Origin of the sequence: Streptomyces sp. NPDC091376, assembly GCF_044757085.1 — a bacterium.
Classification (GTDB): domain Bacteria; phylum Actinomycetota; class Actinomycetes; order Streptomycetales; family Streptomycetaceae; genus Streptomyces; species Streptomyces pratisoli.
In genome coordinates this window covers 460,111-513,684 of the sequence record NZ_JBIVUF010000003.1, presented here as the reverse complement: position 1 = coordinate 513,684, position 53,574 = coordinate 460,111, and the positions used below count along the sequence as shown (strand labels likewise).

Annotated in this window: 46 protein-coding genes, 2 rRNA genes and 3 pseudogenes (1 of these 51 only partly in view); 38 read left to right on the top strand and 13 right to left on the bottom strand. The window is 71.9% G+C overall.

Translation table 11 applies throughout. The features are described 5' to 3' along the window. From ACIQMR_RS10070 to ACIQMR_RS10055, 4 genes are all read left to right on the top strand, one after another. Nucleotides 1–74, top strand: a 23S ribosomal RNA gene (locus ACIQMR_RS10070); the annotation flags it as partial. A gap of 110 nt (nucleotides 75–184) precedes the next feature. Then, a 5S ribosomal RNA gene (rrf, locus tag ACIQMR_RS10065) occupies nucleotides 185–301 on the top strand. A gap of 255 nt (nucleotides 302–556) precedes the next feature. Then, nucleotides 557–1,771, top strand: coding sequence for a hypothetical protein (locus tag ACIQMR_RS10060; RefSeq protein ID WP_401384914.1), 1,215 nt, complete (start codon nucleotides 557–559; stop codon nucleotides 1,769–1,771). Further along, a complete protein-coding gene (locus ACIQMR_RS10055) occupies nucleotides 1,756–2,520 on the top strand; it encodes a hypothetical protein (protein ID WP_401384913.1) in 765 nt (254 codons plus the stop codon). Before ACIQMR_RS10060 ends, ACIQMR_RS10055 begins: the two co-directional genes overlap by 16 nt. 83 nt (nucleotides 2,521–2,603) lie before the next feature. Here the strand turns inward: ACIQMR_RS10055 and ACIQMR_RS10050 are convergent, their stop codons facing one another. Then, the gene (locus ACIQMR_RS10050; RefSeq protein ID WP_401384912.1) at nucleotides 2,604–3,884 is read right to left on the bottom strand and encodes a DUF1015 domain-containing protein; all 1,281 of its coding nucleotides are present in this window, start codon (nucleotides 3,882–3,884) and stop codon (nucleotides 2,604–2,606) included. A 134-nt stretch (nucleotides 3,885–4,018) separates the two neighbouring features. On the opposite strand from ACIQMR_RS10050, the gene ACIQMR_RS10045 reads away from it, so the two are divergent. From ACIQMR_RS10045 to ACIQMR_RS10030, 4 genes are all read left to right on the top strand, one after another. Beyond that, complete coding sequence (locus tag ACIQMR_RS10045) at nucleotides 4,019–5,056, top strand: HAD-IIA family hydrolase (protein WP_401384937.1); 1,038 nt, start codon at nucleotides 4,019–4,021, stop codon at nucleotides 5,054–5,056. A gap of 64 nt (nucleotides 5,057–5,120) precedes the next feature. Then, nucleotides 5,121–6,182 (top strand): FecCD family ABC transporter permease, encoded by a 1,062-nt coding sequence (locus tag ACIQMR_RS10040; RefSeq protein WP_401384911.1) that lies wholly within the window; start codon nucleotides 5,121–5,123, stop codon nucleotides 6,180–6,182. Continuing rightward, nucleotides 6,179–7,216, top strand: a complete 1,038-nt coding sequence (locus tag ACIQMR_RS10035; RefSeq protein WP_401384910.1) for a FecCD family ABC transporter permease — start codon at nucleotides 6,179–6,181, stop codon at nucleotides 7,214–7,216. Before ACIQMR_RS10040 ends, ACIQMR_RS10035 begins: the two co-directional genes overlap by 4 nt. 65 nt (nucleotides 7,217–7,281) lie before the next feature. After that, nucleotides 7,282–8,175: an ABC transporter ATP-binding protein gene (locus ACIQMR_RS10030; RefSeq protein WP_401384936.1), complete on the top strand. Its 894-nt coding sequence runs from the start codon at nucleotides 7,282–7,284 to the stop codon at nucleotides 8,173–8,175. Here the strand turns inward: ACIQMR_RS10030 and ACIQMR_RS10025 are convergent. Then, nucleotides 8,159–8,506, bottom strand: coding sequence for an SCP2 sterol-binding domain-containing protein (locus ACIQMR_RS10025; protein ID WP_401384909.1), 348 nt, complete (start codon nucleotides 8,504–8,506; stop codon nucleotides 8,159–8,161). The genes ACIQMR_RS10030 and ACIQMR_RS10025 overlap by 17 nt on opposite strands. 42 nt (nucleotides 8,507–8,548) lie before the next feature. On the opposite strand from ACIQMR_RS10025, the gene ACIQMR_RS10020 reads away from it, so the two are divergent. The 5 genes from ACIQMR_RS10020 (at nucleotide 8,549) to ACIQMR_RS10000 (ending at nucleotide 13,828) form a co-directional block, all read left to right on the top strand. Next, nucleotides 8,549–8,875, top strand: a complete 327-nt coding sequence (locus tag ACIQMR_RS10020) for a hypothetical protein (RefSeq protein ID WP_401384908.1) — start codon at nucleotides 8,549–8,551, stop codon at nucleotides 8,873–8,875. Nucleotides 8,876–8,882: 7 nt separating this feature from the next. Continuing rightward, the gene (locus ACIQMR_RS10015) at nucleotides 8,883–9,698 is read left to right on the top strand and encodes a TlyA family RNA methyltransferase (RefSeq protein ID WP_401384907.1); all 816 of its coding nucleotides are present in this window, start codon (nucleotides 8,883–8,885) and stop codon (nucleotides 9,696–9,698) included. Then, nucleotides 9,695–10,633, top strand: a complete 939-nt coding sequence (locus ACIQMR_RS10010; protein WP_401384906.1) for an NAD kinase — start codon at nucleotides 9,695–9,697, stop codon at nucleotides 10,631–10,633. The genes ACIQMR_RS10015 and ACIQMR_RS10010 overlap by 4 nt, the downstream gene beginning before the upstream one ends. A gap of 125 nt (nucleotides 10,634–10,758) precedes the next feature. Further along, nucleotides 10,759–12,477, top strand: a complete 1,719-nt coding sequence (gene recN / locus ACIQMR_RS10005; protein ID WP_401384935.1) for a DNA repair protein RecN — start codon at nucleotides 10,759–10,761, stop codon at nucleotides 12,475–12,477. A gap of 259 nt (nucleotides 12,478–12,736) precedes the next feature. After that, nucleotides 12,737–13,828, top strand: coding sequence for a glycosyltransferase family 4 protein (locus ACIQMR_RS10000; protein WP_401384905.1), 1,092 nt, complete (start codon nucleotides 12,737–12,739; stop codon nucleotides 13,826–13,828). A gap of 188 nt (nucleotides 13,829–14,016) precedes the next feature. On the opposite strand, the gene ACIQMR_RS09995 is transcribed toward ACIQMR_RS10000, so the two are convergent. The 3 genes from ACIQMR_RS09995 to ACIQMR_RS09985 all read right to left on the bottom strand — a co-directional run bounded on the left by ACIQMR_RS09995 (nucleotide 14,017) and on the right by ACIQMR_RS09985 (nucleotide 19,360). Next, a complete protein-coding gene (locus ACIQMR_RS09995) occupies nucleotides 14,017–15,645 on the bottom strand; it encodes a PucR family transcriptional regulator (RefSeq protein WP_401384904.1) in 1,629 nt (542 codons plus the stop codon). Nucleotides 15,646–15,689: 44 nt separating this feature from the next. Continuing rightward, on the bottom strand, nucleotides 15,690–17,072 hold the full coding sequence (locus tag ACIQMR_RS09990; protein WP_401384903.1) for an FAD-binding oxidoreductase: 1,383 nt from the start codon (nucleotides 17,070–17,072) through the stop codon (nucleotides 15,690–15,692). 485 nt (nucleotides 17,073–17,557) lie between these two features. Then, nucleotides 17,558–19,360 (bottom strand): glycoside hydrolase family 15 protein, encoded by a 1,803-nt coding sequence (locus ACIQMR_RS09985; protein WP_401384934.1) that lies wholly within the window; start codon nucleotides 19,358–19,360, stop codon nucleotides 17,558–17,560. 493 nt (nucleotides 19,361–19,853) lie between these two features. On the opposite strand from ACIQMR_RS09985, the gene ACIQMR_RS09980 reads away from it, so the two are divergent. From ACIQMR_RS09980 to ACIQMR_RS09915, 14 genes and pseudogenes are all read left to right on the top strand, one after another. Then, nucleotides 19,854–21,503 (top strand): CTP synthase, encoded by a 1,650-nt coding sequence (locus ACIQMR_RS09980; RefSeq protein ID WP_401384902.1) that lies wholly within the window; start codon nucleotides 19,854–19,856, stop codon nucleotides 21,501–21,503. Nucleotides 21,504–21,584: 81 nt separating this feature from the next. After that, entirely contained in the window at nucleotides 21,585–22,211 is a 627-nt protein-coding gene (locus ACIQMR_RS09975; RefSeq protein ID WP_266375247.1) for an NUDIX hydrolase, read from the top strand. A gap of 339 nt (nucleotides 22,212–22,550) precedes the next feature. Further along, nucleotides 22,551–24,573 (top strand): annotated as a pseudogene (locus tag ACIQMR_RS09970) (tetratricopeptide repeat protein); the annotation flags it as partial. Between the two features lie 147 nt (nucleotides 24,574–24,720). Next, on the top strand, nucleotides 24,721–25,836 hold the full coding sequence (gene ald / locus ACIQMR_RS09965; protein WP_266378168.1) for an alanine dehydrogenase: 1,116 nt from the start codon (nucleotides 24,721–24,723) through the stop codon (nucleotides 25,834–25,836). A 415-nt stretch (nucleotides 25,837–26,251) separates the two neighbouring features. Next, complete coding sequence (locus ACIQMR_RS09960) at nucleotides 26,252–27,391, top strand: ParA family protein (RefSeq protein ID WP_385472328.1); 1,140 nt, start codon at nucleotides 26,252–26,254, stop codon at nucleotides 27,389–27,391. Then, nucleotides 27,376–27,969 (top strand): hypothetical protein, encoded by a 594-nt coding sequence (locus tag ACIQMR_RS09955; protein WP_401384901.1) that lies wholly within the window; start codon nucleotides 27,376–27,378, stop codon nucleotides 27,967–27,969. The genes ACIQMR_RS09960 and ACIQMR_RS09955 overlap by 16 nt, the downstream gene beginning before the upstream one ends. Nucleotides 27,970–28,013: 44 nt before the next feature. Further along, on the top strand, nucleotides 28,014–29,390 hold the full coding sequence (locus ACIQMR_RS09950) for a segregation/condensation protein A (protein WP_401384900.1): 1,377 nt from the start codon (nucleotides 28,014–28,016) through the stop codon (nucleotides 29,388–29,390). Between the two features lie 56 nt (nucleotides 29,391–29,446). After that, nucleotides 29,447–30,019 carry an SMC-Scp complex subunit ScpB gene (gene scpB / locus ACIQMR_RS09945; protein ID WP_323137275.1) on the top strand — a complete coding sequence of 191 codons (573 nt, stop codon included), beginning with the start codon at nucleotides 29,447–29,449 and terminating at the stop codon, nucleotides 30,017–30,019. Continuing rightward, on the top strand, nucleotides 30,019–31,095 hold the full coding sequence (locus tag ACIQMR_RS09940) for a pseudouridine synthase (protein ID WP_266375255.1): 1,077 nt from the start codon (nucleotides 30,019–30,021) through the stop codon (nucleotides 31,093–31,095). The genes scpB and ACIQMR_RS09940 overlap by 1 nt, the downstream gene beginning before the upstream one ends. Nucleotides 31,096–31,224: 129 nt before the next feature. Further along, entirely contained in the window at nucleotides 31,225–31,878 is a 654-nt protein-coding gene (pnuC, locus tag ACIQMR_RS09935; RefSeq protein WP_401384899.1) for a nicotinamide riboside transporter PnuC, read from the top strand. Next, entirely contained in the window at nucleotides 31,875–32,954 is a 1,080-nt protein-coding gene (locus ACIQMR_RS09930) for an AAA family ATPase (RefSeq protein WP_401384898.1), read from the top strand. The genes pnuC and ACIQMR_RS09930 overlap by 4 nt, the downstream gene beginning before the upstream one ends. Before the next feature lie 2 nt (nucleotides 32,955–32,956). Continuing rightward, a complete protein-coding gene (locus tag ACIQMR_RS09925; RefSeq protein WP_401384933.1) occupies nucleotides 32,957–33,844 on the top strand; it encodes an NUDIX hydrolase in 888 nt (295 codons plus the stop codon). Continuing rightward, complete coding sequence (locus ACIQMR_RS09920; RefSeq protein ID WP_401384897.1) at nucleotides 33,841–34,881, top strand: ADP-ribosylglycohydrolase family protein; 1,041 nt, start codon at nucleotides 33,841–33,843, stop codon at nucleotides 34,879–34,881. The genes ACIQMR_RS09925 and ACIQMR_RS09920 overlap by 4 nt, the downstream gene beginning before the upstream one ends. 3 nt (nucleotides 34,882–34,884) lie before the next feature. Continuing rightward, the gene (locus tag ACIQMR_RS09915) at nucleotides 34,885–35,649 is read left to right on the top strand and encodes a DNA polymerase beta superfamily protein (protein WP_401384896.1); all 765 of its coding nucleotides are present in this window, start codon (nucleotides 34,885–34,887) and stop codon (nucleotides 35,647–35,649) included. Here the strand turns inward: ACIQMR_RS09915 and ACIQMR_RS09910 are convergent. The 4 genes from ACIQMR_RS09910 to ACIQMR_RS09895 are packed head-to-tail and all read right to left on the bottom strand — an operon-like array spanning nucleotide 35,566 to nucleotide 38,185. Then, nucleotides 35,566–36,318, bottom strand: coding sequence for a DNA polymerase beta superfamily protein (locus ACIQMR_RS09910; RefSeq protein ID WP_401384895.1), 753 nt, complete (start codon nucleotides 36,316–36,318; stop codon nucleotides 35,566–35,568). The two genes, ACIQMR_RS09915 and ACIQMR_RS09910, sit on opposite strands and share 84 nt — an antisense overlap. Before the next feature lie 54 nt (nucleotides 36,319–36,372). Beyond that, nucleotides 36,373–36,882 (bottom strand): Rieske (2Fe-2S) protein, encoded by a 510-nt coding sequence (locus ACIQMR_RS09905; RefSeq protein WP_401384894.1) that lies wholly within the window; start codon nucleotides 36,880–36,882, stop codon nucleotides 36,373–36,375. Further along, nucleotides 36,879–37,466, bottom strand: a complete 588-nt coding sequence (locus ACIQMR_RS09900) for a DUF6529 family protein (protein ID WP_401384893.1) — start codon at nucleotides 37,464–37,466, stop codon at nucleotides 36,879–36,881. The genes ACIQMR_RS09905 and ACIQMR_RS09900 overlap by 4 nt, the downstream gene beginning before the upstream one ends. 20 nt (nucleotides 37,467–37,486) lie before the next feature. Continuing rightward, on the bottom strand, nucleotides 37,487–38,185 hold the full coding sequence (locus tag ACIQMR_RS09895; RefSeq protein WP_401384892.1) for a hypothetical protein: 699 nt from the start codon (nucleotides 38,183–38,185) through the stop codon (nucleotides 37,487–37,489). A 163-nt stretch (nucleotides 38,186–38,348) separates the two neighbouring features. On the opposite strand from ACIQMR_RS09895, the gene ACIQMR_RS09890 reads away from it, so the two are divergent. The 6 genes from ACIQMR_RS09890 (at nucleotide 38,349) to der (ending at nucleotide 43,490) form a co-directional block, all read left to right on the top strand. Beyond that, on the top strand, nucleotides 38,349–38,786 hold the full coding sequence (locus ACIQMR_RS09890; protein ID WP_401384891.1) for a YidB family protein: 438 nt from the start codon (nucleotides 38,349–38,351) through the stop codon (nucleotides 38,784–38,786). A 174-nt stretch (nucleotides 38,787–38,960) separates the two neighbouring features. Further along, nucleotides 38,961–39,323 carry a chorismate mutase gene (gene aroH / locus ACIQMR_RS09885; RefSeq protein WP_266375277.1) on the top strand — a complete coding sequence of 121 codons (363 nt, stop codon included), beginning with the start codon at nucleotides 38,961–38,963 and terminating at the stop codon, nucleotides 39,321–39,323. Then, a complete protein-coding gene (locus ACIQMR_RS09880; RefSeq protein WP_401384890.1) occupies nucleotides 39,320–40,405 on the top strand; it encodes a prephenate dehydrogenase in 1,086 nt (361 codons plus the stop codon). Before aroH ends, ACIQMR_RS09880 begins: the two co-directional genes overlap by 4 nt. 227 nt (nucleotides 40,406–40,632) lie before the next feature. Further along, the gene (cmk, locus tag ACIQMR_RS09875) at nucleotides 40,633–41,322 is read left to right on the top strand and encodes a (d)CMP kinase (RefSeq protein ID WP_401384889.1); all 690 of its coding nucleotides are present in this window, start codon (nucleotides 40,633–40,635) and stop codon (nucleotides 41,320–41,322) included. 53 nt (nucleotides 41,323–41,375) lie between these two features. Then, nucleotides 41,376–41,963, top strand: coding sequence for a lysophospholipid acyltransferase family protein (locus ACIQMR_RS09870; protein ID WP_401384932.1), 588 nt, complete (start codon nucleotides 41,376–41,378; stop codon nucleotides 41,961–41,963). A gap of 78 nt (nucleotides 41,964–42,041) precedes the next feature. After that, the gene (gene der, locus ACIQMR_RS09865; protein ID WP_358662874.1) at nucleotides 42,042–43,490 is read left to right on the top strand and encodes a ribosome biogenesis GTPase Der; all 1,449 of its coding nucleotides are present in this window, start codon (nucleotides 42,042–42,044) and stop codon (nucleotides 43,488–43,490) included. Nucleotides 43,491–43,569: 79 nt separating this feature from the next. Here the strand turns inward: der and ACIQMR_RS09860 are convergent, their stop codons facing one another. Together ACIQMR_RS09860 and ACIQMR_RS09855 are read right to left on the bottom strand one after the other, a co-directional pair. Next, entirely contained in the window at nucleotides 43,570–43,866 is a 297-nt protein-coding gene (locus ACIQMR_RS09860) for a hypothetical protein (RefSeq protein ID WP_401384888.1), read from the bottom strand. Nucleotides 43,867–43,980: 114 nt separating this feature from the next. After that, nucleotides 43,981–44,796: a hypothetical protein gene (locus ACIQMR_RS09855; RefSeq protein WP_401384887.1), complete on the bottom strand. Its 816-nt coding sequence runs from the start codon at nucleotides 44,794–44,796 to the stop codon at nucleotides 43,981–43,983. 314 nt (nucleotides 44,797–45,110) lie between these two features. Here ACIQMR_RS09855 and ACIQMR_RS09850 point away from each other — a divergent pair, with 314 nt between their 5' ends. The 3 genes and pseudogenes from ACIQMR_RS09850 (at nucleotide 45,111) to ACIQMR_RS09840 (ending at nucleotide 48,375) form a co-directional block, all read left to right on the top strand. Next, nucleotides 45,111–46,394 carry a glycosyltransferase family 4 protein gene (locus ACIQMR_RS09850; protein WP_401384886.1) on the top strand — a complete coding sequence of 428 codons (1,284 nt, stop codon included), beginning with the start codon at nucleotides 45,111–45,113 and terminating at the stop codon, nucleotides 46,392–46,394. Then, nucleotides 46,391–47,170 (top strand): hypothetical protein, encoded by a 780-nt coding sequence (locus ACIQMR_RS09845; protein ID WP_401384885.1) that lies wholly within the window; start codon nucleotides 46,391–46,393, stop codon nucleotides 47,168–47,170. The genes ACIQMR_RS09850 and ACIQMR_RS09845 overlap by 4 nt, the downstream gene beginning before the upstream one ends. A 149-nt stretch (nucleotides 47,171–47,319) precedes the next feature. Continuing rightward, a pseudogene (locus tag ACIQMR_RS09840) lies at nucleotides 47,320–48,375 on the top strand (helix-turn-helix transcriptional regulator). Nucleotides 48,376–48,415: 40 nt separating this feature from the next. Here ACIQMR_RS09840 and ACIQMR_RS09835 read toward each other — a convergent pair. Beyond that, a pseudogene (locus ACIQMR_RS09835) lies at nucleotides 48,416–49,945 on the bottom strand (cbb3-type cytochrome c oxidase subunit I); the annotation flags it as partial. 418 nt (nucleotides 49,946–50,363) lie between these two features. On the opposite strand from ACIQMR_RS09835, the gene ACIQMR_RS09830 reads away from it, so the two are divergent. Beyond that, nucleotides 50,364–50,579, top strand: a complete 216-nt coding sequence (locus ACIQMR_RS09830) for an I78 family peptidase inhibitor (protein ID WP_358662864.1) — start codon at nucleotides 50,364–50,366, stop codon at nucleotides 50,577–50,579. A gap of 132 nt (nucleotides 50,580–50,711) precedes the next feature. Here the strand turns inward: ACIQMR_RS09830 and ACIQMR_RS09825 are convergent, their stop codons facing one another. Next, nucleotides 50,712–51,809 carry a phosphatase PAP2 family protein gene (locus tag ACIQMR_RS09825; RefSeq protein ID WP_401384884.1) on the bottom strand — a complete coding sequence of 366 codons (1,098 nt, stop codon included), beginning with the start codon at nucleotides 51,807–51,809 and terminating at the stop codon, nucleotides 50,712–50,714. Nucleotides 51,810–52,230: 421 nt separating this feature from the next. On the opposite strand from ACIQMR_RS09825, the gene ACIQMR_RS09820 reads away from it, so the two are divergent. Beyond that, nucleotides 52,231–53,574: the 5' portion of an MFS transporter gene (locus tag ACIQMR_RS09820; RefSeq protein ID WP_401384883.1), read on the top strand. The gene runs 342 nt beyond the window's last position; 1,344 of the gene's 1,686 nt are visible here — the first part of the coding sequence; it begins with the start codon at nucleotides 52,231–52,233; the stop codon falls past the right edge of the window.

The following is a 53,574-nucleotide window of genomic DNA, read 5'->3' as shown; positions in this document are numbered from 1 at the left end:
GGTTGATAGGCCGGATATGGAAGCCCAGTAATGGGTGGAGTTGACCGGTACTAATAGGCCGAGGGCTTGTCCTCAGTTGCTCGCGTCCACTGTGTGGTTCCCGGGTTGCGAACAGTCGCACCGGTCGAACCAGAATCACTTACTTAATTGAAAAGTGTGCTTGTTCGCTCGAACCCGATAGGGTTTCGGTGGTCATAGCGTTAGGGAAACGCCCGGTTACATTTCGAACCCGGAAGCTAAGCCTTTCAGCGCCGATGGTACTGCAGGGGGGACCCTGTGGGAGAGTAGGACGCCGCCGAACAATCTTTCAGGACCCGTGGTCCCAGCGTTCAGCTGGGACCACGGGTCCTTTTTGTTTTTCCTTGCTTTTCCTCAAAGCGCGTCGGTTGGCCGGCTGCGCGAGAATGACTGCGGTACACGAAGACAGGAGCCATACCCATGCCCACCAACTCTGCCGACGATCGTCCGGAGCGCGAGCCGCGTCGCCGGGACGGTGGTGGTGACCGGGGCGGCTACCGAGGAGGACCGCGCCGGGACGACAGCCGGGACAACCGCGGTGGCGGCGACAACCGCGGTGGCGGCGGATTCCGCCGCGACGACCGTGGACCCCGACGCGATGACCGGGACCAGGACCGCGACCGCGGTCGTTCCTTCCCGCGTGACGATCGTGGATACGGTCGCCGCGACGACCGCCGGGATGACCGTCGAGATGACAGCCGTGGCGGACGCTTCCCGAGGGACGACCGTGGCTATGCGCGTCGCGATGATCGTCGTGACGATCGTGGGCCTCGTCGTGACGATGACCGTGGTGGCTTCCGTCGCGATGATCGTCGTGACGATCGTGGGCCTCGTCGTGACGATGACCGTGGTGGCTTCCGTCGCGATGATCGTCGGGACGATCGTGGGCCTCGTCGTGACGATGACCGTGGTGGCTTCCGTCGTGACGACCGGCGGGACGATCGTGGGCCTCGTCGTGATGACGACCGTGGTGGCTTCCGTCGTGACGACCGCCGCGATGACCGTGGCACGTACGGCCGTCGTGATGACCGTGCTCCGCACCGTGACGACCGCCGTGACGATCGTGGTGGTTTCCGTCGCGATGATCGTCGTGATGACCGTGGGCCTCGTCGTGACGATGACCGTGGTGGCTTCCGTCGCGATGATCGTCGGGACGATCGTGGGCCTCGTCGTGACGATGACCGTGGTGGCTTCCGTCGCGATGATCGTCGGGACGATCGTGGGCCTCGTCGTGACGATGACCGTGGTGGCTTCCGTCGTGACGACCGGCGGGACGATCGTGGGCCTCGTCGTGACGACCGTCGCGATGACCGTGGCACGTACGGCCGTCGTGATGACCGTGCTCCGCGCCGTGACGACCGCCGTGACGATCGTGGTGGTTTCCGCCGCGACGACCAGTCGCGTGGGCCTCGTCGTGATGACGACCGTGGTGGTTTCCGTCGCGATGATCGTCGTGACGATCGTGGGCCCCGTCGCGACGACGACCGCGGCGGCTTCCGTCGCGACGACCGGCGGGACGACCGGGCGCGCGGTGGCTACCGCGGACGTGACGACCGCGGTGGCTACGGCCGTCGTGACGACCGGGACCGGGACCGCGGTCGGGATCGTGACAGGGAGCCGATCAAGCGGCTGCCGATCCCCGAGGACGTCACCGGTGAGGAGATCGACAAGGACGTCCGGCAGGAGCTCCAGAGCCTGCCCAAGACACTCGCCGAGGACGTCGCCAAGAACCTCGTCATGGTCGCGCGGCTGATCGACGAGGACCCGGAGCAGGCGTACGCGTACTCCCGTGTGGCGCTGCGGCTCGCGTCGCGTGTCGCCGCGGTGCGCGAGGCCGCCGGCTTCGCCGCCTACGCGACGCAGAAGTACTCGGAGGCGCTGGCGGAGTTCCGTGCCGCGCGCCGGATGACCGGGAGCCTCGAACTCTGGCCCGTGATGGCCGACTGCGAGCGTGGGCTCGGTCGGCCCGAGCGCGCCCTGGCGATGGCCGGCGAGGCGGAGGTGCAGAAGCTCGACAAGGCGGGACAGGTCGAGATGCGTCTCGTCGCCGCCGGCGCCCGCCGTGACATGGATCAGCTCGAAGCCGCGATCGTGACCCTGCAGAGCCCGGAGCTGGCGTCGAACTCCGTACAGCCGTGGACCGCGCGACTGCGGTACGCGTACGCGGACGCGCTGCTGGCGGCCGGTCGTGAGGGCGAGGCGCGCGAGTGGTTCGCGAAGGCGGTCGAGGCGGACAAGGACGGCGCGACCGATGCCTCAGACCGGCTCGCGGAGCTGGACGGCGTGGAGTTCGTCGACGCGATGTCCGACGAGACCGACACCTCCGATGAGCCTGACTCCGCCGACGACTCCGTCGACGCCGCCGATGCCGCCGATGCCGCCGGCGCCGGCGAGGTCGAGGACCTGAGCGAGAGCCAGGACCGTGACGCCGAGGACGCCGAGGACGCGGACGACGACGTGGACGAGGACGACGACGTGGACGAGGACGACGACAAGTCCTGACCCGGCTGCGCCGTACAGGTGAGCAAGAAGGCCCGGCCCCGACGAGTGCGAACTCGTGGGGGCCGGGCCTTCGTCGTCTCGGCTCAGTCGACGTTCAGGCTGCGCAGCACCAGGCCCGTCGCCGGCTTCGGGCCGAACGACGTCGACTTCCGAGGCATCGTGACCCCCTGTCTGGCGAGGTCCCGGACGACGTCCTCCCGTACCGGATGCATCAGTACGGCCGTGCCACCGCGGCGTTCGGCCTGGACGACCGCGGCCTCGGTGTCGTGGATGTAGGTGATCTCCTCGGGCGAGTCCGGGATGCGCCAGATGTGGTCGAGGAGGGTGGCGTGCAGGACGGTCGCGTCGAGGCGCCGCCAGGCGTCCGGACGGTCGGCCGGTACGGTGCGCGTCAGCAGGGCGGCGTCCGGGCGGTCGACGAGATGGAACCGGCCGTCTCCGGCGAGCAGATACGCGTTGCCCTCGTCCGCGGCCTCGGCCAGCGCACGGAGGGCGTCCTGGAGCGGGCCGTCGATCTCGCGGACACGGAAGAGCCCGTCGACGGCGGTGAGCGCGTCCGCGACCGGCAGCCGGTTCAGCAGCCGGTGGATCGCGCGGACCTGGAGCGGATAGCGGGCCGTGTCGATCAGCAGCACCAGGCCGTAGCTCCACGCGCCCGGCTCAGGCCTCTCGTCGCGCAGCCTGAGGTAGGTGGCCCACCGATGGTGGCCGTCGGCGATGAGCGCCTGCTGGCGCGTGAGGTCGGTGGCGATCTCCGCCAGGTCGACGGGATCCGTGACCGACCAGAGGCGGTGGCTGAAGCCGTCCTCCGTCGTCGTCGCCAGCAGCGGCCGTTCCTGGATCACGCGCTCGATGACCGCGCCGGCCCCGTTCGCCGGTCCGTCGCTGCGGTAGGTGAACAGCAGCGGTTCGAGATTGGCCCCGGTGGTGCGCATCAGGTCCGTGCGGTCGGCGACCACATGCGGCATCACGTCCTCGTGGGGGAGAACGATGCCCTCTTCGGGGGAGGACAGCGCCAGGGCGCCGATGATGCCGCGCTGCAGGATGCCGCCCTTGCGTTGCTCGTAGACGTACAGCGCGGGCTCGGGGTCGGGGGCGAGGACGCCTTCGGCCAGCCAGCGGTCCAGGGTCTCGGCGGCCTGCTCGTGGCGTGCCGTGGCCGTGGCCGCCTGGGGGAGGATCAGCCGGACGATGTTGTACGGGTCCGCGGACTCCAGATGGTGCAGCCCGTCGGGCCGTACGACGACGTCGTACGGCGGCGAGGTCACGGCGGCAAGGCTGCCGACCCGCTCGGGGACGTAGCGCAGTCCGCGGAACGGGAGCATGTGCAGACCTTTGGGGGTCTTGTCACCTCGCGTGTTCATTGATGCATCGTATGTGGCCGTGACGATGCGCGATGATCGGGGGAGACCGGGGGAGTACGCGGCGATCGGTATGAGCCACGGATCGAAGGCTCCGATCGGCGCGATCAGGAGCCATGAGTGAGGAGCGGACCAGCATGGGCGGGCAGCAGGGCAGGACCAGGCCGGGAGGCAGCGTGCAGGCGCTGCGCACGGTGTACGACACGGCCCTGCTCGATCTCGACGGGGTGGTGTACGCGGGCGGGGAGGCGATCCCGTACGCCGTGGACGCGCTCGGCACGGCGCGCGAGGGCGGGATGCATCTCGCGTACGTCACGAACAACGCGCTGCGGACGCCGGACGCGGTCGCCCACCATCTGACCGAGCTGGGAGTGCCGGCGGAGCCCGCCGATGTCATCACCTCGGCGCAGGCCGTGGCCCGGCTGATCGCCGAGCAGGTCCCGGCCGGAGCGCGGGTGCTCGTCGTCGGCGGCGAGGGGCTGCGGGTCGCGCTGCGGGAGCACGGGCTGGAGCCGGTGGAGTCCGCCGACGACGAGCCGGCGGCCGTGGTGCAGGGGTACGGCGGGCCCGAGCTGGCGTGGGGCCGGTTCGCGGAGGCCTGCTACGCGATCGCGCGCGGGGTGCCGTGGTTCGCGTCCAACACGGATCTGACGATCCCGAGCGCGCGCGGCATCGCGCCCGGCAACGGTGCGGCGGTCGAGGTCGTACGGATCGCGACGGGCGCCGAGCCGCGGGTCGCGGGCAAGCCGCTGCCGCCGATGCACCGGGAGACGATTCTGCGCACGGGCGCCGAGCGGCCGCTGGTGGTCGGGGACCGGCTGGACACGGACATCGAGGGCGCGTTCAACGGCGGGGTGGACTCGCTCCTCGTCCTGACCGGGGTGACGGACGCGGCGCAGCTGCTGGCGGCGGAGCCGAGGCACCGGCCCACGTACGTGGACGCGGATCTCCGGGGCCTGCTGACCGGTCAGCCCGAGGTGGTACCCGCCGGTGCGGGCGACGGGTTCGGCTGCGGGGGCTTCACGGCGTCGGTGCGTGCGGGCTCGCTCGTACTGGACGGGGAGGGCGAACCGCTGGACGGGCTGCGGGCGTTGTGCGCGGCGGCGTGGACGCACGCGGGGGACGCGGCGGGAACGCTCGACGCGGGGAAGGCGCTGGCACGCTTGGGCCGGTGAAGGCGGGCGCGGTGCTCCGGCTCCCGCCTCCGAGCAGAATGCGAGGGTAGGCTAACCTAACCGCGTGTTGGTCGACAGTCCTCCTGAACAGAGCGCGGATCAGACGTCCGCAGCGTCCCCGCCCGAGCCGCGCAAGCGCCATGCGCTGCGCGCCGCCGGGCTGCTGCTGGCCGTCGGCGTCCTGCTGCTGGTCTGTGTCGCAAGCATCGCGATCGGCGCCAAGTCGGTCCCGGTCGCTGATGTGTGGCACGGGCTCTTCCAGAACTCCGGTACCGGCAACGACGTGATCGTTCACGATGTGCGGGTGCCGAGGACCGTGCTCGGGCTGTTGGTCGGTGTGGCGCTCGGTCTGGCGGGCGCGGTGATGCAGGCGCTCACCCGCAATCCGCTGGCCGAGCCCGGACTGCTCGGGGTGAACGCGGGCGCGGCCGCCGCCGTCGTGACGGCGATCAGCTTCTTCGGTGTCACCTCGCTCAGTGCCTACGTGTGGTTCGCCTTCTTCGGCGCCGGGGTCGTCTCGGTGGTCGTGTACGTGCTCGGGGGCAGCCGCGGAGCCACGCCGGTGCGGCTCGCGCTCGCCGGCACCGCGGCGACCGCCGCGCTGTTCGGCTACGTCAACGCCGTACAGCTGCTGGACTCGGCCGCGCTGGACCGGTTGCGCTTCTGGACCGTCGGATCGCTCGCCTCGGCCGATCCGGCGACGATCTCCAAGGTCGCCCCGTTCATCGGCGTGGGGACTCTTCTCGCGCTGCTGATCGCCCGGCCGCTGAACGCCCTGGAGATGGGCGACGACACCGCTCGCGCACTCGGCGCCCGGCTGACCCGTACGCGGATCCTGGCCATGCTCGCGGTCACGCTGCTGTGCGGTGCGGCGACCGCCGCGTGCGGGCCGATCGTCTTCATCGGGCTGATGGTCCCGCATCTGGTGCGGGCCATCACCGGCCCGGACATGCGGTGGATCCTGCCGTACGCCGCCGTGCTCTCGCCCGTGCTGCTGCTCGGTTCCGACGTCGTCGGCCGGGTCGTGGCACGCCCGTCCGAGCTGCAGGTCGGCGTCGTCACCGCGTTCATCGGCGGGCCCGTCTTCATCTATCTCGTACGCCGCAAGAGGATGGCGCAGCTGTGAAGGCCGTGAAAGCGATACGCAGCCCGGGCGGGCTGTCCGTCCGTGTCGACCCGAGGGCGGCGCTCGTCGTCGTGCTGCTGCTGGCCGCCGCGTCCACCGCGGCCGTCGTGCTGGTCGGCAGCGGTGACTTCCCGATGACGCCGGGCGAGGTCGTCGAGACGCTGCTCGGCAACGGCACGCCCGCGCAGGAGTTCATCGTCCAGGACGTGCGGCTGCCCCGGGTGCTGGTGGCACTGCTCGTCGGGGCGGCGCTCGCGGTCGGCGGGGCGGTCTTCCAGTCCATCTCCCGCAATCCGCTGGGCAGTCCGGACGTCCTCGGCTTCGGGCAGGGGTCGTCCGTCGGTGCGCTGACGGTGATCGTGCTGTTCAAGGGCGATGCCTTCGCCACCGCGGGCGGGGCCATCGTCGGCGGTCTGGTGACCGGTGCCGCCGTGTATCTGCTCGCCTGGAAGCGGGGAGTGCACGGCTACCGGCTGGTTCTGGTCGGTATCGGTGTCGCCGCGATGCTCACCGGCGCCATCCACTACCTGATCACCAAGGCCAATCTGGTGGACGCGACCCGCGCCGTGGTGTGGATGACGGGCTCGCTCGACGGGCGGGACTGGGCCCAGTTCTGGCCGCTGCTCGCCGTCTGCGCGGTGCTCATACCCCTGTGCCTGGCGTACGGGCGACCGCTGCGGATGCTGGAGATGGGGGACGACGCCGCGTACGCCCTCGGGATAGGCGTCGAGCGGACCCGGGCCGTCCTCATGGCTTCCGCCGTGCTGCTCACCGCCGTCGCCACGGCCGCGGCCGGTCCGATCGTCTTCGTCGCGCTCAGCGCACCGCAGCTCGCCCGCCGGCTGACGCGCTCGCCCGGGCCGAACATCGCGGCGAGCGCCATGATGGGCGCCGCCCTGCTCGCCACGGCCGACTGGGTGGCGACCTCCGCCTTCGGCGACCGGCAGCTGCCGGTCGGTGTCGTCACCGGCGTGCTCGGTGGTGTGTATCTGCTCTGGCTGCTCGTCACCGAGCGCAAGGCGGGACGGATATGACGGCCCGGTCCGAGCAGACGACCGCAGACCAGCACCAGACCGAGAAGAACCCCAGGAGTACGTCCATGCAGCGCCTCACCGCGGAATCGGTCACCCTCGCCTACGACCAGCGGGTGATCGCCGAGGACCTCTCGGTGGAGATACCCGACAACTCGTTCACGGTGATCGTCGGTCCGAACGCCTGCGGCAAGTCGACCTTGCTGCGCGCGCTCTCGCGGATGCTCAAGCCCAGTACGGGCCGGGTGCTGCTGGACGGGCAGACGATCCACTCGATGCCCGCGAAGAAGGTCGCCAGGACGCTCGGTCTGCTGCCGCAGTCGTCGATCGCCCCCGACGGCATCACCGTCGGCGACCTCGTCGCCCGCGGCCGCTATCCGCACCAGGGGCTGCTGCGCCAGTGGTCCCGGGAGGACGAGCGGGTCGTGCAGGAGTCGATGGCCGCGACCGGGGTCGCCGAGCTCGCCGACCGGTACGTGGACGAGCTGTCCGGCGGCCAGCGCCAGCGGGTGTGGATCGCGATGGCGCTCGCCCAGCAGACCCCGCTGCTGCTCCTCGACGAGCCGACGACGTTCCTCGACATCCAGCACCAGCTGGAGATCCTCGACCTCTGCGCCGAGCTGCACGAGACGCAGGGCCGCACCCTGGTCGCGGTGCTGCACGACCTCAACCAGGCAGCGCGCTACGCCACCCATCTGATCGCGATGCGCGACGGGCGGATCGCCGCCGAGGGCGCGCCGGGAGACGTCGTCACCGCCGAACTCGTCGAGCGGGTCTTCGGGGTTCGTGCGCAGGTCATCGACGACCCGGAGACCGGCACGCCGCTGGTGGTGCCGCTGGCGCGGGCCCGTCGGGCCGCCCCGGACGCCCAGGAGGCGCCCGGGACGGACTCCGCCGAGGCGGCGTCCGGGACGGAGACCGACGCGGCGCCGACCGGTGCGGTGACTACAGCAGCGCCCTGAGGCGCAGCAGATCGCGGAAGCCGGCCTCGAGCCGCACCCGGCCCGAGGCCCAGGCCTTCGCGAAGTTCAGCCGCCCGTCGACCATCGCCACCAGGTCGTCCCCGGTCATCGCGAGCCTGATCTCCGCCTTCTCGGCAGGCGGGCCGTCCAGCGTGTCCAGCACCTCGATCCGGCCCGCCGTGAGGCGCCCGGTGAAAGTGATGTCCAGGTCCTTGATGTGGCAGCTCAGGGAACGGTCGAGCGCGGCCGCGCTGCGCACGTCCCCGTCCGCCTTCGCCAGATTGTCCGAAAGTCTGTCGAGTGCGCTGCGGCACTCCTCCGTCGTCGCCATCGTGATCGACGGTACCCCAGGCCTTCGCGGTAGCGTCTGGGCATGAGCGACTCGATCGAAACGTCCCGGGCGGAGTACGAGACGTCCGGGGCGGCACCGGCGCCGCAGACCGCCGAGGCCCCGCCCGCCGGCGGCGAGCCCGAGCCGGCGGTCGAGGCGTACGACCCCGGCGCGCCCGCGCCCCTCGGGGTCGAGCGCGTCCCCACCGGCCATGCCGGGGTCGACGCGCGCCTGGAGCGGCTGGCCGACGCCGACCACCTCCCTGCGGACGGCCACCTGGAGGTGTACGAGGATGTACACAGGGGCCTGCGCGACACGCTGACCGCGCTGGACGCCCGCCCGGAAGACTCGTACAACCACAGGAGCTGAACCGAACGTGGCAGGAGTGGCACGCCGCCGTCTCGACGCCGAGCTGGTACGCCGCAAGCTGGCCCGCTCGCGTGAGCACGCGAGCCAGCTGATCGCGGCGGGACGCGTCACCATCGCCGGCAACACCGCCACCAAGTCCGCCACCCAGGTCGAGACCAGCGCCGCCATCGTCGTCGCCCAGGACGACGCGGACCCCGAGTACGTGTCGCGTGGCGGCCACAAGCTCGCGGGCGCGTTCGAGGCCTTCGTGCCGAGGGGGCTGAAGGTCGGGGGACGGCGGGCGCTGGACGCGGGAGCGTCCACCGGCGGATTTACCGATGTGCTGCTCCGGGCCGGTGCGGCCCGTGTCGTCGCCGTCGACGTCGGGTACGGCCAGCTCGCCTGGTCCCTGCAGAGCGATGAACGCGTCACGGTCAAGGACCGTACGAATGTCCGTGAGTTGACCCTGGAGGCGATCGACGGGGAGGCGGTGGACCTGATCGTCGGTGATCTGTCCTTCATCCCGCTCGGCCTCGTGCTGCCCGCACTCGTGCGGTGCGCGGCGCCCGACGCCGATCTCGTCCTCATGGTCAAGCCGCAGTTCGAGGTCGGCAAGGAGCGCCTCGGCAGCGGGGGAGTGGTGCGCAGCCCGGAGCTGCGTGCCGACGCGGTACGGACCGTGGCGCGACAGGCCGGCGAGCTGGGCCTGGGCGTGCTGGGAGTGACCGCCAGTCCGTTGCCGGGACCTTCCGGCAATGTCGAGTACTTTCTGTGGCTCCGGGCCGGGGCGCCGGAACTCGACCCGGCGGATGTCGATCGTGCAGTGGCGGAGGGGCCGCGTTGAGCGATACGAACGATACGAGCACGGACACGAGGGCACGGACACGTACCGTCTTCCTGCTGGCGCACACCGGTCGGCCCGCGGCCATCCGGAGCGCCGAACTCGTCGTCCAGGGCCTGCTGAGGGCGGGCCTCGGGGTGCGGGTGCTCGCCTTCGAGGCGGCCGATCTGCCGCTGCCGCAGTCGGTGGAGACGGTGCCCGAGGCCACGCCCGAGGTGCTCGACGGCTGTGAGCTGCTGATCGTGCTGGGCGGCGACGGGACGCTGCTGCGCGGGGCGGAGTTCGCCCGTGCGTCGGGGGTGCCGATGCTCGGCGTCAACCTGGGTCGGGTCGGGTTCCTCGCGGAGGCCGAGCGCGACGACCTCGACAAGGTCGTCGACCGGGTCGTGACACGGGCGTACGAGGTCGAGGAGCGGATGACCCTCGATGTGGTCGTGCGCCGTAACGGAGACATCGTGCACCGGGACTGGGCGCTGAACGAGGCCGCCGTCCAGAAGGTCTCGCCCGAGCGGATGCTCGAGGTCGTGCTGGAGATCGACGGGCGGCCGGTGACGGGGTTCGGCTGCGACGGCATCGTGTGCGCGACGCCGACCGGGTCGACCGCGTACGCCTTCTCGGCCGGCGGGCCGGTGGTGTGGCCCGAGGTGGAGGCCCTGCTGATGGTTCCGATCAGCGCGCACGCCCTGTTCGCGAAGCCGCTGGTCACCTCGCCGACGTCGGTGCTCGCGGTGGAGGTCCAGCCGGGGACGCCGCACGGGGTGCTGTGGTGCGACGGCCGTCGCGCGGTCGAGCTGCCGGCGGCGGCGCGGGTGGAGGTGCGGCGGGGCGAGGTGCCGGTGCGCCTCGCGCGGCTGCACCACGCCTCGTTCACCGACCGGCTGGTGGCGAAGTTCGCCCTTCCCGTGTCGGGGTGGCGGGGCGCTCCCCACTCCCACTGACCGCGGATTCCGCCCCTCGCAGGGGTGACGCGGGGGTGCCCCCACCTGCGGGTCCGTACGCGAGGGGCGGGGGCCGTCGCACAGTCGGCCCCGGACCTCGTAAGGTCTTCCCCGTGTTGGAGGAGATGCGGATACGGTCGCTCGGGGTCATCGACGACGCCGTCGTCGAGCTGTCACCAGGCTTCACGGCGGTGACCGGTGAGACCGGTGCGGGCAAGACCATGGTCGTCACCAGCCTCGGGCTGCTGCTCGGCGGGCGCGCCGACCCCGCCCTCGTGCGGATCGGCGCCAAGTCGGCCGTCGTGGAGGGGCGGGTCACCATGCCCGCGGGCGCCCCCGCGGCCGTAAGAGCCGAGGAGGCCGGGGCCGAACTCGACGACGGTGCGCTGCTGATCAGCCGGACGATCTCGGCGGAGGGGCGCTCACGCGCGCACCTCGGCGGGCGTTCCGTGCCGGTCGGCATGCTGACCGAGCTCGCCGACGAGCTGGTCGCCGTGCACGGGCAGACCGACCAGCAGGGGCTCCTCAAGGCCGCGCGGCAGCGGCAGGCCCTGGACCGGTACGCGGGCGACGCGGTCGCCGTGCCGCACGCCAAGTACGCGGCCGCCTACCGGCGGCTGAGGGCCGTCTCCAACGAGCTGGCCGAGCTGACCACACGCGCCCGTGAACGCGCCCAGGAAGCCGATCTGCTGCGCTTCGGGCTGAACGAGGTCGCGGGCGTCGAGCCGCGCGCCGGCGAGGACGTGGAGCTGGCCGCCGAGGCCGAACGGCTCGGGCACGCCGAGGCCCTCGCGTCCGCGGCGTCCGTTGCCCACGCGGCGCTCGCCGGGAATCCGGAGGACCCCGAGGGCGTCGACGCGACCACCCTCGTCGCGGGCGCCGGACGGGCCCTGGACTCCGTGCGCTCCCACGACCCGGCGCTCGCCGCGCTCGCCGACCGGATGGGCGAGATCTCCATCCTGCTCGCCGATGTCGCGGGCGAGCTCGCCGGGTACGCCGACAACCTCGACGCCGATCCGCTGCGGCTGGCGGCGGTCGAGGAGCGGCGGGCCGCGCTGACCGGGCTCACCCGCAAGTACGGCGAGGACATCAACGCCGTACTGGCCTGGGCCGAGGAGAACGCCGGGCGCCTCACCGAACTGGAGGGCGACGACGACCGCATCGGCGAGCTGACCGCGGAGCGCGATGCGCTTCGTGCCGAGATCTCCGGACTGGCGCAGGCGCTGACGGACGCTCGTGCCGAGGCGGCGGCGCGGTTCGCGGAGGCGGTGACGGCGGAGCTGGCACACCTCGCGATGCCGCACGCGCGCGTGAGCATCGACATCCGCCAGTCCGAGGACCCGGAAGGGATCGAGGTCAACGGACGCGGCGTGGCCTACTCGTCGTCCGGCGCGGACGAGGTCGAGCTGCTGCTGGCCCCGCATCCGGGTGCCCAGCCGCGGCCGATCGCCAAGGGCGCGTCCGGCGGTGAGCTGTCGCGCGTGATGCTCGCGGTGGAGGTCGTGTTCGCGGGGACCGATCCCGTGCCGACGTACCTCTTCGACGAGGTCGACGCGGGCGTGGGCGGCAAGGCGGCGGTCGAGATCGGGCGCCGCCTCGCGAAGCTGGCGAAGACCGCGCAGGTGGTCGTCGTGACACACCTTCCGCAGGTGGCGGCGTTCGCGGACCGGCAGCTGCTGGTCGAGAAGACGAACGACGGGTCGGTGACCCGGTCCGGGGTCACGGTCCTGGAGGGCGAGGACCGGGTACGGGAGCTGTCCCGGATGCTCGCCGGACAGGAGGACTCCGAGACGGCGCGGGCGCACGCGGAGGAGCTGCTGGCCACCGCTCGCGCGGAGGTCTGAGGGCCCGCGCGGGTGGTGCACGGCGCACGGCGGGCGCACGGGGAAGGGCGTGCGCTGTGGATGTGCGCCAATGACGTCGGGCGCACCGTCCGTCCGCTCGTGAGGCGGCCGTGATCGCCACGGGGCCTTGCCGCGGCGGGATCACCGGATGCGGACGCTCACCCATGTGAGTGATCCGGGTGGCGGAGTTGCGGCGCCGGACACGGGAACGACGCCTCGGCGGTGCCGGAACGTGCGTACGGACTGGCATCCTGGGCGCGTGACACAGCTGCGTACGGTCCAGGTGCTGGGCGGCGGCAGCACGGGCAGCAGCGCTCACGTCAGGTCACTGGCCGCGGGGCTGGTGGCGCGGGGAGTGGGGGTGACCGTGTGCGCCCCCGCGCCCCTGGAGCACGAATACGACTTCCTCGGCGCCGGGGCGCACTTCGTGCCCGTGCCACGGCGCGGCGACCCGGCGGCGGTCGGAGCGCTCCGCGCGGCGTGCGGGGGAGCACACGTGGTGCACGCGCACGGGCTGCACGCCGCCGTGCGGACCGCGCTGGCGCTCAGCGGCCAGGACGTGCCGCTCGTGGTCACCTGGCACAGCCGGACGCAGCCCGGAGGGGCACGCGGCCAGGTGGTGCGGCTGCTGGAGCGGAGGGTGGCACGAACGGCGGCGGTGGTGCTCGGCACGTCGTCAGAACTGGTCGACCGGGCACGCGGCCGTGGCGCGCGCGACGCCCGCCTCGCGCCGGTCGCGGTGCCGCCGCCGCGGCACGGCTCGCCCGAGAGCAAGGCGCGGGCCGAACTGGGCGCGGTCGAAAGGCCGTTGCTGACGGCGGTCGGCCGGCTCGAACCCGGCCGGGGCTACGGGACGCTCCTGGACGCCGCACACGAATGGCTCGGGCTCGACCCCGTGCCGCTGGTCGCGATCGCGGGGGAGGGCCGGGAGCGGGCCTCGCTGCAGCGGCGCATCGACACGGAAGGGCTGCCGGTCCGGCTCCTCGGCCGTCGCGACGACGTCGGCGACCTGCTGGCGGCATCCGACCTCGCGCTGCTGCCGAGCCGCTGGGAGGCCCGCTCACTGCTCGCCCAGGAGGCGCTGCGGCTCGGTGTGCCCCTGGTGGCGACCCGGGTCGGCGGCAACCCCGAACTCGTGGGCTCCGCGGCGGAGTTCGTCCCGTACGGCGACGCGGCGGCGCTCGCGGCGGCGGTGTCCGGGCTGCTGGCGGACCCCGAGCGCCGTCGTCGTCTCGCGGTGGCGGGGCGCGCGCAGGCGGCGACCTGGCCGACCGAGGACGAGACCATCGCCCAGATCCTGAGCATCTACGACGAGCTCACGGCACCTTCCCGGGGCGGGCACCGGCGCTGAGGCCGTGAGGTGCCGCGTGCGGCCCGAGCGGATGAACACCGCCCGCTTCCCGGCGGGCGCGGGTGCGGGTGCTTGCGCCGCTACGGCCTGGACGGGCGCGGGTGCTCGCGCCGCTACGGCCCGGACGGCGTCCGGCACGTCCGTCCCCGGGCCCCGCGCCCTGGGCGTGAGCCGCCGGGACCCGGCGGTCAGAGCGTGTGGCGGCGGGCTCTGAGGGCCAGGGAGAGGGCCAGGACCGTCTGGGGGTCGTCCAGGTCCGTGCCCAGGAGTTCGGAGATGCGGGCCAGGCGGTTGTAGAGGGTCTGGCGGTTGAGGTGCAGCTCGCGGGCCGTTTCCGCCTTGCGGCCCGCGTGGGCCAGAAAGGTCTGGAGCGTGGGCAGCAGTGGCGGGCGGGATGTGCGGTCGTGGTCCAGGAGAGGGCCGACCGCACGGTCCACGAAGGCCGCCAGATCGGGGTGGTCCCGCAGCCGCCACAGCAGCAGGTCGATGTCGAGGCGGCGCGCGTCGTACCAGGGCCGGTCGGGCAGACCCTGGGCAGCCGCCGCGGTCTCGGCCGCGTGGCGCAGGCCCGCCGACGCCGCCGCCCAGCCTCCCCCGACGCCCACGACGACCACCGGCGGATGCGCCCCGGCGCGTTCGAGGCCCGCCCGTTCCAGGCCCGCGCGCAGCGCCGCCGCGACCCGGTCCGCCACCGCCGTACGCTCCGAGTCCGAGCGCAGCCCCACCAGCAGCGGCACCCGGCCCTCCACGGGCCGGACGCCCAGCAGCACGGGCACGCCCACCGAGGACAGCTCCTCCAGCACCGCCCGGGCCAGCAGCGCCCAGTTGCCGGACGGGGAGAGTTCGGGCGCGAGCCGCATCACCACGGGCAGCAGCGGCCCGTCACCCGGCCGGAAGCCCAGGACCTTCGCCTGCGCGGGCGCGTCCTCGGCCACGATGCGGCCTTCGGCGAGGTCGGTGAGGAAGTCGCCGCGGCCGCGCGCCGCCAGCTCGTCCTCCTGGCGGGCCTGCATCAGGACCACCGCGAGGACTCCCGCCGCGCGTTCGGCCGCCATCCGGTGCACCGGCAGCAGCGGCCCCGACACGGCGAGCAGGACGAGCCGTGCGCGTACCGCGCCCGCTCCGTGGCCGCCGCCGGGCACATCGACCAGTACGGCCCCGACCGGTGGACCCGCCTCCCGTGCCGCGCGCTGGCCGCGCAGCCCCTCCCACACCTGGAGCGGATCGGCCGCGACCGGACCCGACTCGGTGTCCGCCGCGTACAGCAGCTGACCGTCGGCGGTCTCCAGGAACACCGGATTGGCGGTGAAGTCGGCGAGGATCCTGAGCACTTGGGGGATGCCGCCGCCCTCCAGCAGCGCCTGGGTGCACCGCCGGTACACCTCCTCGGCCCGCTGCAGCAGCGCGTAGTGCCCGTTGACGATCTCGGTGTGGACCTCCTCCGTCACCGCGACGAACGGCACCTCGCGGTGGAGCTGGATCAGCGGAAGTCCCGCCGTCCTCGCCGCCTCGACGATGGCGGCGGGCAGCCGGGTGAAGCGCGGGCCGAGCTCCACCACCAGCGCCGCGATGCCCCGGTCCGCGAGCCGGCGTACGAACGCGCGCTGCTCGGCCGGCCGGGTGCCGAGACCGAGGCCGGTCGTCAGCAGCAGTTCACCGCCCTTGAGGAGCGAGGCGATGTTCGGCACCTCGCCGGCGTGCACCCAGCGCACGGTACGGGTCAGCCGGTCCGCGCCGGCCACGACCTCCGGGAGGCCACTGCGGAGTCCGGGCAGTTCGAGTGCCCGCTGCACGGTGATGCCGCCCTGTGTTTCCATGGCCGGGACGCTACCTGGGCGAAAGTTCGAAGGACAACTGTCGGTCAGCTCGGCTTGATGTTGTGGTTCAGCCGGAACACGTTGTCCGGGTCGTAGCGGGCCTTGACGTCGGCGAGGCGCCGGTAGTTCTCGGCGCCGAAACCGGCCACGACCCGCTCCTCGCCCTCGTCGCCGATGAAGTTGAGATACACCTGGCCGATCGACCACGGCATGACGTCGGTCCTCGCGTCACGGACCCACTGCCTGCCGCGTGCGTCGTCGGCAGGGCTGTCCCAGATCCCGAAGGGGTGCGCGACCCACTCGGCGGTGCGCCACGGGAGCGGGTACCGGGCGTCCCCGCGGGCCATGGCACCGCCCATGGGGAACAGGATGTGCTGCGAGTTCGACGGTACGATCATGCTGTTCGCCCGCGCGCAGAAGACGTCCACGGCCTCGTCGGGCAGATCGCGCAGATACTCGGCCGACCAGTAGTTCCGCAGGCCCGGCGGGTCGTCGATCATGCACTGGAGATCGGCGTACGGGAGTTCCGTGACGACCTCCGCCTCGTGTCCGAGGCCGAACAGCGGCTTCGTCGCGGTGCGCAGTTCGGGCTCGGTGCCCGTGTACGTGATCAGCACCAGGCATACGGCCCGGCCCACCAGGTGTTCGGGCATGAAGTCCTCGGGCGGGCCGGTCAGATAGACGAAGCCGCCGCCGGCCTCGTCAGGCGCGGATCCCAGTACCTCCCGGTAGACGGGAAGCACTTCGGCTCCTCGCGCCGCAGGGAAGAAGAGGAAGGCCACGGACATGTCGGGCAGCGGATGCAGCTTCAGCGTCATGGACGTGGCCGCACCGAAGTTGCCGCCGCCGCCGTGCAACGCCCAGAACAGCTCCGGATGTTCGTCGTCGCTCGCGTGCACCTCGGTGCCGTCGGCCGTCACGAGGTCGACGGCGAGGAGGTTGTCGCAGGCCAGGCCGAACTTCCGCTCCAGCCAGCCCGATCCGCCGCCGAGCGTGAACCCACCGATGCCGGTGGTGGAGGCCCGCCCGCCCGTGGTCGCCAGGTCGTACGGCTGGGTCGCCCGGTCCAGATGGCTCATCGTCGCACCGCCGCCGACCCGGGCCGTACGGGCGTCCGGGTCCACCGTGACCGCGTGCATCCGGCGCAGGTCGACCACGAGACCACCGTCGGTGGCGGCGAGCCCCGCGACGCTGTGACCGCCCCCGCGGACGGCCAGTTCGAGCTCGTGCTCCCGGGCGAAGCGGATCGCCGCGGCCACATCGCCGGCGGACTCGCACAGGACGATCACCGTCGGCCGCCGGTCGATCATCGCGTTGAAGATCGAGCGGGCCTCGTCGTATCCGGCGTCATCCGCTGTGACGGCCTCACCGGTCAGGGATTCGCGGAGTCCTCTCAGGGCGGCTTCCGTGAGGGGTTGGGACGCCATGATGCCCCCTTCCGGGGCGCGAGCAGGACCCTTCCATCGTAAGAAGCCACCCGGCACGGCGCGCGGTCGCGTGATGACCCCGATGCCGGAAGGGGCGGTGCGGCGCCGAGCCGCCCCGCGACGGGGCTCGGACGCCGGCCTCGTCGGGACGGGACCCCGACCGCCACCTCGCCCGGGCGGCAGCCGCGCCGGCTCCGGACCCGACCCCGGCGCTCCGTCAGGGACCCCCGGCCAACGACGCCCCGAGGGCGTGAGGGGATGCTCGCCGCGCGACGGGCGTCCGAGGGCGCCGCAGGGGTTCGGGTGGGCCCGGGGCGACGGGGGAGTGCGCGGCGAGGGGCCGGGTGAGATCTCACCCGGCCCCTCGCCGGACGCCGATGCGGAGCCCGGTCGGACGGCGGTCGGCCGCCGGCCGCGCGGCCTGACACGGTCGGTGCCGCGGGGGTACGGGGGCGCAGCTCCCGGGTCACCCCGGGCGCCCCCGCTCAGCCGCCGTACGCGCCGGAGGCCGTGAGACGCAGCGCTGTGTCGATCAGGGGGACGTGGCTGAACGCCTGCGGGAAGTTGCCCACCTGGCGCTGCAGTCGCGGGTCCCACTCCTCGGCGAGCAGCCCCAGGTCGTTGCGCAGCGACAGCAGCTTCTCGAAGAGGCGCCGGGCCTCGTCCACGCGGCCGATCATCGCCAGATCGTCCGCGAGCCAGAACGAGCAGGCGAGGAAGGCGCCCTCGTCGCCTTCGAGGCCGTCGACACCGGCCTCGTCGCCGGCCGTCGGATAGCGGAGCACGAAGCCGTCCGAGGTCGACAGCTCCCGCTGGATCGCCTCGATCGTGCCGATGACGCGCTTGTCGTCCGGCGGCAGGAAGCCCATCTGCGGAATCAGCAGCAGCGAGGCGTCGAGCTCCTTCGAGCCGTACGACTGGGTGAAGGTGTTGCGCTCCTTGTCGTAGCCCTTCTCGCAGACGTCGCGGTGGATGTCGTCGCGCAGCTCGCGCCAGCGCTCCAGCGGTCCGTCCGCGTCGCCGGACTCGATCAGCTTGATCGTGCGGTCGACGGCGACCCAGGCCATCACCTTGGAGTGGACGAAGTGCCGGCGCGGACCGCGGACCTCCCAGATGCCCTCGTCGGGCTGGTCCCAGTGGTCCTCCAGGTACCGGATCAGCTTGAGCTGGAGGACGGAGGCGTAGTCGTTGCGCGAGAGGCCCGTCATGTGCGCGAGGTGCAGGGCCTCGGTGACCTCGCCGTACACGTCGAGCTGGAGCTGGTTCGCCGCGCCGTTGCCGACCCGTACCGGCGCGGAGCCCTCGTACCCCGGCAGCCAGTCCAGCTCCGCCTCGCCCAGCTCACGCTCGCCGGCGATGCCGTACATGATCTGCAGGTTCTCCGGGTCGCCCGCGACGGCGCGCAGCAGCCACTCGCGCCAGGCCCGGGCCTCTTCGCGGTATCCGGTGCGCAGCAGCGAGGACAGGGTGATCGCCGCGTCGCGCAGCCAGGTGTAGCGGTAGTCCCAGTTCCGTACGCCGCCGATCTCCTCGGGCAGGGACGTCGTCGGCGCGGCGACGATCCCGCCGGTCGGGGCGTACGTCAGCGCCTTCAGCGTGATCAGCGAGCGGACGACGGACTCCCGGTAGGGGCCGTGGTACGTGCAGTGCTCGACCCACTCGCGCCAGAAGTCGGCGGTGGCGTCCAGCGCGCCCTCCGGGTCGGGCAGGGCCGGCGGCTGGTGGTGGGACGGCTGCCAGCTGATGGTGAAGGCCAGCCGGTCACCGGGGGAGACGGTGAAGTCGGAGTAGGTGGTCAGGTCCTTGCCGTGGGTCTCGACCGGGGTGTCCAGCCACACCGAGTCCGGGCCGGCGACCGCGACCGTGCGGTTGTCGACCTTGTGCACCCAGGGCACCACCCGGCCGTACGAGAACCGCATGCGCAGCGCCGAACGCATCGGCACGCGCCCGCTCACACCCTCGACGATCCGGACCAGCTGGGGAGCGCCGTCACGGGGCGGCATGAAATCCGTCACGCGGACCGTGCCGCGTGGCGTGTCCCACTCCGATTCCAGGATCAGCGAATCCCCCCGGTACCGGCGACGACTGGCCGTGGGCGGCTCCGCGCCCGCCGCGTACGCGGGTCCGAGCCGCCAGAATCCGTGCTCCTCGGTGCCGAGAATCCCGGCGAAGATGGCATGCGAGTCGAAGCGGGGCAGGCACAGCCAGTCGACTGTGCCGTCCCGGCAGACCAGGGCAGCGGTCTGCATGTCTCCGATGAGTGCGTAATCCTCGATGCGCCCGGCCACGTGGATCTCCAGTCGAACGGCCACGTCCGCCCTGCGTGGCTCTTACTGCGGTCAAGGGTGTCAATCGGTTGTTGACGAGCTCGTGCTTCGGGGACGGGTGTCCCGCCCAGGCGAAACTCTGTGGGAAGGCGGGGGTGATGCCGTTCACCGGCCTGGCTCGGCAGCGATATTCCGAATCAAGTGTCCGAGCAGGATACGACGCACCCCGGTGATCCGCGCGACGCCCTCGGCAATGCAGCGCGGCCGAACGGGTGAGCGCCGGGTGAACCCCGGGAAGCCCGGTGATGGCCATGATGCCCCGTGTGGCCGGAAGCAGTCTCCCCCGGGCGCTGATACCCTGGTAGCCCGTGGACCGGTGGTGCGCCCCGCTAGGGATGGCGGCCCCCGAACCGCAGCGACGGAACCCCAGGAAATCCCAGGTAACCCCCGGATATCGCCTGAGGGACGCCGTTCCGCACGACCACCTCGCGACCACGGGAGCCCCCTCTTGGCCATGCCGCCCAAATCCACGACGACCAAGCACATCTTCGTCACCGGGGGTGTCGCCTCCTCCCTCGGCAAGGGCCTGACCGCCTCCAGCCTGGGCGCGCTCCTCAAGGCGCGGGGTCTGCGGGTCACGATGCAGAAGCTCGACCCGTATCTGAACGTCGACCCGGGCACCATGAACCCGTTCCAGCACGGTGAGGTGTTCGTCACCAACGACGGAGCCGAGACCGACCTGGACATCGGCCACTACGAGCGCTTCCTGGACGTGGACCTGGACGGCTCGGCGAACGTCACCACCGGCCAGGTGTACTCGACCGTCATCGCCAAGGAGCGCCGCGGCGAGTACCTCGGCGACACGGTCCAGGTCATCCCGCACATCACCAACGAGATCAAGCACCGCATCCGCCGCATGGCCACGGACGACGTCGACGTCGTGATCACCGAGGTCGGCGGCACCGTCGGCGACATCGAGTCGCTGCCGTTCCTCGAGACCGTCCGCCAGGTCCGCCACGAGGTGGGCCGGGACAACGTCTTCGTCGTGCACATCTCGCTGCTGCCCTACATCGGCCCCTCCGGGGAGCTGAAGACCAAGCCGACGCAGCACTCGGTGGCGGCACTGCGCAACATCGGTATCCAGCCGGACGCGATCGTGCTGCGTGCCGACCGTGAGGTCCCCACCGCGATCAAGCGCAAGATCTCGCTGATGTGCGACGTCGACGAGGCGGCCGTGGTCGCGGCCATGGACGCCAAGTCGATCTACGACATCCCGAAGGTGCTGCACACCGAGGGCCTGGACGCGTATGTCGTGCGCAAGCTCGACCTGCCGTTCCGTGACGTCGACTGGACGACGTGGGACGACCTCCTGGACCGTGTGCACAACCCCGACCACGAAGTCAGTGTCGCGCTCGTCGGCAAGTACATCGACCTGCCCGACGCCTATCTGTCGGTGACCGAGGCGATGCGCGCGGGCGGCTTCGCGAACAAGGCCCGGGTCACGGTCAAGTGGGTCACCTCCGACGACTGCCGGACGCCGGCGGGCGCCCAGAAGCAGCTCGGGGACGTCGACGCGATCCTCATCCCGGGCGGCTTCGGCGAGCGCGGTGTCGACGGCAAGGTCGGCGCGATCCAGTACGCCCGCGAGAACAAGATCCCGCTGCTCGGCCTCTGCCTGGGCCTGCAGTGCATCGTGATCGAGGCCGCGCGCAACCTGGCCGAGATCCCCGACGCCAACTCCACCGAGTTCGACGCCACCACCGCCCACCCCGTCATCTCGACGATGGAGGAGCAGCTGGCGTACGTGGAGGGCGCGGGCGACCTCGGCGGGACGATGCGCCTCGGGCTCTACCCGGCGAAGCTCGCCGACGGCTCGATCGTGCGCGAGGCCTACGCGAACGAGCCGTACGTCGACGAGCGCCACCGCCACCGCTACGAGGTGAACAACGCCTACCGCGCGGAGCTGGAGAAGAAGGCCGGACTGGTCTTCTCCGGCACCTCCCCGGACAACAAGCTCGTCGAGTACGTCGAGTACCCGCGTGAGGTGCACCCCTACCTGGTCGCCACCCAGGCCCACCCGGAGCTCCGCTCCCGCCCGACCCGCCCGCACCCGCTCTTCGCGGGCCTGGTGAAGGCCGCGGTGGCGCGCAAGACGGGCAAGTAACGCACAGGCACTACGGTGGAAACCGGGGTACGGGCCGAAAGAGGCCCCGTGCCCCGGTTCCGGCGTTCTGGGAGGACGTAGATGGCCATCAGGGACACCGCTGAGGAGTGGCAGGTCACCGCGACCGCGACTCCGTTCAGGGGCAACAAGACGAGTGTCCGCACCGACGACGTGGTCATGCCCGACGGGACGGTCGCGCGTCGTGACTACCAGGTCCACCCGGGGTCGGTGGCGGTGCTTGCCCTCGACGAGTCCGGACGCGTGCTGGTGCTCCGGCAGTACCGGCACCCCGTGCGGCAGAAGCTCTGGGAGATCCCTGCCGGACTCCTCGACGTGCCCGGTGAGAACCCGCTGACGGCGGCCCAGCGCGAGCTGTACGAGGAGGCGCACGTCAAGGCGGTCGACTGGCGTGTGCTCACGGATGTGTACACGACGCCGGGCGGCTGCGACGAGGCCGTGCGGATCTTCCTGGCCCGTGATCTGTCCGAGGCGGAGGGCGAGCGCTTCCAGGTCTCCGAGGAGGAGGCGGACATGGAGCTGGCCAGGGTGCCGCTGGAGGACCTCGTGCGCGGCGTGCTCGCCGGGGAACTGCACAACAACTGCCTGGTGGTGGGCGTGCTCGCGCTGACCGCCGCACTCGCGGGCGACGGTGTGGACGCGCTGCGCCCCGCCGAGGCGCCCTGGCCGGCGCGGCCCTTCGACGCCTAGAGGGCTGGTCTTGCTGGGCTCGTGACGCCCTGCGACTCCGTCTCCGGACCCTGCCCCGGCCGGGGAGGCGTCACGGGTGGCGTGGGCCCGGGGAGGGGTGGGCCCCGGGACTGGTGGTGTGACGATCCGCTCATCCGATCGGGGGTTACCGCGCCGCGCGCCGCCGTGCTCTGCCCGGTTCGGCGAGATGCCTGATCTACGCTCGGAGCGCCCTCGCGGACATCCCGTGGGCTCGGTTCGTGCGCAGGCAGACAGGGAGCGTGGCCCGTGACGGATCAGGCGGTGGACTTCGACGGCCCCTCGTCCGAGAACCGCCCGTCCGATCCACCGGCCGGGCCCGTGGCCGAGGCGCGGGCCCGGCATGGGACCGTTGGCCGCGTGGGTGGGCAATTCATCGGGCGCCAGCGGGAATTGAAGGCGCTGCGTTCCGACATCGAACGGGCCGGTCTCGACACGCTCGCGGGACGTAAGGCCCCGCGTGCCAGAGTGCTGCTGGTCGCCGGACGGCCCGGCTCGGGAAGGACCGCGCTCGCCGGGGAGCTGGCGCGCCGGCTGGCGGACGAGTACCCGGACGGCGTGCTGCTGGCCCGGCTCGCCGAGCCCGGCGGAGCGCCCGTACCCACCGACCGCACCGCCCGCGAGCTGCTCGATACGCTCGGGATCGCCGGCCCGCCAGGAGCGGACGAGGACCTCCTCACCGAGATGGTCCGCGAGGCCCTCGCGGTGCGCCGCTGTGTGCTCGTACTCGACGACGCGGGCGACGCGGAGCAGGTCGACCCGCTGCTGCCGGACAACCCCGAGTGCCTGGTCGTCGCCGTCGCCCAGGGCCCGCTCACCGGAATCCCCGACGTACGGCCGTGCACGATCGGCGGCATGGACGCCAAGTCCGCGATCGAGCTGCTGAGCCGCTTCACCGGCTCGGTGCGGGTCACCGTCGATCCCCAGGCCGCCGAGTCGCTCGTGGAGCAATGCGGCGGACAGCCCGCCGCGATGATGCTGGTCGGCGGCTGGCTGGCGGCCCGACCCAAGGCCTCGGTCGCCGATGCCACCAAGCAGCTGCGCGGGCTGCCCGACGACCCCGAGCAGCCCGCCGGTGCCCGGCCGCTGTCCCGGGCCTTCCGGCTCGTGTACGAATCCCTTCCGCAGCCCGCCGCGCGGATGCTGCGGCTGCTGGCCCTCGCGCCCGCAGGCCGGGCCGACGCCCACACGGCGTCAGCGCTGGCCGGGTGCTCGGTCTCGGCGGCCCGGTCGACGCTGGACGACTTCGTCGCCCTCGGACTGCTGCACGGCGTTCCGGAGGACGACCGGTACGAGGTGCCGGGCTGCCTCGCCCCGCTGCTGCACGCACTGATGACCGAGGAGGAGCGGCCGGCCGAGGTGCAGCTCGCCCGGGCGCGGATGCTGGAGCGCACCGTACGGCTGCTGCAGTCCTGCCGGGCCGTGACCGAGCCCGAGGGGTCCACGGCCCGTAAGAAGCTCGCAGGACTGCCGCGCGCCCTGCGTTTCCCGAGCGCGCAGGACGCCGGGGCCTGGCTGGAGGCCAGGCGGCCCGCCCTGATGGCGTCCGCGCGTGTCGCGGTGGCCGACGGCGAGCTGGACACGCTGGCCCGCCGGCTGATCGCCGCGCTCGTCCGGGCCCTGGTCGCCCACCGCGGCACCGAGGCCGCCGCGCCCGAGCTGTACGGACTGCACCAGCTGGTCCTGGACGTGGCCGTACGCCGCGAGCTCCACCGGGAGCAGGCCGCCGCGCTGCTGAACCTGGCCGACCTGGACGCCCGGACCGGACGTACCGAAGACGCACTGGCGCGATACCGGTCGGCTCTGGACGCCGGCCGCCGGGCAAATGACCCGTACGCCACCGGCCGCGCGATGGAATCCGTAGGTGGTGCGTATCAGGAACTGGAGGACTGGCAGCGGGCGGCCGACTGGTACGGACGCGCCCTCTCCCAGCGTCTGGCCCGCGGAGAGCGTGAGGACGAGGCACGCCTGTACGGCCGGCTCGGCGCCGTGCACACGTACGCGGGCCGCTACGGCGAGGCGCTGCGCAGCTGGCGGGCGGCCGCGGCCGGATATCGACGCCTCGGCGATCTGCCCGGCCACGCACGGGCGTTGAGCGAGGCGGCCCGGGTGCAGGAGTACGCCGGCAGGCCGCAGGAGTCGCTGCGTTCCTGCGAGGAGGCAGTCGCCTGGGCGCGGCGGGCCGGGGACCTGCGGCTCCAGGCCGCGCTCCAGCTGAGGCTGGCCGACACGCTGGACCGGCTCGGCGACTCCGCCGCGGCCAGGCTGCATCGCTCCGCTGCCGAGCAACTACTCGGAAGTGATGATTCCGGCCTGCGAAATCCGTAGTGTTTCCGTCAAAGAAACTTGCTTCGCAAGGCTAGACAGCTGGAAGTCCTTCATTAGACTGGCTCTGCCGGGTGTCGCCCCGGTCGATCCCGTTGCGCCTGGCGCATCCGGGTAACTATGGAATTGCACCAGAAATCCCCCTGAGCCAAGGACCGTGATCGACGTGAAGGTCGGCATCCCCCGCGAGGTCAAGAACAACGAGTTCCGGGTGGCGATCACCCCTGCCGGAGTGCACGAGCTCGTGCGCCACGGCCACCAGGTCTTCATCGAGGCCAACGCCGGAGTCGGCTCCTCGATCACGGACGAGGAGTTCGTCGGCGCCGGTGCGCAGATCCTGCCCACCGCCGACGAGGTCTGGGCCACCGCCGACCTGCTGCTGAAGGTCAAGGAGCCCATCGCCGAGGAGTACCACCGCCTCCGCAAGGACCAGACCCTCTTCACCTACCTGCACCTCGCCGCCTCCCGTGAGTGCACGGACGCCCTGCTGGAGTCCGGCACCACCGCCATCGCGTACGAGACGGTCGAGCTCCCCAACCGCGCCCTGCCGCTGCTCGCCCCGATGTCCGAGGTCGCGGGCCGGCTGGCCCCGCAGGTCGGCGCCTACCACCTGATGCGCTCGGCCGGCGGCCGTGGCGTGCTGCCGGGCGGTGTCCCGGGCACCCACGCCGGCGAGGCCGTCGTGATCGGCGGTGGCGTCTCCGGCTGGAACGCCGCGCAGATCGCCATCGGCATGGGCTTCCACGTGACCCTGCTCGACAAGGACATCAACAAGCTCCGTGAGGCCGACAAGGTCTTCGGCACGAAGATCAAGACGATCGTCTCCAACGCCTACGAGCTGGAGAAGGCGGTCCTCGAGGCCGACCTCGTCATCGGCGCGGTGCTGATCCCCGGCGCGAAGGCCCCGAAGCTGGTCACCAACGAGCTCGTCTCCCGGATGAAGCCCGGAAGTGTCCTTGTCGACATTGCGATCGACCAGGGCGGCTGCTTCGAGGACTCCCGTCCGACCACCCACGCCGAGCCGACCTTCCTGGTCCACAACTCGGTCTTCTACTGCGTCGCCAACATGCCCGGCGCGGTGCCGAACACCTCCACCTACGCGCTCACCAACGCCACGCTGCCCTACATCGTGTCGCTGGCGAACAACGGCTGGGTCGAGGCGCTGCGCCGTGACGCCGCGCTGGCCAGGGGCCTCAACACCCATGACGGCCAGGTCGTTTACGCCGAGGTCGCCGAGGCGCACGGCCTCGACTCCGTCGAGCTGAGCACCCTCCTCGGCTGACGCGGGACGGACAACCGACCGCCCCGTCAACCGGGGTCGTCAACATCACGTAACCGGCCGGACCTTGTCGAGCAAGGTCCGGCCGGCTGCGTGTCCGGACATCACGGGACGTCGGCCCAACTCGCCTCGAACGTAACCCTTCAACCGTTTCGCACACCCGTGAAACAGGCTCACCTGTTGCTGTGCGCCCTTGACAGCGGGGTGTTCGGTTGCCGACACATCGGGCCGGGTCCGGCGGATTGTGTTGCTGCGGACCGGTGACACGCCATAGAGTCGCCAACCGTCGGCATGGTGCCACGCTGACCTATCGATAAGTTTCCTGGTCACGTCCAAGGAGGTAAGACGACTTGTGAATGAGTCGACATTTTCTCCCGGGGGCGGTCAAGCAGGAACGCGCCCCCTACGCCCCGTTGGCGTGGAGGTACCCCCCGTGCGGGGCCAGGGGCCTGCGTCCGGGCTCGAAGCTGTCGGCTCCGTCGCTGTCCGTACCTTCGCGACAAACCAGCACATGACGACGACAGCCCACACGATGAAGATGATGGACGGCCAACACGTGAACGCCATGGCCGGCAACGAGAGTGGCCGAGAGTCCACCCACTTCGCCGACTACGACGAGGTGCCCGAGGGGCACTTCTACGATCCAGACGCCGAGTACGAGCCCGATCCGGAGTACGCGGCCACGCTCGCGCCCGACGCTGCCCGCCAGCGCCGTGAGCGCATCGGCCCCACCGGGCGGCCGCTGCCGTACTTCCCGATTCCCGGCCCGCTGACCGATCACGGCCCCGCGAAGATCATCGCGATGTGCAACCAGAAGGGCGGCGTGGGCAAGACGACGTCGACCATCAACCTGGGTGCCGCCCTCGCCGAGTACGGACGCCGGGTGCTGCTCGTCGACTTCGACCCGCAGGGTGCCCTGTCGGTCGGTCTCGGCGTGAACCCGATGGAGCTCGACCTCACCGTCTACAACCTGCTCATGGAGCGGGGCATGTCCGCGGACGAGGTCCTGCTGAAGACCGCCGTGCCCAACATGGACCTGCTGCCGAGCAACATCGACCTCTCGGCCGCGGAAGTGCAGTTGGTGAGCGAGGTCGCGCGCGAGTCGACGCTGCAGCGTGCCCTGAAGCCGCTGATGAACGACTACGACTACATCGTGATCGACTGTCAGCCGTCGCTCGGTCTGCTGACCGTGAACGCTCTGACGGCGGCTCACAAGGTGATCGTGCCGCTGGAGTGCGAGTTCTTCGCGCTGCGCGGTGTCGCGCTGCTGACCGAGACGATCGAGAAGGTCCAGGAGCGGCTCAACCCCGACCTGGAGCTCGACGGCATCCTCGCCACGATGTACGACTCGCGCACGGTGCACAGCCGTGAGGTGCTGGCGCGGGTGGTCGAGGCGTTCGACGACCACGTCTACCACACGGTCATCGGGCGCACGGTGCGCTTCCCGGAGACCACGGTCGCCGGTGAGCCCATCACGACGTACGCGTCCAACTCCGTCGGCGCCGCCGCCTATCGCCAGCTCGCCAGGGAGGTGCTCGCCCGGTGTCACGCCGAGTGAGTCTGCCCGGGGCCGACGAACTGTTCCGTACGACCGGGGGCACGGCGCTGCAGTCGTCGTCCCCGCGGCGGGGCGCGACCGGGGCGAACGGCGAGGCGCGGGTCCCGGCGCCGGCGGGGGAGAGCGACCCGGTCGAGGCGCAGTCGCCGTCCTCGTCCGCGGCGCCCGCTGCGGCTCCGGCCGCTGCCCCCGCCTCCGAGGAGCACTCCTCGGCCGGGGAGGCGGAGGCCGGCGAGCCGCGGAGCCGTGCGGCGGACAACGAACAGTCGGCCGCGGCTGCTCAGGCCGCGGCCGGAGCGAAGGGCCGCCGTCCGCAGGAGGCCGCCGCGCCGCGCCGCCGTGGCCGCGCGTCCGGCCGCAGGCCCAGTGGGCGGGAACGGCACGACGAGAAGATCACGGTCTATGTCTCGGCCGAGGAACTGATGGACCTCGAGCACGCTCGGCTGGTGCTCCGCGGCGAGCACGGGCTGGCCGTCGACCGCGGCCGTATCGTCCGCGAGGCGGTGGCGGTCGTCCTCGCGGACCTGGAGTCCAGGGGCGACGCGAGCATCCTGGTGCGGCGCCTGCGCGGTCGCTGACGGGGTAGCCTGCGCGCGACGTTCCTTCCGTTCCCTGGACCACGATGCCGCCGACCGACCCCGCCCGCCCCGAGCCTCCGGCCGGGGACCTCCCCGCCGCGCCGCGCTCGCCCCGCCGCGCCCTGGGCCGCGGCCCGGGGGCGGCACCCACGTGCATGCCGGCCCCGCAGGAGCCCGGCCGCGACGACGAGACGGCAGAGGCCACGGACACCCCGGACACCCCGGAGCGGACCCCCGACGGCGCCGTCCCGCCTCCTGCGGCGGAAGCGCCCGTCCCCGCGCCGTCGGCGGACCCCGGCTCCGCACCCTCCTTGGTCGTGGATGTACCTCAGTCCGTGCCGTCTGCGGACCCCTTGCTTACGGGGCGTCCCGAAGCACCTCAGGCGGCGCCTGCCGGCTTCGTATCGACGGTTGCGGCACCGTCCGTGCCGTCTGTGGACCCGGACCCCTTGGCCACGGCCCGTCCTGACGCGCCCGAGGCGGCGCCTGCCGGCTCCGTACCGGACCTCGTGGCGGATGTGCCTCCGTCCGGGGGCCGGGCCCTCCCTGGGCCGTCCGAGGCACCGTCGGGCGAGCCTTCCACGCCCACCGGCGGCGCGGCGGAGGCCGACGACGGTCGGTTCACCGTGCGGCTCGCCAACTTCGAGGGGCCCTTCGATCTGCTGCTGCAGCTGATCTCCAAGCACAAGCTCGACGTCACCGAGGTCGCCCTCTCCAAGGTCACGGACGAGTTCATGACGTACATCCGCGCCATGGGACCCGACTGGGACCTCGACCAGACCACCGAGTTCCTCGTCGTCGCCGCGACCCTGCTCGACCTCAAGGCGGCCCGGCTGCTGCCCGCCGCCGAGGTGGAGGACGAGGCGGACCTCGCGCTGCTCGAAGCGCGGGATCTGCTCTTCGCGAGACTGCTCCAGTACCGCGCGTACAAGCAGATCGCGGAGATCTTCAGCAACAGGCTCGACGAGGAGGCCCGGCGCTACCCCCGTACCGTCGGCCTCGAGGACCATCACGCCGAGCTGCTCCCCGAGGTCGTCATCAGCATCGGCGCCGAGGGCTTCGCCAGGCTCGCCGTCAAGGCCATGCAGCCCAAGCCGAAGCCCCAGGTGTACGTGGACCACATCCACGCGCCCCTGGTGAGCGTCAGAGAGCAGGCCGAGCTGGTCGTGGGCATGCTCCGCGAGCGCGGGACGGTCAGCTTCCGCGAGCTGACCGAGGGCGTCGGCGACACCCTCACCGTCGTCGCCCGCTTCCTCGCGCTGCTGGAGCTCTACCGTGAGAAGGCCGTCGCTCTCGAACAGGAGGAAGCCCTGGGGGAGCTCATGGTCACCTGGGCCGCGGGCGATGCCGTCGCGCACGTCACCGATGAATTCGACCGGCCCCCCGAGACCGCACCCGAGACCGCAGAGGAGAAGGCGTGAGCGCCCTCGATCCCGCCCTCAAACCCGCCCTCAAGCCCGCCCTCGAAGCCGTCCTCATGGTCGTCGACGAGCCGGCCACCGAGGAGCACCTCGCGAAGGTCCTGGAGCAGCCCCGCCGCGCCGTCTCCGACGCCCTGCGCGAGCTGGCCGACGAGTACACCGTCCAGGGCCGAGGTTTCGAGCTCCGTCTCGTCGCCGGCGGCTGGCGGTTCTACACCCGTCCCGAGCATGCCGCCGCCGTCGAGCGCTTCGTCCTCGACGGACAGCAGGCCCGGCTCACCCAGGCGGCGCTGGAGACCCTCGCCGTGGTCGCGTACCGCCAGCCGGTCAGCCGTTCCCGGGTCTCCGCGGTGCGCGGAGTGAACTGCGACGGCGTCATGCGCACCCTCCTCCAGCGCGGTCTGGTCGAGGAGGCGGGCGCGGAACCCGAAACAGGTGCGATCCTGTACAGGACGACGAACTACTTTCTGGAGCGGATGGGCCTGCGCGGTCTGGACGAGCTCCCGGAGCTCGCGCCGTTCCTCCCCGAGGCGGAGGCGATCGAGGCCGAGACCCAGGAAGGGGTTCCGTCGTTCGATCCGGACGCTCCGGACACAGACGACGACGACAAGACGACGACGGAACTTTGATGCGAAGCAGCGGCAGGAACAGCAGCGGACGCGGCAACTACCGGGGTGCCGGTAACGAGCGCGACGACAAGCAGAAGCGCGCGGGCAAGCCCCGTCCCGAGGAGCGCCGCTACGACGTGGGAGGTACGTCCGGTTCTTCCGAGGGGCCGAAGAAGGGCCGTGGCGCGGCCGCCCGCGGCGGTGCCAAGGGCGGTCCCAAGCAGTCCCCGAAGCAGTCCTCGCAGGGCGGCGGCCGCGGCCGCACCGCCCCGGCCCGCTCCCGTGAGTACGACGCCCGTACCGAGGAGCGCAACCGCGAGCGGTACGCGAACAAGCCGGTGATCAAGACGCCGAAGACCTTCCCGGGTGCCGAGCAGGAGGGCGAGCGGCTGCAGAAGGTGCTCGCCCGCGCCGGCATGGGATCGCGCCGGGCGTGCGAGGAGCTGATCGACGCCGGCCGGGTCGAGGTCAACGGCAAGATCGTCATCGAGCAGGGCGTCCGGGTGGACCCGGAGCACGACGAGATCAAGGTCGACGGCCTGACGGTGGCCACCCAGTCGTACCTGTTCTTCGCGCTGAACAAGCCCGCCGGAGTCGTCTCCACCATGGAGGACCCGGACGGCCGCCAGTGCCTCGGCGACTACGTCACCAACCGTGAGACCCGTCTCTTCCACGTCGGCCGGCTCGACACCGAGACCGAGGGCATCATCCTGCTCACCAACCACGGTGAGCTGGCGCACCGCCTCACCCACCCCAAGTACGGCGTGCAGAAGACCTACCTCGCCGCGATCCAGGGCCCCCTCCCGCGTGAGGTCGGCAAGCGCCTCAAGGACGGCATCCCGCTGGAGGACGGCTACGCCCGCGCCGACCACTTCCGGGTCGTCGAGCAGACCGGCAAGAACTACCTGGTCGAGGTCACCCTGCACGAGGGCCGCAAGCACATCGTGCGCCGCATGCTCGCCGAGGCCGGTTTCCCGGTCGAGAAGCTCGTGCGGACCTCCTTCGGACCGATCGCGCTCGGCGACCAGAAGTCGGGCTGGCTGCGCCGGCTGACGAACACCGAGGTCGGCATGCTGATGAGGGAAGTGGGTCTGTAAGGGGTGTCCGCCGCCCCGTAACTCCCGTGAGCCCGCGGCCGTCTCCGGACGGCCGCGGGCTTTTTCGTGCTTGTCGTGCCACCCTCTCCGCCTTTATAGTCAGAGTGACTCTAAAGGGAAGGGGTGGGCGTGGACCTCGCGGACGTACTCGGACCACTGCAGCTGCCGCTGTTCACGCTGCTCGGCACACCGGTCAGCTGGACCGAGGTCCTCGGCTTCGGCAGCGGGGCGCTCTGCGTATGGCTCGTCGCCCGGCAGCACATCGCCAACTGGCCCCTCGGCATCGCCAACAACGTGTTCTTCGTCCTGCTGTTCACCCAGGCCGGCCTGTACGCCGACGCGGGGCTGCAGGTCGTCTTCATCGCCCTCGCCGCATACGGCTGGTGGGCCTGGACCCACGGGGGTGGACCAGGCTCCGACGGCCTCCCGATGCGCCGCACCACGCGCACCGAGTGGACGTGGCTGCTCGCGGCGGGGGCGGTGGGGACACTGGGGCTGACGCTCCTCCTCGACCGCGCCACCGACTCGACCGTGCCCTTCTGGGACGCGCTGACCACCGCGCTCTCCCTGACGGCCACCTACGGACAGTGCCGCAAGCGGCTGGAGTCCTGGTGGCTGTGGATCGCGGCGGACGTCGTCTACGTACCGCTGTACGCGTACAAGGAGCTCTACCTCACCTCGCTGCTCTACCTCGGGTTCATGACGCTGTGCGTGCTCGGGCTGCGGGGCTGGACCCGGGAACTCACCGTGCGGCAGTCGCGGTTGGTGGAGGTGGCGGCATGAGGCGCTACCGGCACGGGCTCGTCCTCGGCAAGTTCTATCCGCCGCACGCGGGCCACCACCACCTCGTACGCACCGCGCGCGACCGCTGTGACCGGCTGACCGTCCTCGTCTGCGCCGCGTCCGTCGAGTCGATCCCGCTCGACGAGCGCATGGCGTGGATGAGCGAGGTGCACCCGGACGTCCGGGTCGTCGGCGCCATCGACGACATACCCGTCGATCTGACCGACCCGGCCGTGTGGGACGCGCACATGGCCGTGTTCCGTGCCGCCGTCCCCCGGCGCGTGGACGCCGTCTTCACGTCCGAGGCATACGGGGACGAACTCGCCCGCCGCTTTCGCGCCGACTCCGTCTGTGTCGACCTGAACCGCTCGGTCTTCCCCGTCTCCGGCACGGCCGTACGCAAGGACCCCGTCGGCTGCTGGGACTTCCTCGAACCGCCCGTCCGCGCCGCGCTCGCCCGGCGCGTGGTCGTCCTCGGTGCCGAGTCGACCGGTACCACCACCCTGGCCACCGCCCTCGCCGGGCACTGTCGCGCCCGCGGCGGAGTCTGGTCCCGCACGGCCTGCGTGCCCGAGTACGGAAGGGAGTTCAGCGAGCGGAAACTCGCCGCGCTGCGCGCCGAACGGCCCGGTGCGACCTGGTCCGACGTGCGCTTCAGCAGCGACGACTTCCCGCTGATCGCCCGCCGGCAGGCCGAGCGCGAGGAATCCGCCGCACGCACCGGCTCCCCGGTGCTGATCTGCGACACCGACGCCTTCGCGACCACCATCTGGCACGAGCGGTACATGGGCGCGCCCAGTGACGAGGTCGCCACGATCGCCGCCCGCGGCCGCGGCGACCTCTGGCTGCTCACCGACCACCACGGCGTGCCGTTCGAGGACGACGGGCTGCGCGACGGCGAGCAGCTGCGGCCCTGGATGACCGCACGCTTCGCCGCGCAGCTCGCCCGCACCGGACGGAAGTTCATCACGGTGACGGGGCCGCACGAGGAGCGGCTGGCCACGGCCGTCGCAGCCGTCGACGCGCTCCTCGCGGAGGGCTGGGCCTTCGCCGATCCGCTTCCGGAGCGCCGATGACCATGGAGCCCACGAGCGAGGAGCAGGCGAACACGGGATCCAAGGGCGCGGGTTCCGCAAGTGCGGGGCCGGCGAGTGGGGGGCCGGCGAGCACGGCTGCCACGGGCACGGGTTCCACGAGTGCGGGTCCGACGAGTGCGGGTCCGGCGGGCGCGGGTCCGGCGGGCGTGGAGGGATACGACCCGCGGGCCTTCCCGCCCTTCGCCGTCACCGTCGACCTCGCGGTCTTCACGGTCCGCGACGGCACGCTGCACGTTCTGCTCATCGAGCGCGGACAGGACCCGTACAAGGGAGCCTGGGCGCTCCCCGGCGGCTTCATCCTGCCCCGGGAGTCCGCGGGCCAGGCCGCCCGCCGTGAACTCGCCGAGGAGACCGGCCTGTCGGCGGCCACAACCGCCGCGCTCCACCTCGAGCAACTGCGCACGTACAGCGACCCCGACCGGGACCCCCGCATGCGGGTCGTGTCCGTCGCGTACACCGCGCTCGTCCCGGACCTGCCAGAACCGCACGGTGGAGGTGACGCCGCGCACGCCCGGTGGGTGCCCCACGACAGCCAGGGCCGACTCGCCTTCGACCACGACCGCATCCTCGCCGACGCCCACGACCGCATCGGCGCCAAGCTCGAGTACACCGGCCTCGCCACCGCCTTCTGCCCGGCCGAGTTCACCCTCGGCGAGCTGCGGCAGGTGTACGAGACCGTCTGGGGCGTCGAACTGGACCGCCCCAATTTCCGGCGCAAGGTCCTCACCACACCCGGCTTCGTCGAGGCCGTCCAAGGAGGAGCGCGCCTGACCGGCGGCCGGGGAAAGCCGGCCGCGCTCTACCGGGCGGGGCCGGCGAACGCCCTGCATCCTCCCTTGCTGCGACCGGAAGGACGGCACACGACATGACGGACACGACCGACAGGGCAGGCACGAGGACCGCCACCAAGCAGGCGGCCACCGGCACCCTGACCGGACTGGCGCTCGGCGACGCGCTCGGCTTCCCCACCGAGTTCAACGACGTGCCGTCGATCCTCGCCAAGTGCGGGCCCTGGCGCGAGATGGCCCTGCCGAAGCCCGCGATCGTCAGCGACGACACCCAGATGACCCTGGCCCTCGCGCGCGGCATCCGCACCGCGATGGACCGGGGGCTGCTCGCCCCGCTGCGCCTCACCCGGCCCGTGCGCGAGGAGTTCGTGGACTGGTACCACTCCCCGGACAACAACCGCGCGCCCGGCCGCACCTGCATGGTCGCCTGCCACAAGCTCGACAGCGACATGCCCTGGCAGGAGGCCAGCCAGACGGCCTCCAAGGGCTGCGGCGCCAACATGCGCGTCGCGCCCGTCGGCCTCGTCCCCGGCCTCAGCGACGGACAGCGCTCCGGCGCCGCCCAGCTCCAGGCCGCGCTCACCCACGGTCACCCGACCGCTCTGGCCGCCTCCGACCTGACGGCGCGCGCGGTGTACCTGCTGGCGCGCGGCACGGAGCCCGCCGGACTCGTCGGCCGGCTGCGGTCGTACGCGTACGAGAACCGCTCCCGCTACCAGCACCTCTGGCTCGGCGACCTCTGGACCTACGCGCAGGACGCGACCCCGGAGGCCTTCATCGAACGCGGCTGGGACGAGTGCCTCGCGGCTCTGGAACGGCTCGCCTCCGCCCTGCGCGAGGCGGACCCGGAGGCCGACCCGTGCCTCGCCACCGGCGACGGCTGGATCGCGGAGGAGGCCCTGGCCACCGCCCTCCACTGCTTCCTGCTCTTTCCCGAACAGCCCCTCCTGGCCCTGCGGCGCGCCGCCTGCACCCGCGGCGACTCCGACTCGATCGCCTGCCTCGCGGGCGCGTTCGCGGGCGCGCACCTGGGCGCACGGGCCTGGCCCAAGGAGTGGGCGGAACGGATCGAGTACCGGAGCGAACTGCTCACACTGGGAGCGCTCTGGGACGCTTGAGCCATGACGCTGGCACTCCATCCCGCCGAACTCGCCCCCGTGGTCGCGGAGCAGCCCCATCCCCTGCTCTTCGCCACGGTCTCCGGCGCACACCTCTACGGCTTCCCCTCCCGCGACTCGGACGTGGACCTGCGCGGTGTCCATCTGCTGCCGGTGGAGGAGCTGGTCGGGCTGCGCGAGCCGGAGGAGACCCGGTCCCTGATGTGGGTCAGTGACGGGGTCGAGATGGACCTCGTCACCCACGACCTGCGGAAGTTCGTCCGGCTGATGCTGCGGCGCAACGGCTATGTGCTGGAGCAGCTGCTCTCGCCGCTCGTGGCCCACACCTCGGAGGCCCACCGGGAACTGGTCGCCCTCGCGCCCGGTGTGCTGACCACACACCACGCCCACCACTACCGCGGCTTCGCGGGCACCCAGTGGCGGCTGTTCGAGAAGACCGGTGAACTCAAGCCGCTGCTCTACACCTACCGGGCGCTGCTCACCGGTATCCACCTGATGCGCTCCGGCGAGGTGGTGGCCGATCTGCCCACGCTGCTGGGCGAGGTGGCGGCACCCGCCCGGCTGCCCGAGCTGATCGAGGCGAAGACGCAGGCCGAACACGCGCCCGCAGCTGTCGACGAAGAGGCCGTGCGTGCGGAGGTGGAAGCGCTGCACCGTGCGCTGGACGAGGCGCAGGCGAAGTCCTCACTGGCCGACGCGCCCACCGCCGCGTACGACGCCCTCCACGACTTCGTCGTACGCACCCGGCTGACCCGGTCGATGCGCTGAGGCGCGTCGTACGCGTACGAGGAAGTCCTCGACCCGTGCCCGGTCCGGCTCGGCCGGGAGCGGAGTCCTCAGGGCCGCGTCGGCGGCCTCCTCGGACAGGCGGGACATCCACGACTCGACCTCCCGCCAGGCGACCTCGCCGCGCTTGACCGCGAGCAGCCGCTCGCGGTCGTCGCCGACGTCGATCACGAGCCGGCCCGTGCGCAGCAGGTCGCGGCAGCTCGCCAGCAGCCGCAGGAGGTGCATCGCGTGCTTCCAGCGGGGCGCGCCGTGCTGTCGTACGTCCGCGTCCAGCTTGCGGCGCTGGCCCATGGCGTAGCGGGCGAACGTCGCATGGGCCTGCCGGGACAGGAACGCCTCGCGCAGGGCCAGCAGTTCACGGCCGGTGTCGTCGACGTGCTCGACGAGCGGGGAGTGCAGGCACTCCAGGATGTTGGGATTGGCGCGCAGCGCCAGCTCGCAGAAGCGTTCCAGCTCCCAGGAGAACTGCTCCGGTGCGGGGCCCTCCACATGGGTCGGGGGCTTCTCGAAGCGCCAGTACAGCGGGGTCGGCGCGAGAAAGACCCCGCGGCGGTCCGTGTCACTGCCGTCCGTCGCCAGTCCGAAGGCCCGGGAACCCATCACGCAGGAGTAGATCGTGTGGTCGCGCACCAGGCCTTCGGGAGTCATGCGCGCAGGCTACGCGACGGCCCCGACCGACCCGACGGCCCGGACCGTCCCGGTCTATGTCAGCCGGATCTCGTCCCCGGACACGGTGATCCGCTCCGCGGCCAGTGGACGCCGGGCCGGGCCCTGCGCCACCGCCCCGTCCTCGATACGGAACCTGCTGCCGTGGCAGGGGCAGTCGATGGTGCCGTCCTCGACCTTGTCGACCAGGCAGCCCTGATGGGTGCAGACCGCGGTGAACGCCTTGAAGTCGCCCCGCACCGGCTGGGTCACCACGACCTTCTCGGCCGTGAAGACCTTGCCGCCGCCTTCCGGTACCTCCGAGGTGGTGCCGAGCGGGCGCCCGCCGGCCGCGGGCGGCCGCGCGCTCCCGGACTGCTCCCGCGCGGGCGGGGTGCTCCGTGTGCCGTCGCCGCCGCCCTCGTCGCCGTACTCGGTGCAGCCGGCCGCCGTCACCACCAGCGCACCGGCGCCCGCGAGCACGACGGTACGGCGGGCGACGCCGCGCTCCGCATCCGGCCTGTCCGTCGCCGCGTCGTGCACGCCGTCACTCACGTTGTCACTCATGTCGTCACTCCGAAGGTGCGGAAGAACCAGAGAGCCGAGGTGAGCCACAGGACGGCGAGCGCGGCGAATACGACGCCGCCGGCCACCGGCAGCAGCCACCCGGGCAGCCGCTCCATGCGCAACAGCAACATCTTCACGCTGAACGCGCCGAAGAAGAAGCAGCCGATCAGCGAGTGCCACGCCGCCCGCGCGCTGTACGTCTGATAGCCCAGCCCGTAGAGGCAGTGCACGGCGACCGGCACCGCGAGCAGGAACGCCACACGGCCCGACCAGCGGTGCAGCACGGGGGTCCAGGCGGCAGCGGCCACCCCCGGCAGCCGTCCGTACATCGCGAGGGCCGCGACGACCTGCACGACGCCGAAGGCGAGCGCCGCCGTCGCCAGCCAGGACTTCACCGCGCTCGTACTGCTGAAGCCGGCGAGGTTGAAGGCCGTACCCGCCGGTTCGTGGAACCTGCCGTACACCCCGAGGACCACGGCGACCGCCGCCCCGACCAGCACCGGCACGAGATAGCGGGCCGCGTCCCCGAGGCTCCCGCTCGGCGGAGGGGACTCCTGGGTCTGCGCGTTCGGGTCCACGCTCATGACGCACCTCGCAGGGACGCTCAGGGGACGACGGGGGCGGCGGTCAGCGGGGTGCCGTCCACCTCGACCCGGCCGGTGGCGGGGTCGATCGGGGGAGCCGCGGCCGGCTTGCCGCCACGGTTGACGATGCCGACCTGGCGGCCGTTCTGGAGGACGATCCAGCCGCCGACCACCTTGGTGCCGCGGACCTGGGCCTCGGCGCGGTAGACCCCGGCCCGTCCGCCCGCCTCGGCCGCGGTGAACGGCGAGCTGCGGTCCTCGACCACCACCGTCCCGGTGACCTGCCCCCCGCTCACGGCGCCGTCGAGCTTCGAGCCGCCCCGGCCCGTCAGATGCATGCTGCCGTCGCCTTCGACGGCACCGCGCAGCCACGCTTCCCGGGTGTGGCCGTCGCAGAAGTAGGCCACCGCCCTGCCCTTGCGCAGGGTGATGGCGACGGAGGCGGTGTCGTCGGCCGTGCGGCCCGCGTACCTGGCGTCCGAGACCGGGCTCGGGGACGGCGAGGGGACCGCGGGGATGCGCGGGTTCGCCGTCGGTGTCGCGGGCTTGCTCGGCGCGGGACTGGGAGGCCGGGGCGCGGTGGGGCTCGCGGCCGGGCTGGGCGTGGCACGGCCGTACGAGGAGGGCGCGGGCTTACCGGTCGTCGCGTTCAGCGACAGCATGAACAGGCCGACCACCAGCCCGGTGATCAGGGTGATCAGTGGTCCTGCGCGCTTCATCGGCGCCTCCCGCGAGGACGGCGGGCCATGGGCCTCCATGCAATCCGACGTGACGCCCTGTGTCCACCGGAGTAACGGTCCGTAGTAGCCCGAGTGGCGGCAGTGCCCGGTGTGGGCGACATTGACCGTGATTCCCCCTTCCTCACAGGCGAAAGGCAGGACCATGGCGGGAAACGATCTCGGCAGTCTTCTGGGCAGCCTCCTCGGCGGCAGCGGCAACGGACAGGGCGGCTCCTCCGGCGGCAACATCCTGGGAGCACTCCTCGGCGCGCTCGCCGGCGGACAGAGCGGCGGCCAGGCCGGTGGCGCCGGCAATCCGCTCGGCGGCCTGATGGACATGCTCACCAAGTCCGGCCTCGCGGACCAGGCGCAGTCCTGGATCGGCACCGGACAGAACGAGCCGGTCAGCGGCGGGCAGATCGCCGAGGCGCTGCCGAACGAGACCCTCGACAAGGTCGCCCAGCAGGCCGGCGTGACGCCGCAGCAGGCGGCTGACCAGATCGCCCAGTCCCTGCCGCAGGCCGTCGACAAGCTGACGCCCTCGGGTCAGCTGCCGCAGGGCGGTTCGCTGGAGGACATCATCCGGCAGCAGCAGGTCTGATCGCGCGTACCCCAGCCCGAAGCGCGGCGGCCGGCCCCCGTGTGACCTCGCGTCACCCCGTGTCCCGGAGGGCGGCCGCCGCGCCGGTGTGCCCGGACGGCTGACTAGGCTGGCCCGAGCAGTCGGAGCGTTCGCACGGTCGAGGGCGTTCCCACAGTCGAGGAGGAGCACGACGTGGCGGTACGAGCCGTCCGGGGAGCCGTCCAGCTGGACCGCGACGACGCCGGGCACATGGACGATCAGGTCAGTGAGCTGCTCACCGCCATCCTGGAGCGGAACGGGCTCACGGCGGACGACCTGATCAGCGTCTGGTTCACCGCCACCCCGGATCTGCACAGCGACTTCCCGGCCGCCGCGGCACGCGGTCTCGGCATCGTCGACGTCCCGCTCATCTGCGCCCAGGAGCTCGACATCGCGGGAGCCATGCCGCGGGTCGTGCGGATCCTCGCGCACATCGAGTCAGACCTGCCCAAGTCCGAGATCGCGCACGTGTACCTCGGTGCCGCGGCCGCCCTTCGCAAGGACATCGCCCAGTGAGAACCGCTCTCGTCATCGGAACCGGACTGATCGGTACGTCCGCCGCCCTGGCGCTCGCCGGGCGAGGCGTCACCGTGCACCTCAGGGACCACGACCCGGCCCGGGCGAGGACCGCCGCCGCGCTGGGCGCCGGCTCGGACGAGGCGCCGGAGGGCCCCGTCGATCTCGCCGTCGTCGCCGTGCCGCCCGCTCACGTGCCCGCCGCGCTCGCCGAGGCGATGCGCGCCGGGACCGCACGCGGCTACCTCGACGTGGCCAGCGTCAAGGGCGGCCCGCGGCGTGAGCTGGAAGCACTCGGCGTCGACATGTCCTCGTACATCGGTACGCATCCCATGTCCGGCAAGGAGCGCTCGGGCCCGCTCGCCGCGACCGCGGATCTCTTCGAGGGCCGGCCGTGGGTGCTCACCCCGACCCGCGACACCGACACCGAGGTGCTGAACCTGGCGCTGGAACTGGTCGCGCTCTGCCGCGCGGTCCCGGTCGTGATGGACGCCGACGCCCACGACCGGGCCGTCGCGCTGGTCTCCCACACCCCGCAGCTGATCTCGTCCATGGTCGCGGCGCGGCTCGCGGACGCGGACGAGACGGCGGTACGGCTCTGCGGGCAGGGCATCCGGGACGTCACGCGCATCGCGGCCTCCGACCCCGCGATGTGGATCGACATCCTCTCCGCGAACCCGGGTCCGGTCGCCGACGTCCTCGCGGGCGTCGCCGCCGACCTCGACGAGACGGTCCGCGCGCTGCGGGCCCTGCAGTCCTCCGACGAGGACAAGCGCCGCGACGGCGCGGGCGGCGTCGAGGACGTCCTGCGCCGCGGCAACGCCGGCCGCGAGCGCGTCCCCGGCAAGCACGGCGCCGCCCCCACGACGTACGAGACGGTCGCCGTCCTCATCAGCGACCAGCCCGGCGAGCTCGCCCGCATCTTCGCGGACGCGGGCCGTGCGAGCGTCAACATCGAGGACGTCCGTATCGAGCACGCCACCGGCCAGCAGGCGGGTCTGGTCCAGCTCATGGTGGAGCCCTCGGCCGCGGCGGTACTGTCCGCGGCGCTGCGCGAGCGGGGCTGGGCGCTGCGCCAGTAGTCCCGGGTTCGTTCCGGCTCCTTCCCGGCTCCGTCCCCGGTCACCGGACGGCGCGATACGACCCCGTCGGGTGACCGGGGACGCGGCGCCGGGGGCGACGCCTCCGGCAGGCGGGGCCCGGCTGCGGAGCCCCGGGAAAAGCAGGGGCGCGCAGTCGGTAACCTTGTGCGGGGCACCCTGGCACACCCGCCTGCCCGCAAACGCGTATCAGGAAGGTCTCCGACACCGTGGAATCCGTGATCGTCGCCATCGACGGCCCCTCCGGCACGGGCAAGTCGAGCACCTCCAAGGCGGTCGCCGCAGAGCTGGGCCTGAGCTACCTGGACACCGGCGCCCAGTACCGCGCGATCACCTGGTGGATGATCAGCAACGGCATCGACGTCGACGACCCCGCCGCGATCGCGAGCGCCTCCGGGAAGCCGGTGATCGAGTCCGGCACGGACCCGGCCGCCCCGACGATCACCGTCGACGGTCTGGACGCCTCCGGCCCGATCCGCACCCAGGAGGTGACCTCCAAGGTGAGTGCCGTCAGCGCGGTCCCGGAGGTGCGCGCCCGGATCACCGAGCTGCAGCGGACCATCGCCTCGGCCGCCGCGAAGGTCGCGAAGGGCATCGTGGTCGAGGGCCGTGACATCGGTACGACCGTTCTCCCCGGCGCCGACCTGAAGATCTTCCTGACCGCCTCCGCGGAGGCCCGTGCGGCCCGCCGCAGCGGTGAGCTGAAGGGCAAGGAAGCGACCGACCTCGCCGCCACCCGCGAAGCGCTGGTCAAGCGGGACGCCGCCGACGCCGGCCGCAAGACCTCCCCGCTCGCCAAGGCGGACGACGCCGTCGAGGTCGACACCACCGAGCTCACGCTTTCGCAGGTCATCGAGTGTGTCGTCGCTCTCGTTGAGGAGAAGCGGGCCGCGAAGTGACCGCACCGTCCGCGAAGGGCGCAGCCGTCGGCCGGGCGATCGGCATCGGCCTCATGAACACCCTGTGGCGGCCGCGGGTGCTGGGAGCCTGGCGGGTCCCCGCGACCGGGCCGGTCATCCTCGCCGTCAACCACGCGCACAACATCGACGGCCCGATGCTGATGGGCACCGCGCCCAGACCCGTGCACTTCCTGATCAAGAAAGAGGCGTTCATCGGCCCGCTCGACCCCTTCCTCACCGGGATCGGGCAGCTCAAGGTGGACCGTACGAGCGCCGACCGCGCCGCCGTCACCAGCGCCCTCGGCGCCCTGGAGGCCGGCGGCGTCCTCGGGATCTTCCCCGAGGGCACGCGGGGCGGAGGCGACTTCTCCTCGATCCGCGCCGGGCTCGCGTACTTCGCGGTGCGCTCCGGGGCACCGATCGTCCCGGTCGCCGTCCTGGGAAGCAGCGAGCGGACCGGACGGTTGATACGGGCACTGCCCCCGCTGCGCAGCCGCGTCGACATCGTCTTCGGCGATCCCTTCGCGGCCGGTGACGGCAGCGGCCTGCGTACCCGCAAGGCGCTCGACGAGGCGACCGTACGCATCCAGGAGCGGCTCACCGCCCACCTGGAAAACGCCAGGCGTCTCACCGGGCGCTGAGCGAGACTTCAGTAGTGAGCCCCGGACCCTCGGGCCCGTCCCGGCTCACCGACCACGAATGAACGAGGAACGGACTTCATGAACGACCAGCACGACCACGGGGCACTCGGCGACACCGAGTACGCGGAGTTCATGGAGCTCGCCGCGGAGGAGGGTTTCGACCCCGAGGACGTCGAAGGCGCGATCGAGGAGGCCGGTCACGGCCCGCTGCCCGTTCTCGCCGTCGTCGGCCGTCCGAACGTCGGCAAGTCGACCCTGGTGAACCGCTTCATCGGCCGCCGTGAGGCCGTCGTCGAGGACAAGCCCGGTGTCACCCGTGACCGGGTCACCTACGAGGCCGAGTGGGCCGGCCGCCGCTTCAAGGTCGTCGACACCGGCGGCTGGGAGCAGGACGTCCTCGGTATCGACGCCTCCGTCGCCGCCCAGGCCGAGTTCGCCATCGAGGCCGCCGACGCGGTCGTCTTCGTCGTGGACGCCACCGTCGGCGCCACCGACACGGACGAGGCCGTCGTGAAGCTGCTGCGCCGCGCGGGCAAGCCCGTCGTGCTCGCCGCCAACAAGGTCGACGGCCCATCCGCCGAGGCCGACGCCGCCATGCTCTGGTCCCTCGGACTCGGCGAGCCGTACCCGGTGTCCGCGCTGCACGGCCGGGGCACCGGCGACCTGCTCGACCAGGTCCTCGAGGCCCTCCCCGACGCCCCCGCCCAGACCTTCGGCACCGCCGTCGGCGGCCCGCGCCGCATCGCCCTCATCGGCCGCCCGAACGTCGGCAAGTCGTCCCTGCTGAACAAGGTGGCGGGCGAGGAGCGCGTCGTCGTCAACGAGATGGCGGGCACCACCCGCGACCCCGTCGACGAGCTCATCGAACTCGGCGGTACCACCTGGAAGTTCGTGGACACCGCGGGTATCCGCAAGAAGGTCCACCTCCAGGAGGGCGCGGACTACTACGCCTCGCTGCGTACCGCGGCCGCCGTCGAGAAGGCCGAGGTCGCCGTCGTACTGATCGACACGAGCGAGTCCATCTCCGTCCAGGACCAGCGGATCATCACGATGGCCGTCGAGGCGGGCCGTGCGCTCGTCATCGCGTACAACAAGTGGGACACCCTCGACGAGGAGCGCCGCTACTACCTGGAGCGCGAGATCGAGACCGAGATGCAGCAGGTCTCCTGGGCGCCCCGGGTCAATGTCTCGGCCTCGACCGGCCGGCACATGGAGAAGCTGGTCCCCGCGATCGAGACGGCGCTGGAGGGCTGGGAGACCCGCGTTCCCACCGGCCGTCTCAACGCCTTCCTCGGCGAGCTGGTCGCTGCCCATCCGCACCCGATCCGCGGCGGAAAGCAGCCCCGGATCCTGTTCGGTACGCAGGCGGGTACGAAGCCGCCGCGCTTCGTCCTCTTCGCCTCCGGCTTCCTGGAGCACGGCTACCGCCGCTTCGTCGAGCGCCGGCTGCGTGAGGAGTTCGGATTCGAGGGCACCCCGATCCACATCTCCGTGCGGGTGCGCGAGAAGCGCGGGAAGAAGAAGTAACGGCGCGCGGCAGCGACGCGGACACGGCGAAGCGGCCGGGACGGATGCCGTCCCGGCCGCTTCGCCGTGTCACCCGCCCTCACAGCCCCCTGCGGGGAGCGGGCGGCAGGGCGGCGGGGAGACGATGCTGTCCGCCCCCCTGCCGGATCCCTGCCTGCCAGGCGCTCGAATGCCGGCCGACCCTGGACCGGAAGCCGGTGTGGCCGCCGTCCAGGCCGACACCGAATCCCTTGAAGCCGAGGTCCTCCTCGCCGCTCCGGTCCCCGGGCAGTGCCCGGAACGCCCTCAGGTACTCGGAGTACAGCGCGTCGTAGATCGGAGTGGCCGAAGCGGTCCGGCCCTCGTACGGCCGGGAGGTGGGGTCGTCTGTGTACACGTATGAGCCAACGACCCCGATGCCCGTCGGATGCGGCCCCGCCCGGGAAATCGCAGTTCGGCAGGGGTACGGGGGCGCACACCACCCGGGCTCCTGCCGCGGCGGGACCGGGGGTCAGGTGCCCGCGAGCGGCATCATCGCGGCCACCAGACGTCCGTTCGCCGCGGCCTTGTCGAGGGCGTCGCGCAGCAGGTCCTCACGCGGCTGCTGGCCGATGGAACCGACCGGGGCGGCGAACACCAGCACGCGGTGCGACCTGTTCGCGGCGGTGCGCCAGCCGTCCGTGACCTGAAGCGGCTGATGGGCCTGCCACCAGGCGACCTGGCCGGCGCCGCCCGTACCCGGCTGGAGCACGGCGTGCAGCTGGCCCATGGCGAGCAGCACCGACCAGCCGTTCAGGGACGGGGGCAGCTGGTCGACCGTGGACACCGGCAGGAAGCCCTGCTCGATCAGCAGCGGCAGGAAGTCGTCGCCGCCGTCGCCGGTCGTGCCGGGGCGGGCGATCGGGGCGGTCGGCTCGACGACGAGCGCGGGGTGCAGCTCGTCCCCGATCAGGACCAGACCGCTCGTCACACCGAGCACGGCCTGCTCGGGCACCGGGACCGCCGCCGAGGGGCCGGCGTGGGCGGCCGGCGGCGGTGTGGCGGCCGGGGACTCGCCGGTGATGGAGCGTACGGCACCCTTCAGCTGCTCCTCGGCGACCTGGACGACCTGGGAGGGGATGCAGCTCGCGTGGGCGAAGGCGAGGACGGCGGTCTCCTCGCCGACGAACAGCACGGTGCTCGTGCGTTCCTGCTCGGAGTCGCCCGGGGTGCGGCAGGAAGTGCAGTCGTAGCTGCCCGGGGCGTTCTCGCCGGCGAGCAGCCGGTCGGCTTCTTCGTCGCCGATCTCGGCGCGTACGTCCTCGCTGACGTCGAGCATGCGCGGCACGGGTGGCTCCTCGGACTCGGTACGGGGTGGTGCGCCGGGCGGTTCCCGGCTCGTAAAGAGCACAACGGGCGAGTCAGGGCAAGAGTCACGCGGGAAGCGGGATGTGGCCGACAGATCGCCACAGCGATACATCGACAAATCATGTGCGCCGACGGCCCGTCGACAGGACGGAAGGGGGCGCATCGCCCAGAGTGGGGACATGACGGAGAACTCGGAGAACTCGCCTTGAGTCCCCCGGACCGCGAACCTGCACCGGACGCCCAGTAAAGTCCCGTGCTGACCACAATGAAATACCAGGGGGATTGCGCCCGCGCATGCACATCTCGTTCCTGCTCCACAACGCGTACGGAATCGGTGGGACGATCCGCACGACGTTCAATCTCGCCCGCACCCTGGCCGAACGGCACGACGTCGAGATCGTCTCGGTCTTCCGCCACCGTGAGGAGCCGACACTGGGCGCGCCGGCGGGGGTGACCATGCGTCACCTGCTCGATCTGCGCAGCGGCAGCCCCACCTACGACGGCACCGACCCCGACTACACCCGGCCCGCGAAGGTGTTCCCGCGCGGCGACGGCCGCTGGAAGCAGTACAACCGCCTCACCGACGCCCGGATCGCCGCCCACCTCAGGTCCCTGGAGGCCGATGTGGTCGTCGGCACCCGCCCCGGGCTCAACGTCCACATCGCCCGCCAGGCCCGCCGCGGCCCGGTCCGGGTGGGCCAGGAGCACCTCACCCTGGACAGCCACGGCTACCGGCTGCGCCGCGAGATCGGCCACCGGTACGCCCTGCTGGACGCCGTCACCACCGTCACCGAGGCCGATGCCCAGTCCTACCGCACACGGCTGAAGCTGCCCGGCGTACGGATCGTGGCCGTGCCCAACAGCGTGCCCGCGCCGACCGTGGCCCCGGCCGACGCCGACAGCAAGTGGGTCGTCGCGGCCGGCCGGCTCACCAAGGTCAAGCGGTACGACCTGCTGGTCAAGGCCTTCTCGAAGGTCGTCGCCGCCCGTCCGGACTGGCGGCTGCGGATCTACGGCAGCGGCGACGCGACCGGCAACGAACGCAACGCGCTGCTGGCGCTGATCGAACAGCGCGGGCTGCACAACCACGTCTTCCTGATGGGACCGGCCAATCCGCTGGAGCCGGAATGGGTCAAGGGCTCACTCGCCGCGGTCACCTCGAACATCGAGTCCTTCGGCATGACGATCGTCGAGGCGATGCGCTGCGGCCTCCCGGTCGTCTCCACCGACTGCCCGCACGGCCCCCGCGAGATCATCCGGGACGGCGTCGACGGACGGCTGGTGCCGGTCGGTGACGAGGACGCCGTCGCCGACGCGCTGCTGGCTCTGATCAACGACGACGAGCAGCGGCGGCGCGCGGGAGCGGCCGCCCTGAAGGCGTCCGAGCGCTTCGATCCGGCACGGATCGCCGAACGCCACGAGGCACTCTTCACCGAACTGCTCGCCAGGGGCACGGGCTGCCGCTCCCGCGGCGCGCTGCGGGACGCGGTGCACCGCTCGCGCGGCGCGGTGCTCGACGGCGCCTACGCCGTGCGGTACAAGGCAGCCGAAGTGATCCGGAAGGGGAAGACGGCATGACCACGCCCACCGGGCGGCGGACGCCCCGTGCCGACTGCATCGCCGACTCCGCGGGCGGCATCACCTTCGACATGGCGGGGATCGCGGCGCCGGCCGCGGCGTTCGTGCTGCGCAGGCGCGGCGGCACCGGCGCCGGGGACACCGTACGGCTGCCCCTCACCCCGGCCGGCGGGGAACACTCGCGGGCCGTGCTGCCCAGCACGGTCGAACTCGCGGAGGGGTACTGGGACGCGTACACCGACGACGGCGTCGCGATCGAGCCGGGCATCCGCGACCTGCGGGCGCTGCTGGGCCGGGTGCCGGAGGCCGGCCGGGTCGCGGTGCGGGTGCCCTGTCCGACGGCGGACGGGCGGCTCGCGGTGCGCTGCTGGTTGCGCGAACCGCACGCCGAGGCCGGTGACATCGGCTTCGAGCCGGGCGCCTGCACGGTCGAGGGCGTGCTGTACGGCGCCGTGCCCGGCGAAGGGGCCGTGGCCGAGGCCCGGCTGGGCGGCACCGTCCACCAGGTGCCGGTGACCACCGAGGGCGGCGGCTTCGCCTTCACGCTGCCCTACGAGGTGCTCGCCGAACAGCCCCTCGGGAAGGAGCAGTTGTGGACGCTCTGGCTACGTCCCGCGAAGGGCGCGGAGCCGGTACGGATCTCCCGCGTCCTCGATGACGTGTGGGACAGGAGCGGCGTCTACGTCTACCCGGCCCACGTGGCGGAGGGCTATCGGGCGGCGCCCTGCTACACGGCGGCCAACGACCTCTGCGTGCGCATGACCCCGACGGCCTGATCCCGCGGCCGGCTCCGGACGGCCTGATCCGGGCGCCGGATTCCGATGCCCCGGGCCGGCGCGGCTCCCGACGCCCCTGGCCCGGCAGCGGCGCCGCAGCCCGCTTCCGCGGACAGCCGCTGTCCGCAACGGCTGGCAGACTCGCCGTCATGTTGGACACCTCCGCTCGACTGCTGCGCCTGCTCTCCCTGTTGCAGGCGCACCGTGAATGGTCCGGAGCCGATCTCGCGGAGCGGCTGGGCGTCACCGCGCGCACCGTACGGCGGGATGTCGACCGGCTGCGTGAACTCGGCTACCCGGTCAACGCGAGCCCCGGCACCGGCGGCGGATACCAGCTCGGGGCGGGCGCCGAGCTGCCGCCGCTGCTGCTCGACGACGACGAGGCCGTCGCCGTCGCCGTCGGGCTGCGCACCGCCGCCGGCAACGGCATCGAGGGCATCGGCGAGTCCTCCGTACGCGCGCTGGCGAAGCTGGAGCAGGTGCTGCCGCACCGGCTCCGCCGCCGGATCGGTGCACTCAACGCCTACACCGTGCCGATGCTGCGCACCCCGCAGGCCCAGGTGGACCCCTCGGTCCTGACCGAGCTGGCCAACGCCTGCCGCGACAGCGAGCGGCTGCGCTTCGAGTACCGCGACCACGACGGCGACGTGAGCCGCCGCACCGTGGAGCCGCACCGCCTCGTCTGCACCGAGCGCCGCTGGTACCTGGTCGCCTGGGACGTGGACCGCACCGACTGGCGTACGTTCCGGGTCGACCGGGTCACCCCGAAACCGCCGCACGGCCCGCGCTTCGCGCCGCGCACCCCGCCCGCCGAGGATCTCGCCGCCTATGTGTCCAAGGGCGTCTCGACGGCGGCGTACTCGACGACGGCGCTGATCAGGCTGCGCGTACCGCTCGGGACCGCGGCCGGAGCCGTGTCACCGTCGGCGGGTGTCCTGGAGGCCGAGGGCCCGGACAGCTGTCTGCTGCGCACGGGCGCCGCAAGCCTGGACGTGATGGTCGTTCACGTGGTGCTCCTGGGCATCGACTTCGAGGTCGTCGAGCCGGCGGAGCTGACCGACCACGTCAGGACGGTCCGGGACCGGCTGACCCGGGCTCTGGGGGACTGACCGGGCGGGCGGCCGGCCGCCCGGGAAGGCCCGCGAAGTCGGGATGGTGCAGGTCGAACGCGGGGGACTCGGAGCGCACCCGCGGGATGGTGGTGAAGTTGTGGCGGGGCGGCGGGCAGGACGTCGCCCACTCCAGCGACCGGCCGTAGCCCCACGGGTCGTCGACCGTCACCTTCTCGCCGTACTTCTGTGTCTTCCACACGTTGTAGAGGAACGGCAGCGTGGAGGTGCCGAGCAGGAAGGCACCGATGGTCGAGACCGTGTTGAGCGTGGTGAAGCCGTCGGCCGCGAGGTAGTCCGCGTACCGCCGGGGCATGCCCTCGGCACCCAGCCAGTGCTGCACCAGGAACGTCGTCTGGAAGCCGATGAACAGGGTCCAGAAGTGGATCTTCCCGAGGCGTTCGTCGAGCATCCTGCCGGTGAGCTTCGGCCACCAGAAGTAGAAGCCGGCGAACGTCGCGAAGACGACCGTGCCGAAGACCGTGTAGTGGAAGTGGGCGACGATGAAGTACGAGTCGGTCACATGGAAGTCCATCGGCGGCGAGGCGAGGATGACGCCCGTCAGCCCGCCGAAGAGGAACGACACGAGGAAGCCGACCGCCCACAGCATCGGGGTCTCGAAGGACAGCGACCCCCTGAGCATCGTGCCGGTCCAGTTGAAGAACTTCACCCCGGTCGGCACGGCGATCAGAAACGACAGCAGGGAGAAGAAGGGCAGCAGCACGGCACCGGTGACGAACATGTGGTGGGCCCACACCACCACCGACAGCCCGGTGATGGCCATCGTGGCCCCGACGAGCGTGACGTACCCGAAGATCGGCTTCCGGGAGAAGACCGGGATGATCTCCGTGATGATGCCGAAGAACGGCAGCGCGATGATGTAGACCTCGGGATGGCCGAAGAACCAGAACAGGTGCTGCCACAGCAGGGCTCCGCCGTTCCCGGACTCGAAGACCACCGAGCCGAACCGCCGGTCGGACTCCAGCACCAGCAGCGCTGCCGCCAGCACGGGGAACGCCACCAGCACCAGGACCGTGGTGAACAGGATGTTCCAGGTGAAGATCGGCATCCGGAACATGGTCATGCCCGGCGCCCGCATCCCGATGATCGTCGCGAGGAAGTTCACCGACGTGAGGATGGTGCCGAAGCCGGAGAGCGCGAGCCCCATGATCCACAGGTCGATGCCGGCGCCCGGTGACCGGTCCAGGCTGTTGAGCGGGGCGTACGCGGTCCAGCCGAAGGCGGCGGGCCCGGTCGGCACCAGCAGCGAGCCCAGCACCATCAGCCCGCCGAAGAGGAACAACCAGTACGAGAACATGTTCAGCCGCGGGAAGGCCACGTCGGGCGCGCCGATCTGCAGCGGCACGATCGCGTTGGCGAACCCGGCGAAGGTGGGCGTCGCGAAGAGCAGCAGCATGATCGTGCCGTGCAGCGTGAAGGCCTGGTTGAAGGCCTGATTCGTCATCAGCTGCAGGCCGGGGCGGGCCAGCTCCGCACGCATCAGCATCGCCATCAGCCCGGCCGCCAGGAAGAAGACGAACGACGTGACCAGGTAGAGATGGCCGATCTTCTTGTGATCGGTGGTCGTCAGCCAGTCCACGACCACCCGGCCCCGTCGGCGCACCGGCGCCGGTGAGGCGGCGGCTTCGGCGGTGTCCGTGCCCATGGCCCGATGCTAGCCACGGGTTTCCGCCGGGACGGCGGGGACACGGAAGGGGACATGGTGCGATACGCGTACGGGTGAGCGACCGGTTCATCCGTAAGTAGGAGGTGCATAAGGCAAGATGAATTCCCGGTGCACGGGCGGCCGGGAAAAGGGGGGGGCGGGCGGGGAAATTCCAGGTACCGGAACACTGTCGTGCAGCGATGATCCGGAAATTCCGAGGAATTCCCGTGCGGATAACACCGATTGCACGTACGAGTGATCGAATCCCGGTCAAACGTATGTCGTGAACCTGTGACACAAGCGTGACCAGTGAGGTACGAGGGAAGCCGGTGACTCCACGCACGCACTACCGATGCCGCTTTTCGGCAGTTGCCGACGGGCCTTCCGTCACCGTCCGCTGCCGCCTACGGTGAATCACATGGCACCGATACCGACCCCCTCAGCACAGCCCGACGACGCCACCGAGTCCTATGTCGGCCTCGACGCCGACGGGGCCGAGCGGCGCGCCCGCAGCCGGGGCTGGACCACCGTCAGATCGCTTCCGCCCGGCTCGATCATCACCATGGAGTTCCTGGCGGGCCGACTGAACTTCGAGGTCGACGACGGCACGGTCGTCCGCTGCTGGAAGGGCTGAGCCCGCCCGCCAGGCCCCCCGCCAGGACCCCGGCAGGCGTCCGGGCGTACGGAGAAGGCCCCGACCTCGGTCGGGGCCTTCTCCGTACGGGGGAGGGCGTGGTGCGTACCGTCCCCAGGTGTTCCAGGGCCGTCAGCCGCCCGCGACCGGGCGCGACCGCGGCGGACGTCGGGCTCCCGCCGGCGCCGGGGTGTGCGAGGCGTGCGGCGCGTGCTGTGAGCGCGCCACCGTGTGCGGGCGCGTCTGGGTGAGCCGGGCGGTCGCGGTCGAGCCGGACGTCCCGGCGGCACTCGCGGTGCCCGCCGCTCCCTGGCCCGCGGAGGCTCCCGTACCGCTCACGGTGCTGCGCCCACCGCCCGGCAGCCGCGCGGCGTTGGCCGCGCCCACCGGCTGGCGCACGGGCTCCCCGCCGTCCTCGGACGGCAGCCGCTGCGGGTATATGGCGGGTCGGGGCCCGCCGGAGGCGACCGGCAGCGACGGCATCGGCAGACGGCGGGAAAGGCGGGAAAGCAGCTGGTCGCGCAGCGAGAGGATGATCGTCTCGGTGCGCCCGATCAGCGACTCGCACCACGGCAGCGCGAGCAGGATCAGCAGCCCGGCGGCCCAGCCGAGCAGCACATCGCTCAGCCAGTGCGTACCGAGGTAGACGGTCGTCAGCCCGACGCCCAGGGCGACCACGGCCGACAGCGCCGACAGATAGCGTCTCGCTCTCGGCGTGGTGGCCAGATAGGCGAGGATTCCCCAGGTCACGACGGCGTTGGCGGTGTGGCCTGAAGGAAATATATCGCCGCCGGCGAAGAGCTCGGGCGAGCCGATTTGCGTCGCGTAGTGGGGGCCGAGCCGGCCGAGGCCCAGCTTGACCGCGCCGACGGTCGCGTTCAGCAGCAGCAGCGAGGCCCCCAGCACCAGCAGCGGGCGCACGGTGTGCTGCCGCCAGGAGCGCCAGCCCAGCCAGGCCGCCACCATCACGGCCGTGGGCCCGCGCTGGCCGAGCACCACGAAGTAGTCCAGAAACGCGTGCAGTTCCGGCCACTGCTGATACGGCCGGAAGAGCATGACCTTCCAGTCGATGGTCACCAGCCAGGACGAGATGAGCACGGCGACGACGATCGCGAGATAGAACGCCAAGGTCCCGCCGAAGAGGGCGAGACGGGTGCGGCTCATCCGCGGGATCTCTATCTTCGGCGGCTCCGGCTCCCGGTCCAGACGGGCAAAGATGTCGGTACGCACCCAATCGACGTTACAGCGAGTGAGTGTGCGCCCAGGCCGATCCCGGCCCTTCGTGATGACGATGTGATGTGGACTATGTCTCAGCCGCACATTAAATCGGGCCCGGGGCGTAAATCGAAGTGACCTTGTGCCCTATTGCTCACGCGGTCGCCTCCGTAAGTGTGTTTGCAGGCGGAGATATCCGTTCACGTGATTGCCGTGCCGAATTCCGGGGCCGTTCGGAGCACGACGGGTACCACCCTCGTGGCACACGGGCGTGGCGTACGCCACACCCCGGCGGCCGACGAGGTGAGAGGTGCGCCACGCACCCCCGGCCGGGACTCGCGTACGCTGGCTGATCACTCGCCCGTCGATGCCGGGCCGCCCACGGGCCCCGCCCCGGCCGCCCACCGACGCGAGAGACCCATCAGGAGGTACGTACATGTTCGGGACGACCACGGCCGGAGCACGCCCGCGTGCCGCCGGCGGCGGTGTCAACCGCTGGGTCGTCCTGCTCGTCCTCTGCGTCAGCCTGCTCCTGGTCGCGCTGGACGCGACCGTGCTGCACGTCGCCGTGCCCGCCGTCACCGAGGACCTCCGCCCCACCGGGGTCGAGCTCCTCTGGGTCGTCGACGCCTACCCGCTGGTGTGCGCCTCGCTGCTGATCCTCTTCGGCACCCTCGGGGACCGGGTCGGCCGCCGGCGCATCCTGCTGCTCGGCTACGCCCTCTTCGGCGTCGCCTCGGCCGTCGCCGCGCTCGCCACCACCCCCGAGGTGCTCATCGGGGCCCGCGCCCTGCTCGGCGTCGGCGGCGCGATGATCATGCCCGCGACGCTCTCCATACTCAGAGCCGTCTTCCCGGACCGGCGCGAGCGCGCCACCGCCATCGGCATATGGACCGCGGTCGCGGCCGTCGGCGCCGCCACCGGTCCGGTCCTGGGCGGCTTCCTCGTCCAGCACTTCTGGTGGGGCTCGGTCTTCCTGATCAACATCCCGCTGATGCTGCTGATCCTGCCGGTGGGCAGGTGGCTGCTGCCCGAGTCCCGGGGCGACGGCGACGGACCCTGGGACGTCCTGGGCGCGCTGATGGCCGCCGCCGGTGTGCTGGGCATAGTCCTCGGCGTGAAGCGGCTCGGCGCGGGCGACGGCCTCCTCGACCCCCGTACGGTCGTCCCGCTGGTCGCCGGAGCCCTGCTGATCACCCTCTTCGTGCGCCGCCAGAAACGCCGCGAACATCCGCTCATAGACATCCGGATGTTCGCCATGGCCACCTTCTCCACCTCGGTCGGCTGCATCGTGCTCGCCATGCTGGCGCTGGTCGGCCTGGAACTGATCGCCGTCCAGTACCTCCAGCTCGTCCTCGGGCTGAGCCCGCTGGAGACCGGACTGCGGCTGCTGCCGCTCACCTTCGCCGCCATGGCGGCCGGTGCCACCGGCTCGTTCACCCTGCGCCGCCTCGGTCCCCGCCGGATGGTCGGCTGGGGCTTCGTGCTGACCGCCGCCGCAGTGCTGCTGCTGACGCTGATGGGACAGCACGACCGGCCGCTGCTGCTCACCGTCGCCTTCGTGCTCCTCGGTTTCGGCCTGCAGACCACGCTCTTCGGCGCGTACGAGTCGATGCTCAGCGAGGCACCCCCGGAGCACGCGGGCGGTGCCGCGGCCATCGGCGAGACCTCGTACCAACTGGGCGCCGGCATGGGCATCGCGCTCCTCGGCAGCGTCATGAACGCCGCGTACGCCCCCGGGCTCGGCGAAGCCGCCGGCGCCCCGCCGGCCGCACGGGAC

Excerpts from the sequence above, each read along its gene's own strand:
- ACIQMR_RS10045 (WP_401384937.1), top strand. The coding sequence starts at position 4,019 with ATGGGCGGGCAGCAGGGCAGGACCAGGCCGGGAGGCAGCGTGCAGGCG.
- ACIQMR_RS09905 (WP_401384894.1), bottom strand. The coding sequence starts at position 36,882 with ATGAGTGACAACGTGAGTGACGGCGTGCACGACGCGGCGACGGACAGG.
- ACIQMR_RS09995 (WP_401384904.1), bottom strand. The coding sequence starts at position 15,645 with ATGGAAACACAGGGCGGCATCACCGTGCAGCGGGCACTCGAACTGCCC.
- ACIQMR_RS09915 (WP_401384896.1), top strand. The coding sequence starts at position 34,885 with ATGACGCTGGCACTCCATCCCGCCGAACTCGCCCCCGTGGTCGCGGAG.
- ACIQMR_RS09900 (WP_401384893.1), bottom strand. The coding sequence starts at position 37,466 with ATGAGCGTGGACCCGAACGCGCAGACCCAGGAGTCCCCTCCGCCGAGC.
- ACIQMR_RS09890 (WP_401384891.1), top strand. The coding sequence starts at position 38,349 with ATGGCGGGAAACGATCTCGGCAGTCTTCTGGGCAGCCTCCTCGGCGGC.
- ACIQMR_RS09975 (WP_266375247.1), top strand. The coding sequence starts at position 21,585 with ATGGCCATCAGGGACACCGCTGAGGAGTGGCAGGTCACCGCGACCGCG.
- scpB (WP_323137275.1), top strand. The coding sequence starts at position 29,447 with ATGGTCGTCGACGAGCCGGCCACCGAGGAGCACCTCGCGAAGGTCCTG.
- ACIQMR_RS09830 (WP_358662864.1), top strand. The coding sequence starts at position 50,364 with ATGGCACCGATACCGACCCCCTCAGCACAGCCCGACGACGCCACCGAG.
- ACIQMR_RS09940 (WP_266375255.1), top strand. The coding sequence starts at position 30,019 with ATGCGAAGCAGCGGCAGGAACAGCAGCGGACGCGGCAACTACCGGGGT.
- ACIQMR_RS10030 (WP_401384936.1), top strand. The coding sequence starts at position 7,282 with ATGCAGCGCCTCACCGCGGAATCGGTCACCCTCGCCTACGACCAGCGG.
- ACIQMR_RS10020 (WP_401384908.1), top strand. The coding sequence starts at position 8,549 with ATGAGCGACTCGATCGAAACGTCCCGGGCGGAGTACGAGACGTCCGGG.
- ACIQMR_RS09910 (WP_401384895.1), bottom strand. The coding sequence starts at position 36,318 with ATGACTCCCGAAGGCCTGGTGCGCGACCACACGATCTACTCCTGCGTG.
- ACIQMR_RS09990 (WP_401384903.1), bottom strand. The coding sequence starts at position 17,072 with ATGGCGTCCCAACCCCTCACGGAAGCCGCCCTGAGAGGACTCCGCGAA.
- ACIQMR_RS09920 (WP_401384897.1), top strand. The coding sequence starts at position 33,841 with ATGACGGACACGACCGACAGGGCAGGCACGAGGACCGCCACCAAGCAG.
- ACIQMR_RS10025 (WP_401384909.1), bottom strand. The coding sequence starts at position 8,506 with ATGGCGACGACGGAGGAGTGCCGCAGCGCACTCGACAGACTTTCGGAC.
- ACIQMR_RS09850 (WP_401384886.1), top strand. The coding sequence starts at position 45,111 with ATGCACATCTCGTTCCTGCTCCACAACGCGTACGGAATCGGTGGGACG.
- ACIQMR_RS09925 (WP_401384933.1), top strand. The coding sequence starts at position 32,957 with ATGGAGCCCACGAGCGAGGAGCAGGCGAACACGGGATCCAAGGGCGCG.
- der (WP_358662874.1), top strand. The coding sequence starts at position 42,042 with ATGAACGACCAGCACGACCACGGGGCACTCGGCGACACCGAGTACGCG.
- ACIQMR_RS10055 (WP_401384913.1), top strand. The coding sequence starts at position 1,756 with ATGGTCGCGCGGCTGATCGACGAGGACCCGGAGCAGGCGTACGCGTAC.
- ACIQMR_RS09870 (WP_401384932.1), top strand. The coding sequence starts at position 41,376 with ATGAACACCCTGTGGCGGCCGCGGGTGCTGGGAGCCTGGCGGGTCCCC.
- recN (WP_401384935.1), top strand. The coding sequence starts at position 10,759 with ATGCGGATACGGTCGCTCGGGGTCATCGACGACGCCGTCGTCGAGCTG.
- ACIQMR_RS09930 (WP_401384898.1), top strand. The coding sequence starts at position 31,875 with ATGAGGCGCTACCGGCACGGGCTCGTCCTCGGCAAGTTCTATCCGCCG.
- ACIQMR_RS09845 (WP_401384885.1), top strand. The coding sequence starts at position 46,391 with ATGACCACGCCCACCGGGCGGCGGACGCCCCGTGCCGACTGCATCGCC.
- ACIQMR_RS09895 (WP_401384892.1), bottom strand. The coding sequence starts at position 38,185 with ATGAAGCGCGCAGGACCACTGATCACCCTGATCACCGGGCTGGTGGTC.
- ACIQMR_RS09980 (WP_401384902.1), top strand. The coding sequence starts at position 19,854 with ATGCCGCCCAAATCCACGACGACCAAGCACATCTTCGTCACCGGGGGT.
- ACIQMR_RS10050 (WP_401384912.1), bottom strand. The coding sequence starts at position 3,884 with ATGAACACGCGAGGTGACAAGACCCCCAAAGGTCTGCACATGCTCCCG.
- ACIQMR_RS09950 (WP_401384900.1), top strand. The coding sequence starts at position 28,014 with ATGCCGCCGACCGACCCCGCCCGCCCCGAGCCTCCGGCCGGGGACCTC.